Annotated in this window: 49 protein-coding genes (1 of these 49 cut by a window edge); 25 read left to right on the forward strand and 24 right to left on the reverse strand. The window is 72.4% G+C overall.

Annotated features, from left to right (window positions below):
- The 3 genes from ACFQVC_RS39385 to ACFQVC_RS39395 form a co-directional block, all read left to right on the forward strand.
- A partial coding sequence (locus tag ACFQVC_RS39385) for a thioesterase domain-containing protein (RefSeq protein ID WP_381840447.1) occupies positions 1–1,576 on the forward strand: 1,576 nt, incomplete at its 5' end.
- 5 nt (positions 1,577–1,581) lie between these two features.
- Entirely contained in the window at positions 1,582–2,478 is an 897-nt protein-coding gene (locus tag ACFQVC_RS39390; protein WP_381840450.1) for a proline iminopeptidase-family hydrolase, read from the forward strand.
- 49 nt (positions 2,479–2,527) lie between these two features.
- The gene (locus tag ACFQVC_RS39395) at positions 2,528–3,478 is read left to right on the forward strand and encodes an ACP S-malonyltransferase (protein WP_381840453.1); all 951 of its coding nucleotides are present in this window, start codon (positions 2,528–2,530) and stop codon (positions 3,476–3,478) included.
- Between the two features lie 52 nt (positions 3,479–3,530).
- Here ACFQVC_RS39395 and ACFQVC_RS39400 read toward each other — a convergent pair whose 3' ends face one another.
- Positions 3,531–3,785 (reverse strand): phosphopantetheine-binding protein, encoded by a 255-nt coding sequence (locus ACFQVC_RS39400; RefSeq protein WP_381840456.1) that lies wholly within the window; start codon positions 3,783–3,785, stop codon positions 3,531–3,533.
- A gap of 135 nt (positions 3,786–3,920) precedes the next feature.
- Between ACFQVC_RS39400 and ACFQVC_RS39405 the strand changes: the two genes are divergently transcribed.
- Together ACFQVC_RS39405 and ACFQVC_RS39410 are read left to right on the forward strand one after the other, a co-directional pair.
- A complete protein-coding gene (locus tag ACFQVC_RS39405) occupies positions 3,921–5,426 on the forward strand; it encodes an AMP-binding protein (RefSeq protein ID WP_381840459.1) in 1,506 nt (501 codons plus the stop codon).
- A 130-nt stretch (positions 5,427–5,556) separates the two neighbouring features.
- On the forward strand, positions 5,557–6,438 hold the full coding sequence (locus tag ACFQVC_RS39410) for a metallophosphoesterase family protein (protein ID WP_381840462.1): 882 nt from the start codon (positions 5,557–5,559) through the stop codon (positions 6,436–6,438).
- On the opposite strand, the gene ACFQVC_RS39415 is transcribed toward ACFQVC_RS39410, so the two are convergent.
- Positions 6,428–9,100: an AAA family ATPase gene (locus ACFQVC_RS39415; protein WP_381840465.1), complete on the reverse strand. Its 2,673-nt coding sequence runs from the start codon at positions 9,098–9,100 to the stop codon at positions 6,428–6,430. The genes ACFQVC_RS39410 and ACFQVC_RS39415 overlap by 11 nt on opposite strands.
- Positions 9,101–9,193: 93 nt before the next feature.
- A complete protein-coding gene (locus ACFQVC_RS39420; protein WP_381840468.1) occupies positions 9,194–9,466 on the reverse strand; it encodes a PqqD family protein in 273 nt (90 codons plus the stop codon).
- A 430-nt stretch (positions 9,467–9,896) separates the two neighbouring features.
- On the opposite strand from ACFQVC_RS39420, the gene ACFQVC_RS39425 reads away from it, so the two are divergent.
- Positions 9,897–10,895: an MBL fold metallo-hydrolase gene (locus ACFQVC_RS39425; protein WP_381840471.1), complete on the forward strand. Its 999-nt coding sequence runs from the start codon at positions 9,897–9,899 to the stop codon at positions 10,893–10,895.
- A 37-nt stretch (positions 10,896–10,932) separates the two neighbouring features.
- On the opposite strand, the gene ACFQVC_RS39430 is transcribed toward ACFQVC_RS39425, so the two are convergent.
- A complete protein-coding gene (locus tag ACFQVC_RS39430; protein WP_381840474.1) occupies positions 10,933–11,355 on the reverse strand; it encodes a nuclear transport factor 2 family protein in 423 nt (140 codons plus the stop codon).
- 139 nt (positions 11,356–11,494) lie between these two features.
- On the opposite strand from ACFQVC_RS39430, the gene ACFQVC_RS39435 reads away from it, so the two are divergent.
- The 10 genes from ACFQVC_RS39435 to ACFQVC_RS39480 all read left to right on the forward strand — a co-directional run bounded on the left by ACFQVC_RS39435 (position 11,495) and on the right by ACFQVC_RS39480 (position 23,552).
- Positions 11,495–13,168: a class I adenylate-forming enzyme family protein gene (locus ACFQVC_RS39435; RefSeq protein ID WP_381840477.1), complete on the forward strand. Its 1,674-nt coding sequence runs from the start codon at positions 11,495–11,497 to the stop codon at positions 13,166–13,168.
- A 61-nt stretch (positions 13,169–13,229) separates the two neighbouring features.
- Positions 13,230–13,526 carry an antibiotic biosynthesis monooxygenase family protein gene (locus tag ACFQVC_RS39440; protein WP_381840480.1) on the forward strand — a complete coding sequence of 99 codons (297 nt, stop codon included), beginning with the start codon at positions 13,230–13,232 and terminating at the stop codon, positions 13,524–13,526.
- Positions 13,516–15,243, forward strand: coding sequence for an FAD-dependent oxidoreductase (locus tag ACFQVC_RS39445; RefSeq protein WP_381840483.1), 1,728 nt, complete (start codon positions 13,516–13,518; stop codon positions 15,241–15,243). The genes ACFQVC_RS39440 and ACFQVC_RS39445 overlap by 11 nt, the downstream gene beginning before the upstream one ends.
- Entirely contained in the window at positions 15,240–16,043 is an 804-nt protein-coding gene (locus ACFQVC_RS39450; protein ID WP_381840486.1) for an SDR family NAD(P)-dependent oxidoreductase, read from the forward strand. The genes ACFQVC_RS39445 and ACFQVC_RS39450 overlap by 4 nt, the downstream gene beginning before the upstream one ends.
- A 79-nt stretch (positions 16,044–16,122) precedes the next feature.
- The gene (locus ACFQVC_RS39455) at positions 16,123–17,079 is read left to right on the forward strand and encodes an aromatase/cyclase (protein WP_381840489.1); all 957 of its coding nucleotides are present in this window, start codon (positions 16,123–16,125) and stop codon (positions 17,077–17,079) included.
- On the forward strand, positions 17,076–17,528 hold the full coding sequence (locus tag ACFQVC_RS39460) for an acyltransferase domain-containing protein (protein WP_381840492.1): 453 nt from the start codon (positions 17,076–17,078) through the stop codon (positions 17,526–17,528). Before ACFQVC_RS39455 ends, ACFQVC_RS39460 begins: the two co-directional genes overlap by 4 nt.
- Before the next feature lie 41 nt (positions 17,529–17,569).
- The gene (locus ACFQVC_RS39465) at positions 17,570–19,327 is read left to right on the forward strand and encodes an acyl-CoA dehydrogenase family protein (RefSeq protein ID WP_381840495.1); all 1,758 of its coding nucleotides are present in this window, start codon (positions 17,570–17,572) and stop codon (positions 19,325–19,327) included.
- A complete protein-coding gene (locus ACFQVC_RS39470; protein WP_381840498.1) occupies positions 19,324–20,184 on the forward strand; it encodes a 4'-phosphopantetheinyl transferase family protein in 861 nt (286 codons plus the stop codon). Before ACFQVC_RS39465 ends, ACFQVC_RS39470 begins: the two co-directional genes overlap by 4 nt.
- 178 nt (positions 20,185–20,362) lie before the next feature.
- Positions 20,363–21,115 (forward strand): response regulator transcription factor, encoded by a 753-nt coding sequence (locus ACFQVC_RS39475; RefSeq protein ID WP_381840501.1) that lies wholly within the window; start codon positions 20,363–20,365, stop codon positions 21,113–21,115.
- Between the two features lie 256 nt (positions 21,116–21,371).
- Entirely contained in the window at positions 21,372–23,552 is a 2,181-nt protein-coding gene (locus tag ACFQVC_RS39480) for a condensation domain-containing protein (RefSeq protein ID WP_381840504.1), read from the forward strand.
- A gap of 41 nt (positions 23,553–23,593) precedes the next feature.
- Here ACFQVC_RS39480 and ACFQVC_RS39485 read toward each other — a convergent pair whose 3' ends face one another.
- The gene (locus ACFQVC_RS39485; protein ID WP_381840507.1) at positions 23,594–23,731 is read right to left on the reverse strand and encodes a hypothetical protein; all 138 of its coding nucleotides are present in this window, start codon (positions 23,729–23,731) and stop codon (positions 23,594–23,596) included.
- 300 nt (positions 23,732–24,031) lie between these two features.
- On the opposite strand from ACFQVC_RS39485, the gene ACFQVC_RS39490 reads away from it, so the two are divergent.
- The 3 genes from ACFQVC_RS39490 to ACFQVC_RS39500 are packed head-to-tail and all read left to right on the forward strand — an operon-like array spanning position 24,032 to position 26,113.
- A complete protein-coding gene (locus ACFQVC_RS39490) occupies positions 24,032–25,297 on the forward strand; it encodes a helix-turn-helix domain-containing protein (RefSeq protein WP_381840510.1) in 1,266 nt (421 codons plus the stop codon).
- 52 nt (positions 25,298–25,349) lie between these two features.
- Positions 25,350–25,574 (forward strand): hypothetical protein, encoded by a 225-nt coding sequence (locus tag ACFQVC_RS39495; protein WP_381840513.1) that lies wholly within the window; start codon positions 25,350–25,352, stop codon positions 25,572–25,574.
- A 41-nt stretch (positions 25,575–25,615) separates the two neighbouring features.
- Positions 25,616–26,113 carry a hypothetical protein gene (locus tag ACFQVC_RS39500; protein ID WP_381840516.1) on the forward strand — a complete coding sequence of 166 codons (498 nt, stop codon included), beginning with the start codon at positions 25,616–25,618 and terminating at the stop codon, positions 26,111–26,113.
- 72 nt (positions 26,114–26,185) lie between these two features.
- Here ACFQVC_RS39500 and ACFQVC_RS39505 read toward each other — a convergent pair whose 3' ends face one another.
- Genes ACFQVC_RS39505 through ACFQVC_RS39525 form a run of 5 tightly spaced genes read right to left on the reverse strand, consistent with a single transcriptional unit; the run spans position 26,186 to position 37,058 of the window.
- A complete protein-coding gene (locus ACFQVC_RS39505) occupies positions 26,186–27,520 on the reverse strand; it encodes an MFS transporter (RefSeq protein WP_381840519.1) in 1,335 nt (444 codons plus the stop codon).
- The gene (locus ACFQVC_RS39510; protein ID WP_381840522.1) at positions 27,517–29,361 is read right to left on the reverse strand and encodes a hypothetical protein; all 1,845 of its coding nucleotides are present in this window, start codon (positions 29,359–29,361) and stop codon (positions 27,517–27,519) included. The genes ACFQVC_RS39505 and ACFQVC_RS39510 overlap by 4 nt, the downstream gene beginning before the upstream one ends.
- Entirely contained in the window at positions 29,358–30,590 is a 1,233-nt protein-coding gene (locus ACFQVC_RS39515; RefSeq protein ID WP_381840525.1) for an ATP-grasp domain-containing protein, read from the reverse strand. The genes ACFQVC_RS39510 and ACFQVC_RS39515 overlap by 4 nt, the downstream gene beginning before the upstream one ends.
- Before the next feature lie 39 nt (positions 30,591–30,629).
- Positions 30,630–31,643, reverse strand: coding sequence for a guanitoxin biosynthesis L-enduracididine beta-hydroxylase GntD (gene gntD, locus ACFQVC_RS39520; protein WP_381840528.1), 1,014 nt, complete (start codon positions 31,641–31,643; stop codon positions 30,630–30,632).
- 57 nt (positions 31,644–31,700) lie between these two features.
- Positions 31,701–37,058, reverse strand: a complete 5,358-nt coding sequence (locus tag ACFQVC_RS39525) for an amino acid adenylation domain-containing protein (RefSeq protein ID WP_381840531.1) — start codon at positions 37,056–37,058, stop codon at positions 31,701–31,703.
- Between the two features lie 247 nt (positions 37,059–37,305).
- On the opposite strand from ACFQVC_RS39525, the gene ACFQVC_RS39530 reads away from it, so the two are divergent.
- The 3 genes from ACFQVC_RS39530 (at position 37,306) to ACFQVC_RS39540 (ending at position 39,624) form a co-directional block, all read left to right on the forward strand.
- Positions 37,306–37,443, forward strand: coding sequence for a hypothetical protein (locus ACFQVC_RS39530; protein ID WP_381840534.1), 138 nt, complete (start codon positions 37,306–37,308; stop codon positions 37,441–37,443).
- A gap of 136 nt (positions 37,444–37,579) precedes the next feature.
- Positions 37,580–38,275 carry an HAD family hydrolase gene (locus ACFQVC_RS39535; RefSeq protein ID WP_381840537.1) on the forward strand — a complete coding sequence of 232 codons (696 nt, stop codon included), beginning with the start codon at positions 37,580–37,582 and terminating at the stop codon, positions 38,273–38,275.
- Between the two features lie 143 nt (positions 38,276–38,418).
- A complete protein-coding gene (locus ACFQVC_RS39540) occupies positions 38,419–39,624 on the forward strand; it encodes a cytochrome P450 (protein ID WP_381840540.1) in 1,206 nt (401 codons plus the stop codon).
- 69 nt (positions 39,625–39,693) lie between these two features.
- Here ACFQVC_RS39540 and ACFQVC_RS39545 read toward each other — a convergent pair whose 3' ends face one another.
- A complete protein-coding gene (locus ACFQVC_RS39545; protein ID WP_381840543.1) occupies positions 39,694–40,632 on the reverse strand; it encodes a ScbA/BarX family gamma-butyrolactone biosynthesis protein in 939 nt (312 codons plus the stop codon).
- Between the two features lie 451 nt (positions 40,633–41,083).
- Between ACFQVC_RS39545 and ACFQVC_RS39550 the strand changes: the two genes are divergently transcribed.
- From ACFQVC_RS39550 to ACFQVC_RS39560, 3 genes are all read left to right on the forward strand, one after another.
- Complete coding sequence (locus ACFQVC_RS39550) at positions 41,084–41,701, forward strand: ScbR family autoregulator-binding transcription factor (RefSeq protein ID WP_381840546.1); 618 nt, start codon at positions 41,084–41,086, stop codon at positions 41,699–41,701.
- Between the two features lie 159 nt (positions 41,702–41,860).
- On the forward strand, positions 41,861–42,643 hold the full coding sequence (locus ACFQVC_RS39555; protein ID WP_381840549.1) for an SDR family NAD(P)-dependent oxidoreductase: 783 nt from the start codon (positions 41,861–41,863) through the stop codon (positions 42,641–42,643).
- Between the two features lie 128 nt (positions 42,644–42,771).
- Positions 42,772–43,434 (forward strand): DsbA family oxidoreductase, encoded by a 663-nt coding sequence (locus ACFQVC_RS39560; protein ID WP_381840552.1) that lies wholly within the window; start codon positions 42,772–42,774, stop codon positions 43,432–43,434.
- Here the strand turns inward: ACFQVC_RS39560 and ACFQVC_RS39565 are convergent.
- The 13 genes from ACFQVC_RS39565 to ACFQVC_RS39625 form a co-directional block, all read right to left on the reverse strand.
- A complete protein-coding gene (locus ACFQVC_RS39565) occupies positions 43,425–44,324 on the reverse strand; it encodes a methyltransferase domain-containing protein (RefSeq protein ID WP_381840555.1) in 900 nt (299 codons plus the stop codon). The two genes, ACFQVC_RS39560 and ACFQVC_RS39565, sit on opposite strands and share 10 nt — an antisense overlap.
- Before the next feature lie 260 nt (positions 44,325–44,584).
- Complete coding sequence (locus tag ACFQVC_RS39570) at positions 44,585–45,370, reverse strand: alpha/beta fold hydrolase (RefSeq protein ID WP_381840558.1); 786 nt, start codon at positions 45,368–45,370, stop codon at positions 44,585–44,587.
- A 92-nt stretch (positions 45,371–45,462) separates the two neighbouring features.
- Positions 45,463–46,131: a LysR substrate-binding domain-containing protein gene (locus ACFQVC_RS39575; RefSeq protein ID WP_381840561.1), complete on the reverse strand. Its 669-nt coding sequence runs from the start codon at positions 46,129–46,131 to the stop codon at positions 45,463–45,465.
- Positions 46,124–46,996: a DUF6182 family protein gene (locus ACFQVC_RS39580; protein WP_381840563.1), complete on the reverse strand. Its 873-nt coding sequence runs from the start codon at positions 46,994–46,996 to the stop codon at positions 46,124–46,126. The genes ACFQVC_RS39575 and ACFQVC_RS39580 overlap by 8 nt, the downstream gene beginning before the upstream one ends.
- The gene (locus ACFQVC_RS39585) at positions 46,993–48,240 is read right to left on the reverse strand and encodes a hypothetical protein (protein ID WP_381840566.1); all 1,248 of its coding nucleotides are present in this window, start codon (positions 48,238–48,240) and stop codon (positions 46,993–46,995) included. Before ACFQVC_RS39585 ends, ACFQVC_RS39580 begins: the two co-directional genes overlap by 4 nt.
- Positions 48,237–49,802 carry an FAD-dependent oxidoreductase gene (locus ACFQVC_RS39590; RefSeq protein ID WP_381840568.1) on the reverse strand — a complete coding sequence of 522 codons (1,566 nt, stop codon included), beginning with the start codon at positions 49,800–49,802 and terminating at the stop codon, positions 48,237–48,239. The genes ACFQVC_RS39585 and ACFQVC_RS39590 overlap by 4 nt, the downstream gene beginning before the upstream one ends.
- 1 nt (position 49,803) lies before the next feature.
- On the reverse strand, positions 49,804–50,661 hold the full coding sequence (locus ACFQVC_RS39595) for a class I SAM-dependent methyltransferase (RefSeq protein WP_381840570.1): 858 nt from the start codon (positions 50,659–50,661) through the stop codon (positions 49,804–49,806).
- A gap of 1 nt (position 50,662) precedes the next feature.
- Positions 50,663–52,408: a GH3 auxin-responsive promoter family protein gene (locus ACFQVC_RS39600; RefSeq protein WP_381840573.1), complete on the reverse strand. Its 1,746-nt coding sequence runs from the start codon at positions 52,406–52,408 to the stop codon at positions 50,663–50,665.
- Positions 52,395–53,045, reverse strand: a complete 651-nt coding sequence (locus tag ACFQVC_RS39605; protein WP_381840576.1) for a hypothetical protein — start codon at positions 53,043–53,045, stop codon at positions 52,395–52,397. The genes ACFQVC_RS39600 and ACFQVC_RS39605 overlap by 14 nt, the downstream gene beginning before the upstream one ends.
- Before the next feature lie 200 nt (positions 53,046–53,245).
- Positions 53,246–53,620 carry a MarR family winged helix-turn-helix transcriptional regulator gene (locus ACFQVC_RS39610; protein ID WP_381840579.1) on the reverse strand — a complete coding sequence of 125 codons (375 nt, stop codon included), beginning with the start codon at positions 53,618–53,620 and terminating at the stop codon, positions 53,246–53,248.
- A complete protein-coding gene (locus ACFQVC_RS39615) occupies positions 53,614–54,258 on the reverse strand; it encodes a DsbA family oxidoreductase (protein ID WP_381840582.1) in 645 nt (214 codons plus the stop codon). The genes ACFQVC_RS39610 and ACFQVC_RS39615 overlap by 7 nt, the downstream gene beginning before the upstream one ends.
- 131 nt (positions 54,259–54,389) lie before the next feature.
- Entirely contained in the window at positions 54,390–55,928 is a 1,539-nt protein-coding gene (locus tag ACFQVC_RS39620) for an MFS transporter (protein WP_381840585.1), read from the reverse strand.
- A gap of 115 nt (positions 55,929–56,043) precedes the next feature.
- A protein-coding gene (locus tag ACFQVC_RS39625; RefSeq protein ID WP_381840588.1) for an NAD(P)/FAD-dependent oxidoreductase crosses the window boundary here: on the reverse strand, positions 56,044–57,223 show its 3' portion. It continues 89 nt past the right edge of the window; 1,180 of the gene's 1,269 nt are visible here — the last part of the coding sequence; the start codon falls outside the window, past its right edge; it ends in the stop codon at positions 56,044–56,046.

The following is a 57,223-nucleotide window of genomic DNA, read 5'->3' on the forward strand; positions in this document are numbered from 1 at the left end:
TGAAGCGGCGGGTATGGCGGGGGAGTTGAGCGAGGCGGACCTGGAGCGGATGAACCGTACCGGGGTGCGTCCGATCACGGAGGCGCAGGGCCTGGCCCTCTTCGACACCGCCGGTGCCCTTCGCGATCCCGCCCTCGTACCCATCGACCTCGACCTCAAGGCCCTACGCACCTCCCTCACCACATCCGGCGAGGAACTGCCGTCCCTGTTCCGCGGACTGATCCGCACCACCACTCGCCGGGCCACCTCTGCGGGTGCCAAGGCCGACTCCGGAGCGCTGCTGCGGCGTCTCGAAGGCCTCGACGAGTCCGCACAGGAAAAGCTGCTGCTCGGTCTCATCCTGGAGCACGCCGCGGCCGTACTGGGGCACAGCTCGGCGGACGCCGTCGACGCCGAGAAGGACTTCCTGGAGACGGGCTTCGACTCGCTGTCCGCCATGGAGCTGCGGGCCACCCTGAACACCGTCACCGGGCTCGGGCTTCCGCCCATGGTGGTCTTCGACAACAAGACGCCCACCGGACTTGCCCGCTTCCTGCGGGAGGCCTGCCGGTCGGCCGCCGAAGGCCGGGAGCAGACACCGCAGACAGGGCCTGACGGTGCCGGCGGGGCCGAACAGGACACCGTCAGCGGACTGTTCCGCAGTGGCGTGATCGCCGGCCAGACCACCAAGGCGTTCAACCTGCTGCGCGCGGTCGCCGATCTGCGGCCGACCTTCGACTCGTACGCCGACCTCGGCGCGCCCCTCGCGCCGGTGAAGCTGGCCGACGGCCCCGAGCGGCCACGGCTCATCTGTCTGAGTACGCCGATGGCGACCGGCGGAGTGCACCAACACGCCCGGCTCGCCGCGCACTTCAGGGACGTGAGGCAGCTGTCGACGCTGCCGACGCCCGGGTTCAGGAGCGGCGAGCGGCTGCCCGCCGATGTGGACGCGCTGACAGCGGTGCTCGCCGAGTCCGTGCTGCAGGCCGCCGAAGGCGAACCGTTCGTCCTGCTCGGCTACTCGTCCGGCGGGGTCCTCACCTACGGGACGGCCGCCCGCCTGGAGCGGGACTTCGGCACACAGGCCGCAGGCGTCGTCCTGGTGGACACCTACCGGGTCACCGAGGAGGCGGGCGGCGGTATGCAGGCCCGGGTCTTCGAGCAGATGTCGGGCGCCCTCGTCGACCGTGACTCCGAGTTCGGGCTCTTCGACTCCACCGGGCTGTCCGCGATGCGGGCCTACTTCGACCTGCTGCCCCGCTTCGACCTCACCGGAGTCGCCGCACCCGTCCTGTTCGTCGGCGCGGGACAGTCCTTCCTCACCGATGCCGGCACCGGCACGGACGCGGACACCGGCGCAGAGACAACCGCAGGCACCGACGCAGGCACCGGCGCCGACCCCGACGACGGCGCCTGGCGGGCCCAGCCCTGGGACCCGGAGCACCAGTACGTGACCGTGCCCGCGACGCACTTCTCCATCGTGGAGGAACACGCGGAGCACACCGCGAGGACCGTGCAGGAGTGGATCCGCGGACTCACGCCCGCCGCGCCCAGCACCCCCGACGTGCCCGACGCGTACCTATCGAACGAGAGGTGAGAGAGATGACGCCGGCCCCCAGCGCCAAGGGAACCGTGCCGTTCGGCGAGTACAGGACCTGGTACCGGGTCACCGGGGACCTCGGCTCGGGCCTGCCGCCCGTGGTCGTCGTGCACGGCGGCCCCGGCTCCACCCACGACTACCTGCTCAGCCTCACCCGGCTCACCGAGGCCGGACACGCCGTCGTCCACTACGACCAGCTCGGCAACGGCGGCTCCACCCATCTGCCGGGGCGCGGCCCCGAGTTCTGGACCGTGGACCTCTTCCTCGACCAACTCGACCAGCTGCTCAAGGCGTTGAACATCGCCGACAGCTACATCCTGTACGGCCAGTCGTGGGGCGGACTGCTCGTCGCCAAGCACGCCGCGGCCCGCCCGGCAGGCCTGCGCGGACTCGTCATCGCCAACGCCCCCGCCTCGTACCCCCTGTGGCTGGAGGAGATGGCCGTCCTGCGCGCGCAGCTGCCGCCCGGCGTCAACGAGACGCTGCTCCGTCACGAGGCCGCGGGCACGACGGACAGCGAGGAGTACTACCAGGCGATGACGCCCTTCTACGAGAAGCACGTCTGCCGCCTCAAGCCCTGGCCGCGCGACTACCAGGCCTCGTTCTACGAGGTCTACAACGACCCGACGGTGTACTACGCCATGAACGGGCCCACCGAGTTCCATGTCATCGGCAGCCTGAAGGACTGGGGCGTCGAGGACTGCATCGCCGATATCGACGTCCCCACCCTGATCATCTCGGGGCGGTACGACGAGGCCACCCCCAAGACCGTACAGCCGTACCAGGACCTCATTCCCGACGCCCGCTGGGAGATATTCGAGGAGTCGAGCCATCTCCCGCACCTGGAAGAGCCCGAGCTTTTCCAGGACGTCATGACGGCCTATCTCAAGCGCCTGTAAGGGTCCGCTAGGGGTTATTCGGTACGGCCCCCGGAGAAAGACTGGAGCCATGGACACTGACAAGCGGACGGGCAGCGCCCTGGTATTTCCGGGTATGGGACCCGCACCCTTTGCCGAAGTGGCAAAGTTCATGCTGGTCAACCCCTTTGCCAGGGAACTGTTCGCGGAAGCCGACGACACGCTGGGATACAGCCTGTTCGACCGTTTCCGGGAAACCCCCGGCGACTACTCGAGCTACGCGCAGATCACCTTCATGGTGAACTGCCTCGCCCTGGCCCGCTGGGCCGAGACCGAACTCGGCGCCGAGCCCGGTTACTGCACGGGTCCCAGCTTCGGCAACAAGGCCACCGCGGTCCGCTCCGGCGCCCTGTCCTTCGCCGACGGGGTGCGCCTGACCGAGCGCTTCGCCCGCTGCCTGGACGCCTACTTCGCCGACGACCACCCCGAGCAGGTCGCCACCCAGTCCTTCGCCCGCACCCCGCGCGAGACCGTCGACGCGCTCCTGGCCGAACTCGACGACGACGGTGAGTGGCACGACATCACCTGCGTCGTGGACGCCGACTTCTACATGGTGACGCTGCGCAAGTCCCGTATCGAATGGCTGCAGCAGCGGCTGCGCGCCGTCGGCGGACTGCCGCTGTACGTCATGGAGCCGCCCATGCACTCACCGGCCTTCGCGGGCCTGCGCCGCAGAGCCGAGGACGAGGTGATGGCGGGCCTGGAGTTCCACGACCCGCAGCTGCCCGTGATCTCCGACCACGACGGGGCGCTCCTGACGACCGGCGAGGCCGTGCGCGAGCTGTTCCTGGACGGCTGTGTACGCCGCGTCGACTGGCCGGGAGTGCTCGGCTCGCTGCGCGAGAAGGGCGTGGGCACGCTCTATGTGGCCGGACAGGACGCACTGTTCGGGCGGGTCGGCGCGGCCACGAAGCACTTCAAGGTGGTGCCCGCCAACCCCCGGCTCGCCACCCGTCCGCGGCGCCGCACAGCGGCCGCCTGAGGCCGGTGCCCCGGGCGGCCGCCGTGCGGAAACACGCAGTCGTCGTACGCGGTCAGGCACTCGCCGGCGAAGTCAGCTTCTCGATGGTCGCCCACAGCACGGCGGGCGTGGCGAAGGTGTCGAGGCTCAGCGCCTCGTCCACGAAACGAATGTCGTACAGGGCCTCAAGGGCCCCCAGCAATTCCACAGTGCCCATCGAGTCGAGGCCGCTGTCCCGCATATCGGTGTCGGCCGTGAGCGACTCGTCCTCGGGCAGGAACGGCAGATACTCCCGCAGTACGTCCTCGAATTGCTGGTCCCAGGCCATGGTGTGCACACCCTTCCGCAGTAACTGGTCGACGGTTCCCAGGAATTCGACGCTAAGAGCGTCCGCAGAGCCGGGGAACCCGTTCCGTACCCCTAACTCTTCGAGCGCCGCCCACCCGCATTTCCCGGAGGAACCATGACCGACGACCGGCAGCACGCCCTGTACCAGCGTTTCCTCCGCGGACTCGCACTCGGCCCCGACCGGCCCGCCCTGCGGATCGGCGCCGACACCGTCACCTACCGGGAACTGCACGAGCAGGCCCTGACCTGGGCCGGCTCCGTGGGCGACGCGAAGTCCGTCGGGGTCCTCTGCGCCAAGACCCCGACCGCGTACGCGGGACTGCTCGCCGGGCTCTACGCGGGCGCCACCGTCGTGCCCCTGCACCCGGACTTCCCCGCCGCCCGCACCCGGCACATGCTCGAACTCTCCGGCGCCGAAGCGCTGATCACCGACGAGAAGGGCCGGTCGGTGCTGCCCCAGGTGCTCGGTGACGGCGACCCCCTGCCGCGTTCCGTCACCGTCGTCGAACCCGACCCCGCCCGCGCCCTCGCCGCGCCCCGCGCCGTGGGGCCCCGCGACGTGGCGTACATGCTGTTCACCTCCGGCTCCACCGGCCGCCCCAAGGGCGTGCCCATCAGCCACAGCAGCACCCACCACTACTTCGAACTCCTCGACGCCCGCTACGACTTCACCCCCGACGACGTCTTCTCGCAGACCTTCGACCTCAACTTCGACTGCGCGATGTTCGACCTGTTCTGCGCCTGGGGCTCCGGGGCGTGCGCCGACGTCGTACCGCAGTCCGCCTATCTGGACCTGCCGGCGTATCTCGCCGGGCGCGGCACCACCGTGTGGTTCTCCACGCCCAGCGCCATCTCCCTCGTACGCCGCATGGGCGGCCTCGCCGACGGCGCCCTGCCAGGCCTGCGCTGGAGCTTCTTCGCCGGCGAGGCGCTGCGCGACCAGGACGCCGCCGACTGGCAGCGGGCCGCGCCCGCGGCCACCCTGGAGAACATCTACGGGCCGACCGAGCTCACCGTCACCATCACCGGTCACCGCTGGCATCCCGAGACATCACCCGCGCTCGCCGTCAACGGCCTCGTGCCGATCGGCACCGTCCACGAAGGACACGACCACGTCCTCGTCGACGCCGACGACGCCGCGACACCCGTCGAGGGTGAACTCCTCATCACCGGACCGCAGATGACCACCGGCTACCTCGACCCGCGGGACGACGAGGGCCGGTTCGTGAAGCGCGAAGGGCGCCGCTGGTACCGCACCGGCGACCGGGTACGGCGCCTCGACGGCGGCGAGCTCGTGTATCTGGGGCGGCTCGACTCCCAGGTGCAGGTCCAGGGGATACGGGTGGAGCTCGCCGAGATCGACCACGCGCTCCGGGCCACCGCAGGTGTGGAGGACGCGGTGACCGTGGCCCGTGCGGTCGAGGGCAGCGTCGAACTGGTCGTCTTCTACACCGGCACGCGCCGCAGGCCCGCCGAACTCAACCGGGGTCTGCGGGAGTTGCTGCCCGCGGCGATCCTTCCCCGGCACTTCGAGCACGTACCGCAGTTCCCGCTGAACTCCAACCGCAAGGTGGACCGGCCGGTCCTCGCCCGGCGGGCGGGGGAGCTGCTGAAGCGATGATTTGAAGCCCGTCCGGCGATTGAGGACGAGCCCGCAGGGCGACGTAGCGGCAACCAAGACGACGGTACGTACCCCTAGTAGCAGGAAATTAGGGGTACTCCGCGAGCGCCTCGCGCCCTAGATTCGGTGCATGCCGGACGGGAAGCTCTGGGCCATCAGTGATCTCCATGTCGCGTTCCCCGAGAACCGGATGATCGCCGAGGCTCTCAAGCCCGAGTCGGAAGACGACTGGCTGGTGATCGCCGGGGACGTGGCCGAGTCGGCCGCGGATGTCGAGTGGGCGCTCAACCTGCTCAGCGAGCGCTACGCCAAAGTGGTGTGGGCGCCGGGCAACCACGAGCTGTGGACCCCGCGCGACGACACCTGCCAGCTGCGTGGCGAAGCGCGCTACCAGCACCTCGTGGACATCTGCCGCAAAGCCGGTGTCTCCACGCCCGAGGACCCCTACCCGGTGTGGACCGGCGCGGGCGGCCCGGTCGCCGTGGCCCCGCTGTTCCTGCTCTACGACTACAGCTTCCGGGCCGACGGCATCACCTCCAAAGAGGAGTCCCTCAAGCGGGCCTTCGAGTCCGGTGTGGTGTGCAGCGACGAGTTCCTGCTCCACCCCGACCCCTACCCCGGCCGTGACGACTGGTGCCGGGCCCGCGTCGAGGCCACCGAGGCCCGGCTCCAGGGACGCTCCCTCGCGCAGCCGCCGCTGATCCTCGTCAACCACTATCCGCTGGTGCGCCAGCCGACCCGGATCCTGCACTACCAGGAGTTCGCGCAGTGGTGCGGCACCGACCTCACCGCCGACTGGCACATCCGCTTCCCGGTCCGCGTGATGATCTACGGCCATCTGCACATCCCCCGCACCACCTGGTACGACGGGGTGCGCTTCGAGGAAGTGTCGGTGGGCTACCCGCGCGAGTGGAAACGGCCGGGCCACCCGAAGATCGGGCCGCGCCAGATCCTGCCGGAACTCCCGAAGACCCCGGTCGCGCCCGACGGCCTGCCCGACATCACTGCTTGACGGACTGCAGTGTGCCGAGGGCCAGGTCCATCGGCAGATCACCGCGGCAGCTGATCTGCAGCTTGCGGTAGACCCGGGTCAGATGCTGCTCGACGGTGCTCACCGTCAGATAGAGCTTCGCGGAGATCTCCCGGTTGGTGAGGCCCTGGGCCGCGAGCGTCGCCACCCGCTGCTCCGAACTGCTCAGCCTGGTCTCGGACTTCTTCGGCTCCTCGTCGGGCGCCAGCGGCTCACGGCCCCGGCCGGGTCCTGACAGCGGCGCGTCCGGCAGGATCTCCCGGCACAGGGACGCGGCACCGCACTCCTGGGCCAGATTCCAGGCCGTACGCACCATGGAGTTGCCCTTGGAGAGCGAACCGCCGTCCGCCTGCAGGGCCTGACCCAGATCGGCCATCGCCCGAGCCGTCTCCAACCGGTCGCCCGAGCGGTGCAGTTCGTCGGTCGCCTGGGTGAGCAGCGCGATCCGCTGCTTGGCCGTGGTGGTGCACAAGGCGCGTCCGCGCAGCGAGATACCGCGTACCCAGGGGCGCCGCGCATCGGGCAGGGCGAGCTGCTGCAGCACCAGGCGCTCCGCCTCCTGCGTGCGGCCGAGACGCAGCAGCGCGTCGGCGGCGTCGGTGCGCCACGGCAGATAGGCGGGACGGTCCACGCCCCAGCTCTCCATCAGCCGGCCGACCTCCATGAAGTCGGCGAGGGCCGCCTGCGGATGGTTGCCGGCCAGCTGGTGCAGGCCGCGGGCGCGCAGATAGCCGAGCCCGTGCAGGGTCGTCAGCAGCCGCTGCGGCACCGGCTGGTCGGTGTGCCGCGACGCGTCCGTGTAGCGGCCCATGGCGCTGCTCGCGCGGACCAGGATCGCGGTGGGCGCGTACCGCAGGATGCTGCCGTTCTTCTCCGGCAGGATCTGCACGGCCCGGGTCGCGTAGCCGTGCGCGCCGCGCAGATCACCGAGGCGGAGCAGAGCCTCCGCGTGCAGGGTGGCGAGGACCGCGCTCCAGCCCGGAGCCTTGGCGCGGTCGGCCTCGTCGAGCAGCTTGCGGCTCCAGGGCACCGCCCGCTCCGGGTGATCGGAGTAGACAAGGGAACGCAGGGCCTGCGCGATCGGCGCCAGGGTGATATCGGAGAGCCGGGCGGACTGCAGCAGCCGCTCACCGGCCGCACCGCCGGCGTCGATCGCGGCGTCGACGGGTGTGGCGCCGGTGTCGGAGCCGTCCGTACCGGGGTCGAGTAGATCCGCCGCCTCGGGCCAGCGCCCCTGGAACTGCAGCAGATGCGCGAGCGGTTTCCGCTGCTCGGCCGCAAGGCGCCCCGCACGCAGCGCCTCCAGCGGCCCGCTCAACTGCCGTTCCGCGGCAGCAGGGTTGAACCGCCAGGTGATCCCGGCGAGCCGGATCTGCAGGGCGTGGCGCTGCTGTTCGTCGGCGCACGCCTCATGCGCGAGCTCGAAGAGCCGCACGGCGCCCTGCGCGTCGTCACCGGCCAGCAGATCCTCGGCCGCGTCGCACAGGATCTCCACCTCAAGGGCGCCGGGAGCATCGAGGCGCCCGTCGCGGGCGGAGGCGAGCAGATGCCCGGCCACGGCCGTCGCGGGCCGGCCCGCCCTGCGCAGCAGCAGAGCGGCCCGGCGGTGCAGTTCGCGGCGCGGCTCGGGCTCGATCGCGTCAAGGACCGCGGCGCGGGTCGCCTCGTGCCGGAAGCGGGCGCCGTCGACGATGCCCGCCGCGCCGAGTGCGGCAAGCGTCCGCGCCGCCGCCGGCACCCCGGTGCCGAGCAGCTCGGCCAGACCGGCCCGCGCCGCCTCCTCACCGAGCACCGCAGCGGCCCTGGCCAGTGCGGTGGCGCCAGGGCCGCTGCGGTCCAGGCAGGTCGCCACCGCCTGCGCGAACGGCCCGCCGGGCAGCGGTCCACCGGGCAGCGGCGCACCGCCGGACCCGTATCCGTGCCCGGACTCGTATCCGTGCGCGCTCTCGTATCCGGTCTCATAGCCCGACTCGTACTCGTACTCGGCGAGCAGCGCCCGCAGCAGCAGCGGGTTTCCGCCGCTCAACGCGTGCGCGGAGTCCAGGAGTTCGGGCCTGCCGTGCGCCCGCACCACCTCGGCCACCTCGTCCTGCGGCAGCAGACCGACGCGCAGCCGCCGGAAAGCGGCCGTGCGCATCAGCTCCGTGGCGAACGCGGGGTCGAGGACACCGTCGTACGGCGAGACCGAGAGGACCATCAGGACGCGGGCGGTACGCGCATGCCGCGCGACGTAGCGCAGATAGCGCAGGGACTCACGGTCGGCGTGCTGCACATCGTCCACGCAGACCAGCACCGGGGTGTCCTCGGCCAGTTCACGCAGCTGTGCGCAGAAGGCCTGCATTCCCTCGGTGCGGGAGGCCGCCCGGCCCCCGTCGGCCGTCGTCCTCGGCTGGGTCAGCTCCGGGCCGCTGTTGACCAGCTGGCGCAGCACCCCGAGGGGTACGTCCCGCTCGTCGGGCACGGCGTCGGCGCTCAGTACCAGGCCGCCGGCGGCGGCCGCGCGTTCGGCGATCACGTCCAGTAATGCGCTCTTGCCGCAGCCCGCGGCGCCTTCGACGAGCACGGTGCGGGATTCGCCCGCCACACAGTCCGCGAGCGCCGTCTCCAGAGTGTTGAGGATGGATGTCCTGCCAACCAACGTCATAGTCGCCCCGTCGCAGATGACCTACCCCTAACTGCGGCCAGCGTGCGCGCGGCGCCTACAGGGGTCCTTGAGCGAGGGCGGAGCAGAAATCGATCACGCGCAGGGGGCGTCGTACACGAGTCCGGCGTCCCGCATCTCGCCGACCCAGATGTCCAGGTCCGCGCGGGCGTTGGCGGGAGCCATGTCCCACAGGCCCGCGAGCGTGCTGGCGGCCGCGGAGACATTGCCGTCGTGCTGGCGCAGGGCGATCCACATGGCGGTGCCCACGGGACTGCACCGGTACCGCCCGGGGCTGTGGACGGATTCCGCTTCCCACAGCAGCTCCAGGTGGCCCTGCATATCGACGTTGACGCTTACGCCGGGCACCGGTCGAACGCGCACTGAAACCTCCAGCCCATGGCCGCTCAGGCCAGAAATGAAATGGCCTTACCGCGATTTCATGCTGGTCGACACACGGTAATGCCCGGCTCACGGCCAAGCCATGGGCCGTGGCGGACTCTGGGGTGGCAGCACTCGTCGGGCCCCCGCGCGCCCCCTACGCGAGCAGGGCGGCGACGCAGAAATAGGGGGGTCCCATCCGTTTATCGATTTCCGGCCAGAGCGGGCTCGGTATTGGCGCGCCCCATGGCTGAAATGCCTTACGGGGAAACGATATCCGGAACCCCGACCGGTTTTCCGGCCGCCTCCAACGCCTCTCAAGCAGGGGCCACCACGATGGGGCGCCGGGGGACCAGGGAGCGCGAGTTCTGGAGCGGGAGGGGCGAGCGGAATGCCGAGAGGCCCGGGAACCACGGTCGTGTCAGAGCCGGTCACCGGCCCGGTGGTGAGCGAGCCGGTCACCGGCCCGGTGGCGTGCGAGCAGCCGGTCAGCGGCCCGGTCGTGTCCGATGCGGTCACCGGTCGGCTCGTCGAGGTCGCGGACGGCGTCCACGCCTATCTGCAGGGCGACGGCGGCTGGTGCCTGAACAACGCGGGCCTGGTCGTGGGGGACGACGGCCAGAGCCTGCTGATCGACACGGCCGCGACCGTACGCCGGGCACAGGAGCTGCGCACAGCGGTGCTCGCCCTGGCCCCCGAACCGCCGCGCACCCTCGTGTGCACCCACTTCCACGGCGACCACACCTTCGGCAACCAGCTGTTCCCCGAGGCCCTGGTGATCGCGCACGAACGCACCCGCAGCGAGATGGCGGCCGCGGGCCTCGGCCTGACCACGCTGTGGCCCGAGGTGACCTGGGGCGAACTGGAGCTGAGACTCCCGGAGTGGACGTACCGCGACGGGCTCACCCTGCGCCTGGGGGACGTCCGTGTCGAGCTGATCCATCTCGGCCCCGCCGCGCACACCACCAACGACACCGCCGTATGGCTGCCAGGACCGCGGGTGCTCTTCGCCGGAGATGTGCTGATGTCGGGCGTCACGCCCTTCTGCCTGATGGGCTCGGTGGCCGGCTCCCTCGACGCCATGCGCCGCCTGCGCGCCCTGGAGCCCGCGGTGATCGTGCCGGGCCACGGCCCCGTCGGCGGACCGGAGTTGATCGACGCCAACGAGGCGTATTTCCGCTGGCTGGCCGACCGTGCCCTGCAGGGCACCGCCGCAGGTCTCACCCCGCTCCAACTGGCCCGCGCCGAGGGAGCGGGGCCGTACGCGCAGCTCCTCGACTCCGAGCGCCTGGTGCCCAATCTGCACCGTGCCTACGCCGAACTGCGGGGTGCGGCGCCGGGCGCCCCGCTGGACGTCGGCGCGCTGTTCCGGGAGATGACGGAGTACCACGGGGCGCTCCCGGTGTGCCGGGCCTGAGCCCACCCCGGCGGCCCGCACCCGCCCGGCAGCCGGGCTACGGCAGATCGTCCCGCGTCACCTTCCGGGCCGTCACCTGCAGCTCCCCCTCGACCCTGACCAGGATGTCCTCGCACACGCACACCCGGTGCACCCGCGACTCGCCGCCGATCTTCGAGGCGTACACGACGGTGTACGAGCGCACATCCAGGCTGCCGTCCTGACGCTCCGTCACATCGAGCATCCCCATGAAGTGCCGGTGCCGCTCACCGGCGTCGGCAAGGGCCGCCGCCGCCCGCTCGGCGGCCGCGACCAGACCGGGACGGCCTCGCACGGGCTCCGGCAGCGTCGGCACGTCGAACGTCGCGTCCTCGGTGAACGTGGCCGCCCAAGGCCCCGACTTGGCCAGATCCAGCTGCTGCATCTGGTGGGCGTAGAACTGCTGCACTTCGGCGTGCACAAGCGCGCTGGCCTTTGGCATGGGTCGCTCCGATTCCGCTGGGTCCAGTGGTTCAGGGCAGCTTGTGCGGTGGTCGTCGAGCGACCTTCGAAGACCCCTCAAGCCACTGCGGAGACGGTGTTGAGCGATCGACCGTCCGAACGGCGCCAGGAGGTCACCCGTGCCGAAACTCACGTACCCGGAGATCACCCTGGACGCACTGCTGCGCCGCGCCGCCGAACGCGACCCGCACCGTGCCGCCGTCACCACCGGACCCGCAGCCACCGCAGCCACGAACACGGCCGGTGCCACCACGCTGACCTTCGCCGAACTCGACCGCCAGGCCGACCGGATCGCCCACCGCATCAGGGCAACCGCCACCGCCGCCCCCACCGCCACGGCCACCGTCGGCAGCGGCAGCAGTGGCAGTGGCGCGGTCGGCGTCGCCCACACCCTCGACTCCGTCTTCCCCGCCGTCTACTACGGCACCGCCCGCAGCGGCCGCACCCTCGTCCTGGTCAACCCGCTGGTCGGTGAGGCCGCTCTGCGCCATGTGTTCACGAAGGCCGGGATCGAGATCGCGTTCGTGCCCACCCGGATCGCGGAACTCCTCACCAAGATCGGTGACCGGCTTCCGCTGCTGCGCACCGTCGTCGTCACCGATGCCGCCGACGGCGTGGTACCCGGCAGCACGGAGCCCCTGGAGCACTTCATCGGCCGGGCGCCCGAAGGCCCCGCCCCCGCGCCGGACGCCGGGCTCGACGACATCGCTTGTATCCAGTTCACCACCGGAACCACCGGGCGGCCCAAGGGAGTTCGGCTCACCCATCGCAACCTGGTGGCCAACGCCGTCCAGATCGCGCTCGCCCACCGCCTGCGCGATGACTCGGTGACCCTCAACCACCTGCCGCTCTACCACGTGATGCACCTCAACTCGGCGGTGTACGCGGGTGCTTCGCAGGTGCTGTGCCAGGACCCCGACCCCGTGGCGTCCCTCGCACTCGCCGCCCGCACCGGAGCCACCCACTACTACGGCCTGCCCGCCCGGCTGCACCGCCTCGCCGGCGACGACCGGCTCGACCGGCTCGACCAGGAGCAGGAGGGCATACCGGCGGGCCCGCGCCTGACCGCCGTCCTGTCCGGCGGCACCGCCCTCGCCCCCGCCGCCGCCCGCCGGATCAGCGCCGCCCTGCGCGTCCCGGTCGTGCAGGGCTACGGGCTCGCCGAACTCTCCCCGCTCGCCCACAACCAGCGTCTCGACGCCAGGCCCGAACCCGGCGCCGTCGGCCCGCCGGTGCCGGGCACCGAATGCCGGATCGTCTCCCTCGGCAGCCGGCGCCCCGTCGACATCTGGTCCACCGGCGAAGTACAGATCCGCGGACCGCAGTTGATGGCCGGATACCTCGACGACCACGGGCCCGCACCGATCGACGCGGACGGCTGGTTCACCACCGGCGACGTCGGCTATCTCGACGAGGACGGCGGCCTGCACCTGGTCGACCGGCTCGGCGACGTCTTCAAGTACGACAACGAACTCGTCTCGCCCAGCGCCGTCGAACGCATCCTCACCGAGGACCCGCGCATCGCCGAATGCCTCGTCGTCGACTGGCCCGACCCGGTGCACGGCGCCCTCGCCTGGGCCGGGATCGTGCTGCGTGAGCCGCCACCCGGCCCCCCGGCCCTGCTCGACGCCCTCGACTCCGTCGTCGAGCGCGCCAACAGCAGGCTCGGCCACGGCGAGCAGATCCGCCGCGTCGAAGCCCTCGACGCCATCCCCCGCACCCCCAACGGCAAACCCGCCCGCCGTGAGCTGCGCCAGCAGCTGCGCGCCCGCGCCGCACTCGAAGCGGCCTGAGCCGCGCCCGGCCGACGACAGAACACAGCAGTCCCACAGCCCCGACCCGAGGAGCCCCACCATGGTGACCTTCGTCAACAAGCTGACCGTGCACGGAGACTTCGACACCTTCCTGGCCGTCAAGGACCGCCTCACCGCCTACATGAGCGCCCAGCCGGGGCATGTCAGCAACCAGACCCTGCGCCACGTCGGCGACCCCAACGTGGTCCTCGAACTCGCCGTCTGGGAGGACGCCGCCGCCCACCAACGCGCCGTCCGCAGCGAGGAGTTCCAGGCCATCGTCAAGGGCCTCGGCCCGCTCGCCACCCCCGACCCCGGCCTGTACGAGACCTACGAGGCGGGCAGCGGTGCCCACTGACCCCCGGCCGCACGTCCTGGTCGCGGGCGCGGGCCCGGTCGGCCTGACCGCCGCACACGAACTGGCCCGCAGAGGACTGCGGGTCCGTCTCGTCGACGCCGCCCCAGGACCCGCCCGCACCAGCCGCGCCGTCGCCGTGCACCCGCGCACCCTGGAGACCTTCGACCAGATGGGCGTCGTCGGCGCCGTCCGTCGGGACGGCCGCGAGAACCGGGCCTTCACCATGTACGCCACCGGCCGGCGCCTGGTGCGTCTGGACGCCGACTACACGTCGATGCCGACGCGCTACCCGTACACCGTCATCATCGAGCAGACCCGCACCGAGGCCGCGCTGCGCGCCGCCGTCACCGCCCTCGGCGTCGAGATCGAGTGGGGCATACGGCTCGACGGCTTCAGCCAGGACGCACAGGGCGTGCACGTCCGCCTGGTGCGCGCCGACGGCGGCGCGGAGGACTGCCGGGCCGACTGGCTGGTGGGCTGCGACGGCGGCCACAGCACCGTACGCAAACAGCTCGGCCTGCCGCTGATCGGGGAGAGCCGCGACACCTGGATGCTCGCCGACGCCCCCGTACGCACCGACCTGCCCCAGGACACCATCTACTGGGTGCACACCGGCGGGCAGGCGCTGATGATGGTGCCCTACGCCCGGACCGGGCACTGGCGGCTCCTGGACACCGCACCCGGCGGCGCCGCGGCGGAGACGGCACCCGCACGGTTCAGCGCGAAACTCTCCAAGGGCCTCGGCCGTGACGTGCGGGTCGGCGAGCCCGAATGGACCTCGGTGTTCACCTTCCAGCAGCGCATGGTGCCGCGGATGCACGAAGGGCGCGTCTTCGTCGCGGGGGACGCCGCCCATGTGCACAGCCCCGCCTCAGGGCAGGGCATGAACACCGGCATCCAGGAGGCGTACAACCTCGCCTGGAAGATCGCCGACGTCCACCGCGGCCACGCCGGGCGCCAGCTCCTCGACAGCTACAGCGCCGAGCGCGTGCCCATCGGCAAAGCCCTGCTCGGCTCCACCCGCACCGCCACCTTCCTGGTCCAGTTCAAGAACCTCCTCGCGGCCGCGGCACTGCCGGTGGTCTTCACCGTCGTACGCAATGTCGCGCCGCTGCGCCGCGCCATCCAGCGCAAGGTGCTCGGCGGCATGTCGGGCCTTCGCCTCGGCTACCAGGACTCCCCGCTGACCACCCCCGCGCCCCGCCGCCGGGACACCACCACCCCCGCACCCGGGCAGCGCGCCGCACTCGCCGCCGCCCGGCAGCCACAGGCGGCGGGCCCTGCCGCGCTGCACGCCGAACTCCGCGACCCACGCTGGACGTTGCTCTGCGCACCCGGCGCCGAAACGGCCGAGGGCCCCACCGACACCGTCCCCGTGGACACCGCGGCCACGGCCGACCGTGACCACGCGGCCTGGCTGTCCGTACGGACCGTCGCCGACCGGCGCGGCGGGGTGCCGGGGCCGCTGCCCGACCCGGGCGGCGCGCTGCGCGAAGCCCTGGGGCTCGGCCCCGGCGGCTGGGTCCTGATCCGGCCCGACGGCTATGTCGCCGCCCGCGGCACCCGCCTCACCCCCGACGGTCTGCAGCAGGCACTCGCGCCGTTCCTGCGGGAGCCCGCACCCGCCGAACAGGCCCTCAAGGAAGCCTCATCCGCTCTTCGAGCCGCTCAAGGCACGCTCGAGACCACTGTCGCCCTACTGGAGGCTCCCCGATGAATGCGCAGCATCCGCACCCCGAAACGCCCCCGCGCGTGGCCCTCGTCACCGGCGCCACCAGCGGAATCGGGCTCTCGGTCGCCCATGAGCTCGGGCGGCTCGGCCACCGGGTGTTCGTCTGCGCCCGGGGTGGTCAGCGCGTCAAGGAGACCGTCGAGGAACTGCGCGACAAGGGCATCGAAGCGGACGGCGCCGCCGCCGACGTGCGCTCCACCGAAGACGTCGCGGGACTGGTGCGCGCCGCCCACGACACGTTCGGGCCGCTCGGCATCCTCGTCAACAACGCCGGGCGCAGCGGCGGCGGCCCCACCGCCGACATCAGCGACGAGCTGTGGGACGACATCATCGACACCAATGTGAACAGCGTCTTCCGGGTCACACGTGAGGCGCTCACCACCGGCGGGCTCGCCGTCGCCGCCCACGGCCGCATCATCAACATCGCCTCCACCGCCGGCAAACAGGGCGTCGTGCTCGCCGCCCCCTACTCCGCGTCCAAGCACGCCGTCGTCGGCTTCACCAAGGCACTCGGCAAGGAACTCGCGCCCACCGGAGTCACCGTCAACGCGGTCTGCCCCGGCTATGTCGAAACCCCCATGGCCCAGCGCGTCCGGCAGGGCTATGCCGCCGCCTGGGGCATCACCACCGAGGACGTCCAGGAGCAGTTCGAGGCGAAGATCCCCCTCGGCCGCTACTCGACGCCCGACGAAGTGGCCGGCCTGGTCGGCTATCTCACCAGCGTGCAGGCGGCGTCCATCACCGCCCAGGCGCTCAACGTGTGCGGCGGGCTCGGCAACTTCTGAGCCCGGCGACCTCTGAGCCCGCCCCACCACCGCACGCACCGGTTCCGTACGAGAGACCGCAGAGAGGGTGTCGAGACAGATGGCTGTCGAGCGAGTGCACAGTACGGCGCACGAAGTGAACGTCGCCGCCCCCGCGGGCGTCGTCTACGGACTGATCGCGGACGCCACCAGGTGGCCCTGGTACTTCCCGCCCAACGTCCACGTCGAGCAGCTGGAGTTCGACGGCAAACAGGAACGCCTGCGCATGTGGGCGACCGCCAACGGCCAGGTGCGGTCCTGGACCTCACGCCGGGTCCTGTCGCCCGCGCTGCGCCGGATCGAGTTCCGCCAGGAACTGCCCGCGGCGCCCGTGAAGACCATGGACGGCACCTGGATCGTCGAGGCCCTCGCCCCCGAGCAGTCCCGGCTCACGCTCCTGCACGACTTCACCGTGGAGGGCGACGACCCGGAGGGCGTCGGCTGGGTGGAGCGAGCCGTCGACTCCAACAGCCGCACCGAGCTCGGCCATCTGCGGCAGATCGCCGAACGCTGGGCGCGCCTCGACGAACTCGTGCTGTCCTTCGAGGACTCGGTACGCGTCCACGGCCCCGCCGAACTCGTCTACGACTTCCTCTACCGGGTGCGGGACTGGCCCGAACTCGTCCCGCACGTCTCCCGGCTCGACGCCGTCGAGGACCAGCCGGGCGTCCAGGTGATGTCCATGGACACCACCACCGCCGACGGCTCCTCGCACACCACCGAGTCGGTACGGGTCTGCTTCCCGCACGCCGGGCGCATCGTCTACAAGCAGACGGCCACCCCCGCCCTGATGGCCGCGCACACCGGCGAGTGGTCGGTCGAGCCCGACGAGTCGGGTGTCACCGTCACCTCCCAGCACAGCGTGGTGCTGCGCGAGGAGAACATCGAGTCGGTCCTCGGCGCGGGCGCCGACGTCTCCCAGGCCCGCCGCTATGTGCGCCAGGCACTCGGCCGCAACAGCACGGCCACCCTCAACCTCGCCAAAAGGCATGCCGAGTCGGCGATCAGGGTGCTGTGAAGGGGGCGTTGAAGGAAGGGGTCGCCGTGCACTTCCCGGCCTGGCGCGGCCGATCGCTCCCACGGGTCCGCTCCCTGTACGGGACGTCCCCGGTGTTCCGCGCCGAGTTCGACACCGTACGCCACGTACTCGACGGTCATCTCCAAGTGCCGCTCGTGGCAGCGGTGTTCGCACCCAGCGACGGCGTCGACGAGGCGCTGCTCGACGTACCGTCGTACGGCAACGCCGCGCTGTTCGCCTACCAGACGGCACTGTTCGGCCTGTGGCAGTCGTGGGGCCTGCGCCCCGCCCGCGTGGCCGGCGACGGCGTCGGGGCCGTGACGGCGGCCTACGTCCTGGGCCGCCTCGACCTGGACCGTGCTGCCAGGGCGGCCACCCAGGAGGGAGCCGGGGCCCCGCCTCCTCGTCGCCAGGTCGAGGCGGTGTCCGGCGTTTCTCAAGCCGTTTGAGATGGGCTGTCTGCACTACGGAGAAGGAGCTGATCCACGCCATGGCCATCACCGCCGAAGCCCTCCGGGAACAGGCCGCCGGGCGCGGATCCGAAGAAGCCGCCGCCCTGCACCGCGCGGCCCGGCTCGAAGCGCTCCTCGGAGACCCGCACGATCCGGCCAACCCCCACGGCCTCAAGGCCCTCTTCGCCGCCGACGAACGGCGTGAAGTACCCGCACAGACCGAGCAGTTGCTCGCCGAGACCGGACTCGGCGCCGAGTTCGTGCCCGCCGAGTTCGGCGGCCGGCTCACCCGCGCCGACCTGCTCGCCCGGGTCCTGCGCCCGGTCTTCAAACGGGATGTCGCCCTCGGCTTCGGCTTCGGGATCACCTCGCTCTTCGCCACCTCGGCGGTCTGGGCCGGCGGCACCGAGAAGCAGCGCAGAACCACCGCCGACCTGCTGATCGCCCAGGGCCGCGCCTCGATCGTCCACCACGAACTGGCGCACGCCAACGCCATCCTGCGCGATGAGTTCATCGCCGACCCGGCGCCCGGCGGCGGCCACCTCCTGAGCGGCCGCAAGGAAGTCATCATCAACGCCTCCCGCGCCGGCGCCTATATCGTCTACGCCCGCACCGACCCCGCCCGCACCTCGCGCAGCCACTCCGTGCTGTTCCTCGACCCCGCCGAAGTGGGCGACGGCATCAAGCAGCTGCCGCGCGTCCAGACATCCGGAATGCGCGGAAGCCTGTTCTCCGGCCTGGAGTTCAGCGGCTGCCCCCTACCCCAGGACGCCCTCGTCGGCAGGCCCGGCGAAGGGGTCGCGATGGCCCTGCGTACCTACCAGGTCAACCGCTGTCTCATCGCCGGCACCGTGGTCGCCGCCGCCGACACCGTGCTGCACTCCGCCGTGCGCGCCGTTACCACCGGCCGCAGCAAACCCGTCGCACGCCGCTGGCACAAGCCGCTCACCGGCGTCTTCGCCGACATCCTCGCCTGCGACAGCATGGCCACCGTCGCCCTGCGCGCCCTCAGCCTGCTCCCCGACCGCACCAACATCCTGGCCGCCGCCGTCAAATACGTGGTGCCCGACCTGCTGCGGGAGAACCTCGAAGAGCTCGCCACCGTGCTCGGCTCACGCGGCTACGAACGTGGCAGCGCCGAGTACGGCGCCCTCGACAAACTCATGCGCGACCTGCCGGTCGCCGGACTCGGCCACGCCGGCACCGCCGCCTGCCAGGCCGTGATCGTGCCGCAGCTGCGCACCCTCGCCGAGAAGGCCTGGTTCGCCGAGGACGAGCCGCCGCCCGAGCTGTTCCGCCGCGGCGCCCAACTGCCCGCGCTCGACTACCGCTTACTGTCCATCGCGGGCGGCGGCGACTTCATGGCCGGATCGCTCGTCGCCTCGGCCGAGCGGCTCGCCGAAGTACGCGGCGTCGGCGGCCAGATGGCCGCGCTCGCCGACCTCGCCGAAGCCTTCGTCACCGAACTGCGGGCCCTGCGCGAAGCCTGCCGCGAACTGCCGCGGTTCGGCGCGGGCGTCCTGATGGACCCCGCGGTGTGCGTCCTGAGCGACCGGTACGCCCTGGTACTCGCCGCCGCCGCGGTGCTCGGCATCTGGGAGGGCCAGGACGGCTCCGACCCCTTCCTCGCGGCGCCCGCCTGGGCGGTACTGGCCCTGTCCCGGATCGGCGGCCGGCTCGGCATCCCGGTGCCCGAACTGCCCGAGGGCTGCCTGGAGTCGGTACTCGAAGAACTCGTACGCCGCTATCGCGCAGGCCGCAGCTGCGACCTGGACGGAACGGGGCCCACACAATGACCGAGAGCCCCGAAGGCGACTGGGAGGGCACACCGATGCCGGACACCGACGCGGAACGCATCACGGCGCCGGTCCACATCACCGGGCCCGAAGGCCCCTGGAAAGAGGTCCGCGAGGGCATGGACCTGCGCGGCAACGCCTCCGTCTACACCACCTGGGGCGAATGGCTCACCGTCGCGGTCGGCGACCCCGCCCTGCGGCCCATGCTCGGCCGTGACTGGCAGCGCTACCGGCGCACCACCGACCCCACCATCCGCTACCGCTTCGCCGCCTCGCGCCTCGCCGTCAAATACACCGCGGCCGCCGCCCTGGGCGCCACACCGGCCGAACTCGACCTCGCCTACCGGCTCGGCGGCCGCCCGTACCTGCGCGGTTTCGACCAGATCGACGTCAGCCTCACCCACACCGACGACCTGATCGCCGTCGGGATCTCCCGCCTCGGCCGGATCGGCATCGACACCGAACCCGCCGACCGCGTGATGTCCTTCGAACTGCTCCAGGACCACGTGTGCACCTTCGCCGAGAAGAAGGAGCTCGCCCGCCTCCCCGAGGGCGAACAGGCCGCGGCCATGCTGCGCCTGTGGACCCTCAAAGAGGCGTACACCAAAGCGCTCGGCCAGGGACTGCGGCTCAGCTTCACCGAATTCGGCTTCGGCACCGGCAGCGCGGGTCTGCTCGCCCCCGACGGCACCCCCGCCGAGAGCGGCGAATGGGCCTTCGGCACCTACCCCGCGCTCGGCCGCTATCTGGTCAGCGTGGCCTGCCACGACGCGGGACTCGACCCCGCACGCGACACCGCCGTCGCCACCATGCTCGACGAGGGGTTCATGGGCGCCGTGGCCGAACTCATCGACTGAACCGAGAGCTGAGAAACCGGTGACCGACGAGCTCAGAACCGGGAACCGAGCACGGAGAGCCGGGTGCTGAGAACCAGGGCTGAGAACTGATGGGGGATCGCTCCGGTTCCGGTGGAGAAATCGGGCAAACCCGCTGCGCGCCACTAGCGTGCCCTGTGTCGAGCGTGAGGAGGCAGGCATGGAGGACCGGCACGCCACCCTGCACGTACTCCCCACGGCGGGACACGCGGCGGGCGCCACAGCGGGCGGTACCGTCCGGCCGCCGGACCCCGGACCGGCGCCGCAGCCGCTCTCCGGCGCCGCCGAACACGGCGCCCCCGTGCGGGTGCACATCATGGCCGCCGACCCGCTCGCCAGAGTCGGCATCAAAGCCCTGCTCGAAGGACACCCCGGCATCAGGGTCACCGGCGACACCGAACCAGGACCGGCCGCCATCGCCGCCCTGCGCGCCCTGCGCCCGCACGTCCTGGTCGCCCACGGCCCGCTGCCCGCGGCACAGCGCGAACTGATCGCACAGGAGGCCGGCGAGGAGATCAGGCTGCTCACCATGGGAGGCACGGCCCCCGGACCCGGCGCCCCCGACGCCGTACACGGCCATCTGCCGGGCGCCGCGAGCGCCCGCCAGCTCGCCTCCGCCGTCGTACTCGCCGCCGCCGGCTACACCCTGGTGCGCGCGCCCGCCGACGGCATCAGGACCGCGCCCGTGTCACAGCTGTCGAAGGTCAGCCCCGAAGAACTCACCGAGCGCGAGTGCGAAGTGCTCGCGCTGCTCGCCCGCGGCCTGTCCAACGGCGAGATCGCCGAAACGCTCACGGTCTCCGAGCACACGGTGAAGACTCATGTGCAGAACCTGCTGCACAAACTGCGGCTGCGCAATCGCGTCCACGCGGCCATCTACGCCTTCGAGACGGGGCTGCGCCGGCCTTGCTGACCACCGACGCCGACCGCCGCCCACGCGCCGGCCGCGCGGCGGGCCCCGTCAGGGCCGCCCGCGCCGACGGCCCCGGCAACCCCGGTTCCGACGGCCCCGGCAACCCCGGTTCCGATGGCCCCGGCAACCCCGGCTCCGACGGCCCCGGTTCCGACAGCCCGGGCGCCGCCGGGCCAGGCCGTGTCAGTAGCGTGTCAGCGATACGTGGCACGGCCACCCATGCTCGTATGTCCATGCTTGACGAGGGGGAGAGCCGATGACGAGCGACCGCTCCTTCGCCGGGTCGGTGACCGTGCTGCTCGACCCCGGCCACCGCACCCGGCACAGCCCGGCGGCACTGGAGCTTTCGGGCCCGCTCGAACCCTCCGTCTTCGAGGCGGCACTCGACCACATCGCCGCCGACCACCCAGGACCCGGCACCGCGCGCCCCCAGCTGCTGCGGCACGGCCCGGCCCGGCACATCGTCGAACTCCCCGCCCCCGACGCCGAGTCGGCGCCCTACCCCGCAGGGCGCCTCGCCGATCTGCTCACCAGCGCCACCGCCGTCGGCGTCTGCCAGGGCTCGCGCGGCCACTCCTGGTTCGGCCGCTCCGCGGTGCGCGCCAGGCGCCACGAGCGCGGCCCCTTCCCCGTCACCCTGCCCGCGACGCCACTCCAGCGCGAGCTGCTCGCCGAGGCCGGAACCGCCCCCGACCGCCAGATAGGCCAGCTCGCCTGGCGCTGGCACGGCCCCCTCGACACCGACCGCTTCACCGCCGCCTGGCAGTCCGTCTTCGACCGCGAATCCGTGCTGCGCGCCGCCTTCAGCTGGGACCCGCAGCCGCGCGTCGTGCTCTTCGACCACTGCACCCCCGAAGTCGTACGCCACCCGCACGGCAGCGTCGACGACCGCGACACCTTCATGGCCGGCGAACGCCACCGCGGCTTCGACCTGCGCCGCCCGGGACTGCTGCGCGCCGCACTCCTCGACAGCGCCCCGCAGAGCGGCCACACCCAGGACCCCGCCACCGACGTCCTGCTCACCTACCACCAGGCGCTGCTCGACAGCTGGAGCGTGCGCCTGCTGCTCAACGAGTTCTACCGCGCCTACCTCGCGGGCGGCGCACTCCCCGGCGGCGAACGCCGCCCCGACCTGCGCGACTACACGCGCTGGCTCGACCACCAGGACACCGGGCCCGCCCGGGACTTCTGGTCCCGCTACGGCGGCCACGCCCCCGGCGAACTGCGGCGCGCGAGGACCGGGGCGGCCACAGGACACGACGGCACCGGGCGCAGCCGGGTCCGCCTCACCGGCGGAGAGGCCGCGCACCTCGCCGAGTGGGCGGCCCGCTGGGGCGCGACCGCGAGCAGCGCCCTGCAGGCCGTCTGGGCGATGCTCCTGTACCAGGCGACGGGAGCGGGCGACGGCGGCCCGGCCCCGGTCGGCTTCGCCCTCACCTTCTCCGGACGCGGCATCCTCCTCGACGGCATCGAGCGCATCCCCGGTCCCTTCGACAACCCGCTGCCGGTGTCCGTCGAGGTCGACCCGGCCGGCACCCTGCCCCGGCTCCTGCGCGAACTGCGCGACCGGGCCCTGGACATCTCCGCCTACGAATGGGTCTCCGCCGGGCAGGCCCACGCATGGCTCGGCGACCCCGCCGACACCGAACACGGCGGGCACACCGGGCACACCGGGCACACCGGGCACACCGGGCACACCGGGCACACCGAGACGCTCCTCGTGTTCGAGCACACGCTGCGCCCCGTCGAGGGCCTCAGCGCGCAGATCGCCGCACAGGGCATCCGGGTCGAGCCCCCCGACCCGGTCGGCGCGATCTCCGCCTTCCCGATCGGTGTCGTCGCCCACCACGACCAGCGCGGCGGCCTCGTCCTCACCTCGGTGCACGACCGGGCACGCCTCGAGGACGACAAGGCCGAGGCGATGCTGGCCGTCAGCGCCCGCCTGCTGCGCGAACTGCCCTACACCGCGGGCGAGTCCACGAAGGTCGCCGACGTCCTGGAGTCGCTCTCCGGCATCGAGGTGCCCCGGATGCACGAACACCCCGCGGGTGACCGGAGCCGTTCACCGCTGGTGCCGCTGCGGCCGGCGCGCGCCCGTGACGCGGGCACGATCTGCCTGGTCGACCCGCCGGGCGCCCCTGACACCTGTCACCGGCTGCTCGTTCGCTGCTTCCGCGGGCCGCAGGCGCTGACGTCGGTACTCGCCACCGGCGACACGGTGGCGCGCGCCGCCACGGCCCTGCGTGAACTCGTCGGCCCCGGCGGCCACTTGGTCCTCGGCGGCTATTCCGGCGCCGGGGCCCTGGCCTGCGAGATCGCCCGGCACATCGAGGCGGCCGGCGACGACCCGCCCCTGGTGGTGCTCGCCAGCGGCGGCGGCACCGACACCGACGCCCGCCACCTGGCCCACGCGCTGACGGCGGCGGCCCGGCGGTAGCGGGGCGAGCCCTGTGGTGGCCGGGGGAGCTGTTGCGGCCGCTACGGCCAGCCGATGTCGTCGTCGCCGGGCGCGAGCGCCGCCGCGGCGAGCAGGCCCGACGGGGCACCCGTACCGCACAGCGCGAGAGCCGAACCCGCCGATGCGGCGGTGCACAGGACGCGGAACCACAGCTTCATCGACGACTCCCTACGGCCTACGGCGTTCTCACCGGCCCCGGAACCGGTCCCGGAACGGGCCCCGGAACCGGCACCGGACAGTGGTGGTCGAGGAGCCCGGCGGCACTGACGGGCTCCTCTGCTCGAAAGACTCCATGGATCCGGTACAGGAATCCTCGGATCCCGCCGGAGGCGCGCCACAGGACCGCTCAACAACCGGCAGGGGCCCGCGGGCGGGCGTTTGTCGGCCCCCCGCCACCGCCTTACGCTCGGCCGTGCCCGAGTGCGACCCGTCCGTGCGCTCACCCAGGGATGGATCCCATGCCGCAGCAGCCCGAGTTCGGACGCCGCCTGAAGAGGCTGCGCACCGCCCGCGGTCTGTCGCAGGCCGCGCTCGTCGGTGACGGCATGTCCACCGGGTACCTCTCGCGCCTGGAGTCCGGGGAGCGCCGGCCCACCGAGCGCGCCGTCGCCTACCTCGCGGCCCGGCTCGGCGTGGAAGCCGCCGACTTCGACCGGCCCGATGGCTCCCTCGCCAGGGCACTGACCCTCGCCACGTCCACCGGGTCCGACGACGCCATGGAGGCACTGCGCACAGCGCTGCGCGAGGACACCGAAAGCTCCGCCCTGCAGCGCTGGCAGGCGCTGTGGCTGCTCGCCCGTGCCCGCCGGCTGCAGGGCGACCACGCGGGGGAGCGGGCCCACCTCGACGCACTGACCGCGGTCGGCGACGAGGTGGGCCTGCCCGAACTGCGCGCCCGCGGCCTGACTGCGCTGGCCCGCTGTCTGCGCTCACTCGGCGAGATCGGCCCCGCCGGCACCGCCGCGGTCGAGGCCCACCGCCTCGCCCGCGCCCACGACTTGGCGGTGGCGGACCGGGCCACCGCGCTGCTCGCCCTGGTCTCCGTGACGGCCGAGGCGGGCCGCCTGCCCGACGCCGGCGGGTACGCCGACGAGCTGACCGCCCTCGTCGCCGGACGGCACGACGCCCTGTGGGCCGAGGCGATGTGGACCGCGGCGGCCGTCCGCGTACGCCAAGGGGACCACGCGGCCGCCCAGGCCCATCTGGACGACGCCCTCGCGCACTTCACGAGCGGCGACGACCTGGTCCTGTGGCTGCGCCTGCGCCTCGCCGCGGCCCGCCTCCAGCTGTGCAAGCGGCCTCCGCGTCCGGACGCCGCCGAGCCCCTCGTCGACGCCGCACAAGCCGCCCTCGCCTTCGTCGGCACCCCTGCCCTGCACCAGGAACTCGCCGCCATCAAGGCCGACTTGGCGTTCTGCGCCGGACGGTACGAGGAGGCCCGCGTGCTCCTTCGCGAGCTGGCGGACGACGAGCCGAGGATGACGTACCGCGACCGCGCGCGCCTCGACATCCTCCGCAACCAGCTGCGCGTCATGGACGGCGACCCGGCAGGCGCCGAGGGCCTGCGCGCCCTGGCCGAGCAGGCCCAGGCGGTCGCGAACATCGACCTGGCGGCGGAGATCTGGCGCATCCTCGCGGAGACCGGCACCGCTGCACCCGCCCCATCTGGTGCACCCGCCCCACCCGGCGCCGTCCGTTCAAGGAGCCCTCAACTGCCTCTGTAGCACCCGTGGATACGTTCACGTCGCAGGTATCCCCACGCGAAGGAGACAGCCGATGAACCACTCTCGCAAGGTCGCGGGCGCCGCCGCCGCCCTGGTCGCAGCCGGATTTCTCGCCTCCGCGGGCACGGCGAGCGCCGACACGGGAGCGGGGCCCGAGCGCATCACCTCGGCCGCGCAGCTCAGCGCGAGCATCCAGAAGGCGGTCGCCCTGGAGCAGGAGTACGGCGACGCAGAGGTGGCCCAGTGCAGCAGGGGGGTCCGCACGGGCGAGGCCTGAGCCGGACCTGTCCCGCAGAGCACTGAAGGGAGAAAGCCGTCATGACCCCACACACAGCACCGAAGACGGCTCCGGAGAGCGGTACGGACGAGCCGGTCACGTGGTGCCCGAGCGGCGCGGCCGACGCACCAGAATCCGTGGTGCTCGGCGTGCGGTCGGGGGACGGGGGCGAGGTCATCTATCTGGCGGACCCCGTACCCGCCGCCGACGTGCTCGGCGCTATCCCCGAGGGCATCGAACCCCGGCGCGTCCTGCGCTTCGCCTCGCACTGCGTCGCGAACTGCGCCAACCGCAGGGGCACCCAGTGCTCCCTGGTGGACCGGGTGGTGGCGGCCGACCCCGGCCGCGACACCGCGGCGGCTCCCCGCTGTCATCTGCGGGCCCGCTGCCAGTGGTGGACCCAGGCGGGCCTCGCCGCCTGCCGCCGCTGCCCCGCGGTGTCGAGCCTGCACCACACGGACGAGGAACTGGCCACCCTGGTGGCGGAGCCCACCACCACCCTCGACCAGCTCAACGAGTGGATCGCGGAGCGCAATTGAGCCGGGAGACACCCAGCAGGGGCGGGCGCCGACCGGCACCCGCCCCTCCCGCGTACCTCCCGGCTCCCGCTACTACTCCACGGACGCCTTCGCCGGCTCCGGCGTTCCGCGTGGCGCGGACACGAGGCCTCGTACCTGGCCGCTGCACAGCGCGAGTGCTGTGGCTCCCACGATGAGGATCGCGCCGCCGATGAGTGTGGCGCGGATGCCGAAGTGTCCGGAGACCGGGCCCGCGGCCATCTCCCCGACGGGCAGGGCGATGAAGGAGCCGAGGGCGTCGTAGGAGTAGACGCGGGCGAGGCGGTCGGGCGGGATGTTCTCCTGCAGGGATACGTCCCAGGCGACGCCGAACTGCTCAAGGGCCACGCCGTTGGCGAACATGGCGAGGCCGAGCAGCAGCGCGCCCGGGGCCTCGGCGAGCACGACGAGCGGCAGCGACTCCACCGCCGTCAGGGCCACGCCGAAGAGCAGCGCGTGCCGGGCCCGGGAGCGGGCCGCGAGGAAACCGCCCGCCACCGCGCCGGCCATCTGCGCCGCTAGGACCGCGCCCCACACCCCGCGCCCGAAGGTGTCGTCGGCGACGACCGGGCCGAGCACCTGGATGCCGCCCGCCACTACCGCGTTGACCACCATGAACTGCAGGACCACGATCCACACCCAGCGGCGCGAGGTGAACTCCCGCCAGCCGTCGCGCAGTTCACGCAGCGGGTGGGCGCGCTCGGCGTCGGGGACCGGGCCGTCGGACGCGGGCACCGAGACACCGAAGAAGCAGCAGGCCGCCCCCAGGAACGCCAGCGCGTTGCACGCCAGGCCCCAGCCGGGGCCGAGCACCGCGGCGACCACACCGCCGAGGGAGGCCCCCACGATCATGCCGAGGTTGGTGCCCATCCGCATGAGCGCGTTGGCGGGACGGATGATGTCCGCGGGCACCGTCTGCGGGGTGAGCGCGGCCGACGCGGGCAGGGACAGCGCGGCAAGCGCGCCGTTCAGCACGCTCAGCAGCACGAGCAGCGGGATCGAGGTGAAGCCGAGCAGCACGCTCGCCGCGATGGCCGCCTGCACCGCCGCCGCGGCGAGCGCCGAGCCCTGCAGGATCAGCGTGCGCCGCACCCGGTCCGCGATCACCCCGCCGACCAGGAGCAGCGCCACATTGGCCAGGGAGCGGGCACCGACCACGATGCCCAGGTCGGTGGTGGATCCGGTGGCGTCCAGGACGGCGAAGGCGAGCACCACGGGCGCCATGGCGTTGGCGAAGTACACCAGGAGGCGGCCCGCCGCGAGCCGGCGGAACGGCCGGTGCCGCAGCGGCGCGAGCGAGCCCCCGCCGGGTCCCGCTCCGGGTCCGCCGGCGGCCCCGTGCCCCGGCTCCGTCGCGTCCATGCCCGCCCCCGTTTCCGTGCCGGTCAAGTCGTCACCTGTGCGTCCCCCGTGGCGGGGGACAGTGTGAAGTGCACCCGGGCCATCGAGATGCCCAGGTCGTGCACCGCGTACGGGCTGAAGTAGTACGCCTGCGGGGTCGCGCGGGGGTCGAGCGCCACGGAGAACTCCGCGTGCGCCGTCTCACCCGCCCGCGCCTCGACGCGGCGCAGCACAGGGCCCACCTTGGCGTCGAGATACAGCGGCAGCACGATCCCCAGATTCACGGTGCCCGAGCGCCGCGCCACCGCCTCGACCACCACGTGCAAGGTGCTGCCCGCGGCCGCGTGGTCCGCCGACTTTACCCGCAACTCCACGGCGTCGACATGCGAGTTCGCGACATCGCCGCAGCGCGCGCAGACCAGCTGAACGGTGTCGGCGAGCTGCGGAAGGCGGCCCCGGCGCACGGTGCCGCGCAGCGGACGTCCGCAGGCGCAGGGCGCTTCGTGGTCGAACTGCGGCCCGGCGACGGAGCGTTCACCGAAGTACGTGGGGAACTGCAGCGCCGGATCGTCGTGATGCTTGGCGAAACGGTGCGCGAGGGCCAGGTCGAGGGACTTCACCTCGCCCGCGAGGGCCGCGAGCGCCGCCGCGCCGTCCGGCGGCGAGAGCGCCACCGTGCGGACCGCGTCGCGCAGCGCCGCGTCCGCGAGCTTCCGCAGCCGGGGCCGCAGCGGGTAGGCGTCCCCGAGCAGCCCGCTGTCCAGATAGCCGGCCAGGCGGGCGCCGATGGTGTGCAGCGGCAGACCGGCCGAGCCGTCGTCCACGGGCGCACCCTCGGTCTCCTGCGCACCCCCGGCGTCCGGCGCGGCCGCCGGCTGCTCCAGGCCGACCTGGATGAACGCCGGGTACGGGTTGATGTCACGCAGCCGCTCATTCACCGCGAGCACCGAACCGCCGTGCCGCGCCGACCCGCCGAGCCAGGCGAGGTTCTCGGGGCGCTGGGCGTCGCAGGCCGTGAGGGTGGCGGCCACGGACTGCGCGGGACCGTCGAGGGCGTTGAGCAGGATCAGATACTTCGGGTCGTACATCGCGTGGTCCGCCAGGGCGCCGCTGAAGCAGTTGGCGAGGACCAGCTCGGCGGTGCGGATCGCCCGTGCGGGAATGAGCTTGTCCTCCGGCTTGGTGCAGCCGAGGCCGTAGGCGCACTTGGGCCCTGGCGCGCCCGGGAGCAGCGCGGCCACGGGGCTCGCCCCGCACAGCGTGAACTGGCCCAGGTTCAGCTGGTCGTCCTTGCCGTTGCCGTGGAAGAGCACCCGCCGCCACACCCGCCCCAGGGCGAGGGAGCGCACATCGAGCCGGTGCACGTCCCGGGCGCCGCACCACACGTCGGCGCCCGGCACCGGCTCCGCCGCGTCCAGCTCCGAGACGACACCGACAGGACCTTCGGGCGCGGCGGCCGCGTACTGCTTGGCGGCCACCCAGCTGAGACTGTGCACGTCACGCCCGGTGAGCAGGGCGAGGGGCCGGCCGTCGGCGTGCGCCCGCTCGATGGTGTGCTGCAGCGCTTCGGCGCGCAGCTCCGCGTACGTACCGGCCAGCAACACCGAACCGGAGTCCGGCAGTTCGGCCACGTCCGCGACCCAGACGCGGGCCAGCGGCCGGATCTGCGCGAGGAGCGGCTCCGGCAGCGGGCCGACGAGGACACCGGTGTCGAGCGGTTCGGGGGTCCGGCGGCCCGTGTACACCTGCTCGGCCAGGGCGATCCCGTCGAGCAGATCGGTGCGGCCGCCCGTCCAGACCGGGAGCGTGCCGCCGGTCCCTTCCGCGCAGGCGCGCGCATAGGCGTCGAGGGACTCGTACGCGGTGAACAGCGGGCCGCCGGCGGTCACTTGTCGTCCACCTTCAGCTCGAAACGGTCCAGGATGTGGTGCATCCGCCGTTCCACCTCGTCGGCGGTGGCGCCCTCCACATGGACGTATCCGGTGGAGGCGTGCGAGGCGCGCGGCGGGTCGAGGAGATCTCCGGGCGCGGCCGTCAGATGGACGCCGATGACACCGGGCAGCCGGCTGATCTCCTCCTCGGAGCTGATGTGCACCAGGCGCCCGGGCCGGGTGGGAAGGAGCAGATCGCCGACCGCGCGGTCCTTCGTGTACGCCGGGACCGGCACCCGGTCGATATAGGTGTCGAGGATGGTGTGCAGGAAGTCGAAGCCGTAGGCGAGGCCGTGGTTCATGGGCACCTCGCAGCCGGAGAGCCGGGCCGCGACCTCGCTCATGTAGAAGTCACCGCGGTCGGTGAGGAAGAACTCGCCGTGCAGATAGCCGTGCGGCAGCGCGAGGCCGTCGGTGAGCCGCTGAGCGAGGGCCTTGGCGTCGACGGGCAGCGATTCGCTCGGTGCGTAGGTGATGTTGGCGTTGATGGCGCCGTCCAGGACCTCCAGGATCGGCCGCGGATTCTTCGACAGATACGCGTCCACGACCCGCCCGCGCGCCACCACCGCGCACAGCTGGAACTCCCGGCCGCCGATGAACTGCTCGGCCATCCAGTCGAGTTGGGGATCGAGCGGCGGCACGGCGGCCAGGCCTTCCGGCGTGGAGATCTTGTACGTACCGATGCAGGAGTCCGAGTCGACGGGCTTGAGGATCACCGGCCAGCCGTGCGTGTCCCCGAACTTTGCGACGTCCTCCAGGGAGCCGACCCGGGTGTACGCGGGATGGGGAATGCCGAGCTCGGCGTACCGGTCCTTCATCGTGGTCTTGTCGCGCACCCAGGCGACCTGCTCCTGCGACAGATGCGGCAACCCCACGAGTCCGGCGAAGCGCTGCGCCGTCGCCTGCAGCGCCTCGTTGGGGTTGCAGAAGTACGCGGGCCGCGGCACGTCCGGCGAGGTCGTGAGCCAGTGCAGATAGCGGGCCGCCTCCTGGGCCAAATCCGCCGCGGTGTGCAGCGTGAACGTCGGGATGTGCGCGGTGCGGCGGATGTAGTCCTCGGTCAGCGGCACCGAGTCGAAGCGCAGCAGGACGACATCGACGTCGTCGCGGCCGAGCACGCTGTCGGTGAAGGTGGTGCGGCGGCTCTCCACGAGCAGCACGGTGGGGCGGGACGGCGCAGAGCTCATGGGGCGTTCCTCCTGGAATACCTGGAATACACGGACGGGTCAGCCGATGACACGGGTCGCGCCGTCGATCCGGCCGGGGCGGGTACGGCGCAGATCGCGGACGAGGTTGACGCGCTTGAGCCAGCGGTCCGAGCCGTCGAAGCCGGGCCGGAACGGGCGGCGTCCGTGCACCACGTTGCGGTTGTCGACGAAGCACACCGAGCCGGTGGTGATCAGGACGTCGCTGAGGTTGGCGTCCAGGTGGTCCACGATCTGCGCGAGCGCGTCGGCGGCCTCCTCGTCGCCGTCCTGGGCACGGAAGAAGTCCCGGTCGATCCTGAGCACCGGCAGATCCGGGTGGCCGTCGAGGATCGCCACCGGATCGCGTCCGGGGCGGCCGCCGTCGAACTCGTGCGAGGAGTCCGGCAGACCGATGAACCGCGGCTGCGCCAGGACGGCGGCGGTCCGCGGCGGTATGCGCCGCACATCGACGTGCGACACCGTCGTCGGCACGTCGCCGTTGCGCAGCGCGAACAGGCCCACCCAGTCCGCCCGGTGCGGTGAGAACGCGTCCTCGGTGTGCCAGGACAGCTCCAGCTCGCTGGAGGCCGAGATCAGGCTGTGCTCGTAGCCCTTGCTCGGCAGTACGTCGGTGACCAGGCGGCCGTCCTGCTGGGTCGCCCAGCCGGTGACATCGCCGAGCAGCGCCGCGTACAGGACGAGGAGGCAGCCGTAGACCTGGCTCTCCTCGGTGTCGGCGACGCTCCAGTGCGCGGGCGTCGGGCCGAGCGCCGCCTGGTCGATGACATTGCCGCGGATCAGCGTGGCGTGGGTGGCCTCGTCGCGGCGTGCGGAGTTGAGATGGCGGCGGACCGCGAGCGGCAGATCGTGCGCGATCACCGGTGCCTCGTCGAGGAACCTCGGGTCGTCGGCCGCCTTGAAGACCCCGGCGCAGGAGGCGGCGAGCGCGTGTGCGGCACGGGCGTCGCGCGCGGACAGATCGAGGACGTGATGGCGGGCGCCCGGCGACGCGGCCACTTCGGCCGGTGCGGGGGCATGGTCGATGACGGTCATGGCATTCCCTACGGGTCTCGGGGTGGTTCTCGCGGCTTCGGTCGTACGGGCGGGTGCTCAGGGAGTGGTGGCCGCGGCGGGCTCGTCGAGGTGGTCGAGGCAGAGGTCGTAGAGGTCCTCTTCGTGGGTGATCCGCCAGCCGTCCGGCACGGGCACGGCGGCCGGCCACAGGGAGCGGCGCCCGGCGTCGTCCGAGACGACGACGAACGTGCCGTACTCGTCCGTGAACGGGTCCTGCTCCCACGGTTCGTCGAGCACCTCGAGCACCCCGTCGCGGTCCAGGCGCGCGGCCCGCCCGGTGCGCCACATACGGGCGGTGCCCGCCGCCGCGAACGGGTCCGGCACAAAGCGCTCACCCGTCGCGCCCGGCAGCCCCGCATACCCGATGGCCACCCCCGCACCCGCGAGGTACAGGGCCCCCGCGGCACCGGGAGCGGCGGGCCGCAGCGCCGCGTCCAGGACATAGGCGCGGTGGCCGGGAGCGGGCCTGGTGGGTGCGCCCGGCGGATGGTCCACGAGCAGCCGGCCCTCGGCCGAGCCCCCGGACAGCAACAGCGAGATGCCCTCCGCACGAGCGGCGGCGAGGACTTCGGGACTCACCCCGCCCAGGACGGTGCGGGCGCCGTGCTGGCGCAGCCAGCCCGCGAGCGCCTGCGGCCCTTCGTCGTACGTCGTCCCATCGGGCACCACGACCGTGGCGCCGCAGGCCAGGGCGGTGAGCAGGCCGAGCGCGGCGTCGGCGTCCGGGTAGCCGCGCACCAGCCAGGCGGCCGGCCCCGTGGTCCCTTCGCCGTCCGCGACCGCGCTCGCCACGGCGGCCGAAGCGGCGCCGACGAGCACGGGCCCGGCCGAACCGGGCGCGAGCAGCACCGGATGGTCCGCGGTCAGCGGGCGCACCCGCTCCTCGTCCTTGACCGGCCAACTCCCCGCGGACGGTGCGATGGTGGTGTCCGGGTCGCGCACCAGGCGGGCCGCGCCCGGCACCGGGGGCAGCGCGAGGTCCGCCGTGGCGTCCAGGAGCAGCGCGACCGGGGACAGCGTCTCGGGGGCGCCCGTCTCCGGGTCGAGCGGCAGGCACGCGGCACCCGCCTTGGCGACCGCGAGCGCCGCCACCGCGAACCCGGCGGGCGACTCGATGGCCGTGGCCACCGACGTACCGGGGCCCGCGCCGTGCTCGATCAGCGCGTGCGCCAACAGGTCGGAGCGCACATCGAGTTCGGCGTAGTCCAGGCCCGCGAGGGCGAGCGCGCCGGGTGCCGCCGCGACCCGCGCCGCGAACAGCTCGGGCAGTGTCGCCGCGGCGGTCTCGACCTCGCGGCCCGACCAGACGCCCTCGGCCTGCTCGCCGCCGGCGCCGAGCGGCAGCCTGCTCAGCGGGCAGGTGTCGTCGTCGAGCACGGCTTCGAGTACGGCCACGAGCTGCCCGGTGAGGGACGCCGCGGCGGTCTCGCCGACCGCCTCGCGCCGGTAGGCCGCGCTCACCGCGATCCCGGCGGGCGCGCCCGCCGCGTTCTGCCGCTCGATGAGAGTGAGCCCGAACTCCCCGCTTGGCGTGGGTGGTTGGGGGAGCTCGGGACGAAGGGAGAGCCCGGCCGCCTGATACTCGACGTCCTGCTCCTGCAGCACCGTGAGCGAAACGCCGCCGGGCCCGGCCCAGGGTGCGTCGGCCGTCCGGTACGCGGTGAGGGCGGCGGCGCGCACCCGGCCGAGCAGCTCGGAGAACGCCGGGTCGCCCGCGGTGTCCACGGTCAGGGCGAGCCTGCGCCCGTACGGACCGACCGCGCGGCGCAGCTCGTCGCTGCCACGCGCCGGCACCGTGGCGGCCACGGTCACGGCCGGTCCGGCGCCGAGCCGGGCGAGCAGCGCGGCGAGCGCGGTGTGCACGACCACGGCCACCGTGGCCCCGCGCTCGGTGGCGAACTGCCCCAGCTTGTCGTGCAGTTCGGAGCCGAGCTGCGACTGCAGGGACCCGAAGCCGTCGTCCGCGCCGGTGGGCCCGCTGCCCGGCAGCGGCGTCGGCGGCATATCACCGGCGCTGTCCCGCGCCTCGGGCAGCGCCACGGCCGGTCCAGGACGCGGCACGTCACCGGTGGCGCGGGCGCCGTAGGCCGTGGCGAGGTCGGCGGCGAGCGGCCGCTGCGACCACAGGTCCACGGTGGCGGGCGGCAGGGAGAAGGTGAGCAGCTGGTCGTCGGCGGCATACGAGGTCAACTGGGCTGTGGGGGATGCCAGTTGGTCCGTGGAGTTCTGTCGCCCATCGTCCCGCGCCGCCACGAGCCGTAGCCCCGCGAGAACCTCATGGCGTGCCTCCAGGTCGCCGAGCGCCGCCTCCAGGGCCCGCCGGTCGAGAGCGCCCCGCAGCCGTATGGGCAGGACCAGACGGCCCGCCGTGCCGGAACCGGCGCCGGACGGGGCCGAGGCGCAGTCGCCGCCGAGCGCGGCGAACTCCACCGGCGTCGGGGCGTCGTACAGGGCGCGGCTGCCCGGGTCGGTGCCGAGGGTCTCGCGGGCCCGGGAAAGGAGCCGGGCCGCGCCGAGAGAGTGACCGCCCAGCTTGAAGAAGTCACGGTCGGCGTCCACCCGGCGCCGTGGCACTCCGACGACCTCGGCGAACAGATCGCGGACGATCTCCTGCAGCGGTGTGCCGGGCTGCGCGCCGGGCGCGGCCGCCGTCAACTCCGGGGCGGGCAGCGCCTTGCGGTCCACCTTGCCGCTGGCGTTCAGGGGCAGGGCGTCCAGGGTCACGAGCGCCGACGGGATCATGTAGTCGGGCAGCTGCTGCTGCAGATGGCCGCGGAGCAGCACCTCCAGGTCGACGGTGCGGTCGAAGGCCGTGGGCGTGTTGGCGCAGGCGTCGACGCCGGTGGCCGGTGCGGCGTACACCCCGCCGGCCGTGGCGCCGCGCGCCGCCGCGCCGGGGGAGAGGAACAGCAGGTCGAGGGCGCCCGCGTCGGCGCCCGACCAGGTCGGCAGGGCACGGTAGCCGAGCCGCTCGGCGAGCTCGCACAGGTCCTCGGGGTCGGGTGCGCCCGGCGCCTCGACGATCCGGGCGGCGGCGTCGGCGACGGTACGGGCCGGGTCGTCCAGGTCCCGCATGGCCGAGAACTCGCCGTGCAGACGGCTGTTGGGCACCCCCGCGAGCCGTAGCAAGGAGGGGTTCTCGCGCTGCAGATACGTCTCCAGGGAGGCGGCGTCCGTCACCTCGGCGCCCCACTCGGCGCGCGGCGCGGCGGTCAGGTCGACGTCGGGCGCCGCGGTGTGCAGGACGGCTTCGTAGCGGTAGCGGCTCAGTTCGTTGTGGTACACGCCGCGCTTGACGCGGACGTCCACGCCGCGGATCGCGGGCAGTTCCCGGGCCAGGGCGGTGAACAGGGCGGGCGAGAGCAGGAGTTCGGTCTCGAACGCGACCCGCTGCCCGACCGCGCGCCGCACCTCCGCCGGGTCCCACTTCTGTGCGCCGCCCCACGCCAGCTCGACACCGGTCTGCATACAGCGCGACAGGTCGAGGTTGCGCAGATCGCCCAGGAGCAGCGAGCCGCCCGGGGCGAGCAGCGGCAGCGCCCGCTCGATCACCGTCCGCAGATAGGCGAGGGAAGGGAAGTACTGGATCACCGAGTTGATGACGATGGTGTCGAAGTGCCCGGCGGGAAGCCCGTCGGTGTCGTCCGCGCCCCGGCAGTCGAGCCGTACCTTGTCGCGAAGGCGCGGGTCCGCCTCGGTCTGGGCGCGCAGGGCCTCGATCACCGACTCGGAGAAGTCCGTGGCCCAGTACTCCTCGCACTCATCGGCCACGGCCAGCTTCGCGAGCAGCAGTCCGGTGCCGACGCCGATCTCCAGGACGCGGCGCGGGCCGAGCTCACGGATGCGCTGAACGGTGGCGGCGCGCCACTCCCGCATCTCCTCGATGGGCAGCGGCTCACCGTCGTAACTGCTGTTCCAGCCCGCGAAGTTCTCGCCGAACTCGGCCGCCGCGGCATCGTCGTACAGCGTCTCGTAGATCTCTTTCCACTCGGTGACCTGCTCGTCGGCCTCGGCGGCCACGGCCTCCGGCGCGGCGGGCACCACATGGGCGACCAGACGGCGGTCGCCGTCACCCGCCTCGTACACCGACACCGCGGCCTCGGACACGGCGGGGTGCTCGGTCAGCACGCTCTCGATCTCGCCGAGTTCGATACGGAAGCCGCGCAGCTTGATCTGGTTGTCGACACGGCCGACGAACTCGACCGAGCCGTCGTCGAGCAGCAGCACCCGGTCGCCGGTGCGATACAGGACACCCGCATCCGTCCCGGTGAAGGTGTCGGGCACGAACCGCTGCGCCGTCAGCTCGGGCCGCTCCAGATAGCCGGTCGCGAGCCCCGGGCCGCCGAGCAGCAGCTCCCCGGTGCCGCCGGCGCCCAGGCGCCGCCCGTCCTCGTCGACGACCACGGCGACGGTCGCGCCGATCGGCCGCCCGATGGGGATGGTCCTGGCGTCGTCGGCGACCTCGGTGATCTCGTGCCAGGTCGCGAACGTGGTGGTCTCGGTGGGCCCGTAGACATGCAGCAACTGCCGTGGCGGGTCGGCCGCGAGGACCTGGCGCACCCGGCGCGGATCGCAGGCCTCGCCGCCGAACATCACCACACGCAGCGGCGCGTACGCGGACGGCCGGTCACGGGCGATCTGGTTGAACAGCGCGGTCGTCAGGAAGATGACCGAAAGGCCGTGCTCGACGACGGCCCGCTCGAAGCGCCCCGGATCGACCACGGTGTCCTTCGGAAGCCCGACGAGGCGTGCCCCCGCCGTGAGCGTCGACCACACCTCGAACGTCACCGCGTCGAACGCGGGGTTGGCGGCCTGCGCCACCACGTCGTCCGGGGTGAGCCGCACATAGTCCGTCGACCGCACGAGATCGAGCACGGCCCGATGGGGTACGACAACTCCCTTGGGAGTACCGGTCGTTCCGGACGTGTAGCAGACGTATGCGGCGCTCTCGGGGCTGACGTCGACCCCGGGCAGGGCGTCCGGGCGCGCCGCGATCTCCTCGGCGTCCGCGTCCACGGCGACCACGAAGGCCCCGAGTCCGGCACATCCTTCGGCGAACTCCGCCTCGGTCACCACGGCCCGCGCCGAGCAGTCCCGCACGATGAGGCGGCGCCGCTCCAGCGGGTGCGCCGGGTCGACCGGCACGTACGCCGCGCCGGCCCGCACGATCGCGAGGAACGCCGTCACCATCGCGGGCCCGGCCCGCAGACACGTCACGACCCGGTCGCCGGGGCCCACCCCGTGGGCCGCCAGATGGGCCGCGAGCCGGTTGGCGGCACGGCTCAACCCGTCGTAGGAGAGCGCCGGTTCGCCCCCGGGGTGGCCGGGGTAGACGACGGCGGTCGCCTCGGGCCGGGCGAGCACATGCTGCTCGATGAGGTCGGAGAGGGACATGGGGGGCCAGCTCCTTCGACAGCGGATCGCGCTTGGCAAGAACTTGCCAAATGCTGGCAAGAGCCGCCTGTGACGCTCTCGTGGATCACTGGAGCTGCACTTGAAGTGGGCCCCGCGCCGTCGAGCGCGGCTCAAGCGGCCGGGTGCACCCTGACCGGATCGGCGCGCCCGCCCCCCTTGGCCGCCGCGCCCCGCCCTCCGCCCCCCCGAGGAGCCCGACGGAAACCACCGACCGCTGGAGGCCGATGTGCACGACATCGACGAGGCATATGTGACCTACGCCCGCCAGTTCCGCGACGTCCCGCCCACCGCCCCCGTCCTGCGCCTGGCGGGCGCCGACGAGGACGAGAACGCGGAGCCGCAGGTGGTGCGGGGGATCGACTGATCCGGCCGGCTTGCGCACCCAGGGAGAGCCCGGCTCCACGTGAGTCTCAACTGACCACGGGAGCACAGGGATTGTTCGGCGTAACGATCGTTCTGTTTCGCCTGCTTTCCTTAGTTGTCGACAGTATGATCGATTCATGATCTGGTTCGACTTCGGTGGTGTGCTCTCCCCGCCTCTGGCGGAGCTGTACGACGCCTACGAGCGCAAGACCGGGATCACCCGGTCCCAGCTCCAGTGGGCGATGCGGACGGTGGCCGACGGAATGGGCGTGCCGACGCTCGCCCCCGTCGAGCTGGCTCTGGTCACCGAGGCCGAATGGGGCCGCTCGCTCGCCCGGGCCCTCAGGGACCGGCACCCGGCGGTCGACCTGTCCCGGGCCCGCCTGGAGACCTTCGGGGAGCAGTGGTTCGCCGGCGTGCGCGCGAACCCCGCGATGATGAGCGCGCTCAGCTGCGCCCGCGACCACGGTCTCAGGGTGGGCATCCTGACGAACAACGTCCCTGAGTGGGAGCCGTACTGGAAGGACATCGTGGCTCCCGCCGGGGAAATCGAGTGCGTCATCGACTCCTGCAAGGTCGGCCTGCGCAAACCCGACCCCGCGATCTTCGAGCTGGCGGCGAGGACGGCGGGGGCCGATCCCGCGAGCTGCGTGCTCGTGGACGACCTCGCGGTCAACTGCGACGCCGCCCGCGCTCAGGGCTGGAGCGCCGTGCACTTCACCGACGACGAACAGACCCTGAACGACCTGGCCCGGCTCACGGGCCTGGCCGCACTTCGCGGCGTGCCCGCGACCACCATGCCGATGGCGCCCTCATCCGCCCGGTGTGCCTGAACCCGCCGCCCGCATCCGCCCGTTCGCATCCGCACGCCCGCCCGCATCCGCACGCCTTCATCCGCACGACGGCCCTCACCGCACCCGGGTCGCTACGCCGCATCACCGTCCGCACCGCCGGCGCACGACGAACTAGGGAGCCCATGGATACCACCACCGTGCCGATCTCCATCAGCGTGAAGGACATCGACCGGCTCGACCCGCCGCCCGCCTACACTCCTCTGACCGGCCCTTCCGACGGCGGGCTGGCACGCATCACCCTGCCCAGCGGTCATGCCGCCGTACATCTGACGCGCTACGCCGACGTCCACCAGGTGCTCACGGACCCGACGTTCGGCCGCACCGAGATCAACGTCGAGGGCGGACCCGGCTTTCTGCCGGCGCCACTGGCGCCCGAGCTTCTCATCGCCCTCGACCCTCCGCACCACGCACGGATGCGCGGCTTCGTGTCCGGCGACTACAGCTCGACCAGTGTGGAGCGGCTGCGCCCGATCCTGGACCAGGTGATCGACGAACGGTTCGCCGCGCTGCGCGCACAGGAGAGCCCGGATCTGTTCCGTACCGTCCTCGACCTGGTCCCCGCCACGGTCAACTGCCGTTTCCTGGGCGTCCCGACGTCGGACCTCGACCGCTTCCGGCCCTTCGGCCGCACGGTCCAGAAGGGGAACGCCGATGAGCTCCCCACGATCATCGAGCATTTCTACAAGCTGTACGACTACGTCATGGACCTGGTGACCGGAGCGCGGCCCACCGAAGCGGACGGTCTCGTGGCACGTTTCGTCAGCGGCCGGGACCGGGCCGAACCGCCCCTGACAGACGCGGAGTTGGCAGGACTGCTGCTCCCCTCCCTGGTCGCGGGGGACCAGAACACCCTGTCCGTCCTGACCAAGGCGGTGTACACGCTCCTGTGCGCACCGGCGCTGTGGCAGCGCCTCGTGGACGACCCGGCCATCGCGCCCCGTCTGGTGGAGGAACTCATCCGGCTGATCCCGCTGGGAACGACCTCCACCTTCCCCCGGGTCGCCACCCGCGATCTGAAGACGTCCGGCGGGGTACTGCACGAGGGCGACATCGTGTACGCGGACACCTTCGCGGCCAACCGCGACCCCGAGGTGTACACGGATCCGGAGATCATCGACCCCGACCGCAGCGGAAAGCGGCATCTGCAGTTCGGCTACGGCATCCACCACTGCATGGGATCCGCCCTCGCCCGCATGGAGATCACCACGCTGCTGACCAGGCTGGCAAGGGAGTTCCCGACACTCACCCTGGACGCGGACCCGGGGACGCTGCCCTGGGACGAGGGGATACTGCTGCGCCGCCCGACCTCGCTGCCGGTGCGTTGGTAGCGGCGGGGACAGGGCGTCGTTACGTCTCGGATCTGGGGAGAGATCCGAGACGCAGCCCAGTCGGGTTCCTCAGTCCGCTTCGGGAGCTATCGGAAGCACGGTGACCACGCCGGTGAAGGTGGTGTCGCTCCCTTGAGAGGCAAGGATCTGAATCCGCTGCCGGTTGTCCAGCTCGCCGACCGGATCAGGGGCGGCGCTGATCCGGCACGGTGTGTCGAGCTCCGTGAACTGCAGGAAAGTCGACTCGAGTCGAACGGGATAGACCGGGCCGCACGTGGCGTGTGTGGCCTGGCGGGCGGCTTCGAGCACCAGCATGCCCGGGGAATGGTCGAGCGGGTGGTCGAAGAGCACCGGGTGGGACGTGTCGTTGCGCAGGGTCCAGAGGCGGTGATGCTCAGTCGGCGCGAGCACCACATTGTCCTCCCGGTCGCGCGCCACACGGCTCGGCACGACCGGCGGAGGAGGAGCACCGGCCGCCGCGATGGACCGGTCCAGATCGGCGTACGAGCCGCGCAGACGCTGGTATATCGACGGCGAGTGGCACGAAAAGCGTGCCTGCGCCGTGCCCAGGTGCTCACCGCCGCGCAGCGCGACGACGTGCAGCGTCAGCGCGGCCAGTTGGCCTCCGCTGCGGTACCGGATGTCGGAGCAGGTGATGTACAGGTCGAGTTCGGTGGGATCGGAGCCGGCCCGCATCGCCGAGGGAACGACCTCGTAGGTCAGGTACTGCCAGATCAGGTGGTACCCGAAGGGCAGTCCGTAGCCGGCGTGGGACAGCAGCGGAAAGCACTGGCGCACGCTTTCGGCGAAGAGCATCGGGTCGTGCAGGCCGTTCTGCGTGAGATAGAAGCGGTGCTGTGTCGGCCAGCGAGCGGAGACGACAAATGTGTCAGGACGGAATGAGTCCCAGCTTGTGAGGAGAACCTCTGATTGATCCTTCTTGTGTGTGTAGTGCGGTGGGATTGTCGAGCCCACTGGGGCTGAAGTGAGTTGATTGATGACAGGCATGGATGCCCCCCGTTGCCTGGATGTGGATGGACGCTGTCGCCGTGCCGAGTTGGCGCTGTCACGCCGCATTGGCAACATAACGAGTGTTCTTTTTGTTGTCGAGAGCTGGCGCGAAGTCGACGGCCGCTTGAGGGTGCGTCCAGAGAGGCTCAAAGTGAGATGTCGCAGCGCCTGGGGCTCACAACCAGGCTCTGCCGAGGGCCGGAACGGCATCCGAGCGTTCTGCTGTCCGCCGCACTTGGCTGGAACGGATCGGTTACGGTGTGTGACGGTGACGTCGGGTCGGGGATCCCGGTGGCTGACTCTCGTCGTAGATAGAGGACCTCGTGAGCCCTTGCGGGGATGGGCGAGATTTTGCCAATACTTGCAGGGTGCAGCTGGCCGGGCCCGGGTGTGGTCGAGTAAAATAACGGCCGTTCGTTTTGATTGGTTCTGGGAGGTAGGGCGCTCAATGGCGGAACCGAAACAGGAGCGCGCCCTTAAGACTCGCGGCGATATTCTTTACGCCGCGGCCAGCGCCTTTGATGAGCTCGGTTACAAGGGCGCGAGCATGCGGGAGATTATGCGGCGGGCCGGTGTGACGCTGGGTGCGGTGTATTTCCACTTCGAGAACAAGGAGGCGCTGGCGCGCGCCGTCATTCTCGCTCAGCCCCAGGAATTGGTGCCGCGGCTGCACTCCGAAGGGATACAGCGGCTGGTGGACTTCTCGCTGGTCTGGGCGCATCAGCTGAACGTCAACCCCTTGATGCGGGCCGCCGTACGGCTCGCCGTGGAGCAGCAGGCCTACGGCATCGGTAACGATGTCTCCTACGGGGACTTCGAGACCCTCTTCGAGGGATGGCTCAAAGAGGCTGAGGACAAAGGCGAGTTGGCGCCCGGGGTGGACCCCGCGATTGTGGCCGAGTTCCTCGTGGGGGCATTCACTGGAATTCAGCACTATGCGCATTTGGCCGGGAGTACCGACACTCTGCCCGAGCGCGTCATTCGAATGTGGCGGTTGCTGCTGCCCGGTGTCGCCAAGCCGAAGGTGGCGGAGCGGATCGAACTGGACCCGGTGAGGGGCGAGTAGAGGCCGTCTCCCCGCTGCCGCCTCCGCGCTGCCGGCAGCCCGGGTTTCGGCCGGACTGTGTGTGCTGACGATCAGGGCGGGCGCCGCAGAGAAAGATCTTGGCGTTGCCCGTTCGGCATGTCACAGTTTCAACTGGCCGAAGGGGAGGGGCTGCTGTACATGAATGGTCAGGATGGAGAAAGAGGCCTGCTGAGCGGGTCGACGATCATGATCACCGGGGCGTCGAGCGGAATCGGCGCCGCCGCCGCCCGTCTGTTCGCCGCCGAAGGAGCCTCGGTCGTCCTGATGGCCCGGCGCGAGAACCGGTTGCGGGCGCTGGCGCAGGAGATCACGGCTGCGGGCGGCAGAGCGCACGCAGCGCCGGGAGACGTCACCGACGTGGACGACGTGGCAAGGGTCGTCAAGGAAACGGTCGATGTCTTCGGGAGCATCAACGGGGCGTTCAACAACGCCGGTTGGGCGACCGCCGGGACGCCGCTGCACCAGACCGACGACGCGGTGTTCACCCAGGCGATCGACGTCAATCTGCGCGGCGTCTGGAACTGCCTCAAGGCGCAGATCGCGGCGATGCTCGACTCCGGCAGTGGCGGCTCCATCGTCAACACCGCCAGCATCGCGGGCGTCCTGGCCACCGGTGCGACCGCACCGTATATCGCCGCCAAGCATGCGGTGATCGGCCTGACGAAGGCCGCCGCGGACGAGTACGGGCAACAGGGCATCCGGGTCAACGCGTTGGTGGTGGGCAGCACGCGCACGGAGCTGATCGAGGGTGTCCTCGAAGCGGCACCGGAACTGGAGGACGCCTTCACCAACCGTTCCCTGCAGAAGCGCATGGCCCACCCCGACGAAGTGGCCCAGGCCGCGGCCTGGCTCTGCAGCGACCGGGCCTCCTTCGTCACCGGGGCGGCGATGCCCGTCGACGGAGGCTGGACAGCGGCCTGACCCCGCGGGCGGCGGATCCCAACTGCCCCGGAAAAAGGGAAGGATGACGCTCGGCTCCCGAGTTGCACAGGGGCGGCGAGGCTCGATGCCTTCGCCGCCCCGTCGCCGTACGACTCGAGAGGAATTCCATGCGCGTCGAGATCTGGTCGGACCTCACCTGCCCCTGGTGCTACGTCGGGCACGCCCGCTTCGAGCAGGCGCTCGCCGCCTTCCCGCACCGGGAGCACGTCGAGGTCGTCCACCGGTCCTACGAGCTCGAACCGGACCGGGCCAAGGACGACGTCGAACCGCTGGTGCCGATGCTCGTCGAGACGCAGGGAATGAGCGAGGCCCAGGCGCAGGAGCACGAGGACACCCTGCTGCGGCTCTCCACGGCCGAGGGGCTGCCGTACGTCATGGGGCGTGACCACGGCGCCACGTTCGATCTGCACCGGCTGCTGCACTTCGGCAAGGAGCAGGGCCGCCAGGGCGAGTTGATGCGGCGGCTGATGCGCGCCAACTTCGGTGAGGAGCGGTCCGTCTTCGACGACGACGAGCGGCTCGTGGCGCTCGCCGTCGAGGCCGGGCTCGACGGCGACGCGGCCCGTGCCATGCTCGCCGATCCGCAGGCATACGCCGACGATGTACGGGCCGACGAGCGCGAGGCCGCCCGGCTCGGCGCCACCGGCGTGCCGTTCTTCGTCCTCGACCGGCGGCTCGGCGTCGCCGGCGCCCAGCCCACGGAGGCCTTCACGGAGGTCCTGGAGAAGGCGTGGGCGGACGCCGCCGGCGGCGCGGCCGGTCAGGCCTGAGGCGTGGCCGCTCCGGGAGTGCGGGTCCCGGGGCGGGGGACGGTGCCGAGCGCCAGCACATTGCCCTCGCTGATGTAGCCGTCCGGGTCGTCGAGGGGATGCCCCGGGCCGTCCGGCTCGCGCAGCCGCCGCCAGCGATCGGCAAGACCCAACCGCTCGGCCTGTGCGGCCAGTTGGGCGCTGGACGCGCCGTAGAAGGCACGGGCGGCCGGAGTCAGCGGGGCGTGGTGCTCGATCAGGACGGTGCGCTGACGAACCGCGGTGAGGCCCGCGCGGCGCAGATGGCGGTAGAGCTCGCGCGAGCGGAGCAGCTGACGGGCATAGCCTGAGTCGGCGCTCGCCGCGCGGAAGAAGTCCGCGAACAGATACGGGTCGCCGGGGCGTGCCGTGATCAGGTGGGCGTCCAGATCCTTGACGGCGACGATCCCGCCGGGGCGTACGACACGCTTCAACTCAGCGAGCACTGTGGCAAGTTGGGTGTCGTCGAAGTACTGCACGGTGTTGGCGCACCACGCCGCGTCGAAGGCGCCGTCCGGGTACGGCAGGGCGAAGAGGCTGCCCCGCACCACGCGCACCGGCGACACCGATTCGCGCGCCCGCCGGGCGGCGAGGGCGGCGTTCTCCTGGGCCAGGTCGATGGCGCAGACCCGGCCCTCCGGACCCACGCGGTGCGCCAGGTGCGGCAGAAAGTCCCCCGGCCCGCAGCCGGCGTCGAGAACCCGCCACCCCGGGCGGATCCCCACCTCGTCGAGCAGTCCCAGATACGCCTCTTCGCAGGCGCGGAAGTGCTGGTCGACGATGGTGTGATGGGTGAACCCAAGCCCGTTGGACGAGGCGTGCCCCCACGCCTGATGATCCGCACCCTGCCGGCCCCCACCCTGCGGGCCCACTGCTTGCCGACCCGAAGCCTGGTGGGATGCGTCGTGCCGCCCGACGACCTGGTGCCCCAAATCCTGTCCGCCCGGGTTCTGCTGGCCCCCCGCCGGATGGTTCCTACCCCGCTGGTCCGGGTTCTGTTGGTCCTCCGCCGAGTGGTCCGTGCCCCGTAGGTCCGGCGCGTCGTGGTCTCCCGGCTGGTGGTTCGGGGCCCGTTGGCCCCGGGCTTCTTGGTCCGCCTTGGTGCGGTCGCTCTCTTCGTGGCCCGGAGTCCTCAGCATGCGGGGGTCCCGGTGCGGGCGAGGAGGGTGGTCAGTTCTGCGGTGACCGTCTCCGGCGACTCGAGTGGTGGCAGATGCCCCGCGCCCGGCACGGTCACGAGCCGTCCGTGCGGCAGCAGTTCCGCGGTGGTGCGGGACTCCTCCGCCGTGACCAGATCGTCCTCGGCGCCGGCGAGCACCACCGCGGGCACCCGCAGCGCGCGCAGCGTTTCCGAGGCGTCCTGCCGCTGCGCTATGGCCCGCTGGGCCCAGGCGAGCGCCGTCGGGTCGGCCGCCGCGGCATCGGCGCGCACGCGGGCCGCGAGACCGGGGCGGTCCTCGCGGGTCGTCGCGCCCACCAGCTGCTCGCCCGCGAGCTTCAGGACGGGCGCGCGCCGCGTCTCGTCCCGCATGAGGTCCGCGAACAGCAGCCGCTGTTCCCGGACTTCGGGGCTGTCGGCGGTGGCGCGGGCCGACAGCAGGGCGAGCGCCGCGCACCGCCCGGGATGGCGGCGCAGAAACGTCATGGCCACGTACGCGCCCATGGAGCAGCCGACGAGTACGGCCCGGCCGGTACCGCGGTCGTCGAGGGCCCGCGCCAGATCGTCGGCGACCACATCGAGCGACGGCGGTACGTCGCCGAGCGGGGCGGTGCCGAAGCCGCGCTGGTCGAACGCGAGCACCTCGTGTCCGCTCGCGCGCAGCGCGGATGTCTGTGCCGCCCACATCCCCGAGTCCAGGGACAGGGCGTGCAGCAGGACGACGGCGGCCGGGGGAGCCGGGGGAGTGGGGGCGGTCATCGGGCGGCTCCTGCCTCGGCGGTCGTGGTGGTCCGCGACGCGGGGCCGGGGACCGGGGGCCGGGTTGGCCCCGGTGGTGTCGCGGGGGGTGGTCATTGGGACGCTCGCGCTTCCGCCGCCGTGATGAACTCCAGCACGTGCGCGGGCACGTCACCGCGCCGCCAGGCCAGCGTGACGGGGGCGGGCGGCAGATCATGGACCGGCACCACGCGGACCGCCGGCGGGGCGACATCGGCCACCGACAGGACCGACAGGTGTACCGCCGTGCCCTCGGTGACCAGGCGCATCATCTCCGGCACCGCCGAGAACCGGTGCGCGCGGCGCAGCGGCAGACCGGACGGGGTGTGCCGGGGCACCACCTCGTCCCAGATGTCCGGCGGAAACATGCCCGGCGGCCCGAAGACCGCGAAGTCGGCGATGTCCTCGACCGACACCGAAGCACAGTGGGCGAGCGGATGGCCCACGCCGACGACCGCGGCCCGGGGGTCGAGGGCGAGCACCCTGCTGGTCACCAGATCCGGCTCGCGGACCCCGAACTTCGCCACCATCACATCGAGTTCACCCGCGCGCAGCAGCCAGAACGGATCGGCGATGTCGTACTCCGTCATCCGTACCGCCGAGGTGTCACGGCCGGCGAGCCGCAGGATGCGCATGGCCACGTCGACGGAGCCATGGTGGCCGAAGCGGATCAGGTCCGCCTCGGGCAGCGAGGCCGACAGGGCCGGGTGCGTCAGCAGCGGGCCGGGGGTGTGATCAGACAAGGCGCGTCTCCTCGGTCAGGCCGGCGGCGGCCTTCAGCCGGCCGGGCAGGTGGTGTTCGGCGGCGACCCGCACGGCGGCGAGGCGGCCGGGAACCCCGACGAGGCGCGGTACCTGATGGAGTGTCAGCCGGTCGCCGCCGGCGATGAGACCGTCGAGGACGGCCTCGGCCAGGACGTGGTTGAGATGCACGAGCGCCTCGGCGAGCGTGCAGCCGGAGGTGGCCAGATACAGGCCCCGGTGGACGGGCGGGCGAGCACCGGGCGCCGGAGTGCCCGGTACCTCGATGACGGTGTCCGGACGGTCGGGCAGGGCGGCCCGCCCGACGAACAGCTTGAGCAGCCTGCGCAGCGCGGCCGTCTCCGCGGCGGGCCCGGGCGAGGTCCAGGCCGCCGACAGGTCGTCCGCGACCTGGGCGAACGGAAAGCGCCTCGTCAGCTGTTCCGGATTGCCCGCGAGAAACACCGTACGAGTGAAGGAGCGCCGCCACAGCGCGGATTGAGCGGGTGTCAGGGAGAGGGCGTAGCCGCAGGTGGCCCGCGACCACGCGGCCAGGTCGACACTGCGCAGCACCACGGCCGCGAGCGTGCCGCCGTCCCCGTCCCCGTCCCTGCCCGCCCCCGTACCGGCGCCCGTGCTTTCGCCGTCGCCGCCGTTCTCGCCGCCGCCCTCGATGTCCCGCTGCGCCGCGAGAAGCCCGTCGAACGACATCAGATCGTGCCGGCCGGCGAGCTCGGGCCGGGCCGCGGTGATGCGGCGCGCGGCCGCTTCGAGCAGAAGGGCCTGGCTGATGCACGTGCCGGGCACCCCGTCCGGCAGCTCCGCGGCCACCAGGGCGCCCGGGACCGTGGGCGCGCCCGCGTTCACAGGTACACCGCGTTCAGCAGGTCCGCGCCCGGCGCGGCGGAGCGCCTGCCGAGGAGGCCGGCGGTCAACCGGTAGGGGTCGACGAAGAGATGGTCCTTTCGGTGCCTGGTGAGCCGGTCCGTGAGATCGGGCGGGTCGGCGGCAGGGCCGGCGGCGGCCGCCGCGTCGAGGAGGCGCCCGGAGCGGCCGATCCACTGGTGCAGCAGACGGGCCCGGAAGGACTCCCGGCGGCCGGGGCCGAGCGCCCCGATGAAGTACAGCCGCATGCCGAGACGCACCGCGGCCGCGTCGTGCTGTGCGAGGGCGGTGTCGAGGAGCACGCCGGCGTGGTGGTCCTGCCAGCCGCCGTGGCGGGCGGAGAGGATCCGCCCGTCGACGGGCACCCGGCCGACCGACACCCGGCGCACGGCGGGCCCGAGCGCGCCGATGACCCGCTGCAGCAGCTGGTAGTCGGAGTCGAGGTCGCTGTCGTAGAGCAGCACCACCTCGTCGAAGTCCGCGGCCATCGGCAGGAGTTCACGCAGCGCGCAGGCCAGGTAGTTGGGCCGCCCGGACGCGCTGACCAGCGGGCGCAGGGGCAGCCCGTGGCGGGTCAGGTCCAGATAGACGGGCCCGCCCGCCGCGCGCTGGTCCAGGCACAGACCCAGTTCCCCGAGCCGCTCCAGGGCCGCGTCCAGGCTCAGCCCAGGCGGCTGATGCGTCTGCAGGCCCGGGTCGTGCAGGCCGAGCGCGGCGTAGTGCCGCGACCACAGGCGCAGGACACGGGCCGACGCGGGGTGCACCCAGCCGCGTTCCGCCGCGTCCGTATACGGGCGCAGGGCCGCGGCCGGGGCGCGCTCGGCGCCGCGGAACGCGACGTAGAGCCGTCCGACGGCCTCCTCGTCAAGCTGCTCGTAGTCGAGGTCGCCATAGCTGCGGTCGAGGAACTCCCAGAATCCCGCGGTCTGTTCGGTCGCGTGGAAGGTGGTGTGGCTGCACTGGTAGGTGACATCGGCGAGGGCGCTCGTGGCCCGGTACATGACGTCCGTCCACAGCAGGCCCTTGAGATGACTGGGCGTCAGCGGCTTGGACGGGGTCACGGTGACGGGCGCGATCAGGACCCGGGGGCGGCCGGGCCGGGCACCGGGCGGCCGGTGCTGTTCCTGCGCACGGGTCCCCGCGGCGGCAGCGGTCGCCGGACCGGCGGGCTCCTGCCGAACGGCGCCTCGGGCGAAGGGCGTGTCCTCCAGCGGCGGTGCCGTCATCCCGCCAGGCCTTTCGCCGCCAGGGAGCGGGACGCACCCGCGAGAGCGGCCGCGGCAGCGCTGCCGGAACGCCTGGGCCCGGGCACGGAGACCGCCGCGCCCGCGGCAGGTGCGGCCTCGGCCGCGATGACCTGGCGCACGAGCTCGGCACGGGCCGGCGGCCGTGGCCGCCCGTCCCCGGCCGACGGCGGGGTCCGCCGTACGCGGGCCAGGAACTCCGCGTCGGAGAACAGCTCCGCCGGGGTGGACAGGGTCATCAGCATCCGCGTGAGACCCCGCCAGACCGTGCCGTCCCGCTGCGCCGCCGCCGCGATCTCCTCGATCGTGGGCAGACAGCCCTCGGAGGCCGAACCGGCCCACGCGGGAGTGCCGTTGACCGCCGACCGCCAGCGGGCGATCCGGGCACGGTCGCTCGCCACGGACTGCGTGTACCAGGGCAGGAACAGCTCCTCCGTCATCCGTGCGACGGCCCGGCGCTGGGCCGCGTCGATCCGGGGGCGCTCGGTGAGCACATCGGCGAGGCGGAAGGCATGGGCGAGGGCGAGCGAGAGCCCGCGGCCGAACAGGGGGTTGGTGACACAGGCGGCGTCGCCCACCGGGAACAGGCCCGCCACCGGGTACTGGCGTGAACTGGCCGGACCCCAGAGGGAGTTGGGCGGACTGGTCATGGTGTGCACCGTCGAGAGCGGCTCGCTCACCTGCGGGTCGAGCCAGGGGCCGATGCCCGGGGTGGCCGTGGCCGCCGCCGTGAACCCGGCTTCGGTGCGCAGCCCGGACAGGGCGCGGTCGCCCGGCAGGGTGCCCAGGGCAATGGAGAAGGTGCCGTTGTCGCCGGGGTGCAGCACACCGGCGTAGTGGTCCCAGATGTCGCCGACACCGTGCCCGCGGTTGAGCGCCGAGGGGAACTCGCCGCTCGCCGACGGGCGCTTCAGGCGGTAGCAGCGGGAGTAGCCGCTCAGCCCCGAAGGTCCGCTCAGGTCCTCGGCGAGCGGAATGCCGCAGCCGCGCAGCCAGGACCGTGACAGGGCCCGGCGGCCGGTGGCGTCCACCACGACGTCGGCGGGGATACGGCCGCCGGTGCGGGTGACGACGGCGCGTACCCGGCGCCCGTCCTGATCGAGCTCCAGGGCGTCGACCGTCGTACCGTGCCGGAAGGTGACCCCTGGCAGTGCGGACACATGCCGGTGCAGGACCAGTTCCAGGACCGGACGCCGGCAGCCGAGCGCCACCAGGTCGTCATCGCCCGGCTCACGTTCGCGGCCCGTGGCAGCGGCCGGCAGTGCCCGGGTCAGATCGAGCTCGCGCGCACCGGCCGCCAGGGCCTGCGCCAGGACGCGGGGCGCGCGCTCGCGCAGGACGCGCACGCCGAGCGAGGTGAGCGTGTGCGACTGCAGTGTCTGCGGCACCGTGGGCCGCTCCCACAGCGGTGCGGTCTGCGCTGCGGGGCCCGTCGGAGGTTCGGGCGCACGCTCCAGGACCAGGACGCGGTAACCGGCCCCGGACAGCGCGAGAGCGGAGGCGAGTCCGGCGACGCTGCCGCCGACGATCACAGCGGTGGCCATGTCAGCGCCTCCGTCCGTGGACGAAGAACACCCGGCGCACATCGCGCTCGGACCGGGGCGGTACGGGATCGGGCCAGCGCCCGAAGTCGGCGCCCTCTTCGCCCGGTTGCGGCGCCGCCACCGTGAAGCCGTACGTGTCGAAGAGCGCCTCGGGCTCGTCGGTGCCGAACAGCCAGGGGCAGCCCCAGCCGGCGAACACATCGAGCAGTCCGCGCATGTGCGGCAGGGTCAGGGCGGCGGAGTTCACGATGTCCGCGGCGATCCGGCTGCCGGGCGCCGAGATGGCGGCGACCCGCTGCAGGATGCGGTGGGCGTCGGCCTCGGGGATGTAGTAGAGCAGCCCTTCGAGGAGCCAGGTGGAGGGCACGGCCGGGTCGTAACCGGCGGCCTCGAGGTCGGACTCCCAGTCGGGTGCGGTGAGGTCCACGGCGACCTTGCGGTGGTCCACGCGCGGCTCCGCGGCGCCGAGCCGCTCCTCCTTGTACGCGAGGACGGCGGGCCGGTCGACCTCGAACCAGCGCACCCGCGAGGGCCAGTCGAGGCGGTGGGCGCGGGAGTCCATACCGGAGGGGGCGAGGACGATCTGCGTGGTCGCCGGGTCCTCGGCGGCCGTCTGCAGGTAGTCGTCGAAGAACCGGGTGCGGATCGCGTTGTAGTCGGGAGTGCTCGGCAGGGTGCGGGCCCGGCCCGGCGGGAAGGTGGCGGTGCGCACCTCGGCGAGCAGTCCGGGGCCGATGTCCCCGGCGAGCGCGGCGGCGTAGGGGTCTTCGTAGAGGCGGTCGGGGCGCCGGGTCTCGGCTGCCCGCAGGGCCGCCGTGAGCAGGGCGGTGCGCTCCACGGCGTCCAGTGCGACGGTCATGTCAGTCGGTCCCTTCGTCGGTGCCAAGGACGCGGTCGGTGCCGGCCCCGCCGGTCAGCCGGGCCCACTGGTCCGGGTCCTGGCGGAAGAGGCGGTCCTTGACCTGGGTGGGGCGTACGCCGTCACCGACCCGGTCCTGCCAGTCGCGTACGAACGCGTCGGCGTCGAGCAGCGTGAGCGAGGGCTCCGCGAGCCGTCCCGCGGTGCGGGCCCGGTCGTAGTCGGCCGACTCGCGGCGCAGGGCCCGGTCGAGGCGCTCGGGGAAGCGCCCGGCCTCGTCCTGGCTCCACGGGGTGTGCGGAGCGAGGGCGAACTCATAGGCGGGGGCGCCCTGTTGGGCGGCCGGGCGGGCGGAGAGGTACGGCGGGGGCGGTGCCACCCGGCAGGCCGCGTTGCGCACCTCGAGGCCGCCCGCGCCCAGGGCCGCGGTGAGGGCCCGGATCACCTGGGCGTCGCGCAGCCGCTCCCCGGCGTGGTCGGAGCGGGTGGAGCGGCCGGTGTACTCCAGGCGCGGCACCCCGTCGGCGTGGTCGACGACCCGGACCACATCCCCGACCGCGTACCGGTACAGGCCGCCGACGTGGCTGAACACCACGTGATAGTCGCGGTCCGGCTCCAGCTCGTGCGGTGCGAGCGTCTCGGAGCCCGCGCACAGGTCGGCGTCCGCGTCGGCGAACTCGTACACCGAGGCCGTCACCACCAGGCTGCCCGCGCTCGGATGCCGGTCGAGAGCCACACCCACCGGCCCTTCGGAGGCGGCCACCGGCGCGGGCAGCACCGTCACGGAGGCGCCGAACTCCTCGCGCAGGCGCGGCAGATAGAGCGAGGCCAGACCGGTCGTCCAGCAGAACACGGCCCGCATACGCGGCCAGATGTGGGCCGGGCGCACGGTGCCGTACCGCTCGGCCAGCTCTTCGAGGCGGCGGGCCCGCTCGGGGTCGGGCGCGGTGTGCGGAAGCCCGCCGAGGGTGCCGTCACGGATCTCCTTGACGATCCGCGGCCACCACAGGTTCAGCTGGTACGGCAGCGCCGCCACCATCGCCGGGTTGATGCCGATGACACAGCGCACATCGCTCTGCACGGCGAGGCGCAGACGCAGATACATCTTCTCCAGGTGCGCGTCCGGCGCGACCGGCACGGGCAGCGAGCCCCAGGGCGCCCCGGTGCCCGGTTCGGCGGACAGCGGCTCACCGAACTTCGCGCCGAAGTCGACCTGGCTCGCGCCCACATGAGGGTGGCCCGACGCGGTGGTGGGCGGGGCGGTCAGCGGATCGTGCTTGAGGTTGAGCACCGCGTCCGGGCGCCCGAGTACATCCGGGAAGTGCTCGATGAGCGGGGCCCACGCCGCGTAGTAGAAGGGGAAGAAGGTGGTGTGCATGAACCGCGGCGTCACCGGGATCTTCTTGTGCGCACCGGTGCTGCCGCTGCTGGTGAAGAAGACCTCCGGGTGGTCGGCGGTGAGCACCCCGCGCTCACCGGCCGCGGTCCGCTCGATCCACGGCTCCAGATCCGCGTACGTCTGCACGGGTACGGCCTTGCGGAAGTCGGCCAGGGTGCGCACGCGCCGGAATCCGTGCTTCTTGCCGTACTCCGTACCGGAGTTGAACTGCAGCAGATCCGCCAGGACACGGCCCTGGTGGCGCTCGGGATCGGCGAAGGCGTCGCGCAGCCGCTGCCGTTCGCACTGGACCCGGTCGCGGTAGCGGCACAGCCGGTCGGGGTCGGACCAGGACTCAGCGGAACTCATGGGCGAGGGCCTCCTGTAGGGCCGCGGCGGTGTCCGCGGGGTTGTCCTGCGCCGGGACGACGGTCACGGGCAAGCCGTCCGTCTCCTCCCGCATGATCTTGTCGAGGTCGCTCTGATAGCGCCTGAAGCCCTCCCAGTCGGGCTTTTCGCCGTAGTGCTCAAGGGAGTTGAGGGCGGCACCGGCGCCGCAGCGGCGCCAAGTGGTCCGGGGCGGCACCTCCAGGCGGAGCACCCGGACCGGCTGCGGGAAGGAGCGCCACCACGCGAACATCGGGTTCTCCCGTACGCCCGCGAGCCGGCACTTGGCCAGGATCTTGTAGTAGTACGAGTCCACGACGACCGGGCCGTGCGCGGTGTGCCGGGCGACCTCGTCGCGCAGATGGACGACCGCGGTTCCCAGCAGGGTGGCGAGGAACTCCGGTGACCAGGCGTCCAGTTGGGCGGTGGCGTCGGCGCCGGCCACGGCGGGAACCTCGCGCCTCAGCCGGCCGATCAGCGCGTGCTCGGGAGCGAGATACGCGTCGTCGACGGAGACCGTCCGCCACTGCGGAGCCGTCTGCCGCAGCCGGAAGAGCGCCGACGACTTGCCCGCGTAGTCGGGGCCGAGAAGTACACAGAAGCCGTGGGCGGCGGCCATGGAGCTGCACCCCCTCATCTGGGCCATGTCCCGCCGCGGCGAAGCCGTCTGCGAGGACTGGATCTCCACTGAGGTTACGCAGGTTATGTACGGGAAAGTCGGCTATGTGATAGCGCAGTGCTAACTGTGGCAACTTGCCGAGAAGGGGAGACAGTTGGGGTGAATGAGGGGAGGGACCGGTGACCTGCCCTGCCCCGCGGTCAGCTCCTCACGGCCAGCGCCGCGTCCACTTCCCGTGCGAAGGTCTCCGTGGCGGCAGCCAGCTTCTCGGCGCCCGTCCCGGTGAGCGCCGCGTACGACGAGCGGCGGTCGTCCGTGCCGATCCGCCGGGCCACCAGCGCATCGGTCTCCAGGCGCGACAGCATCCGGCTCATCGTGGAGGGCGAGACGCCCACCGCGTCCGCCAGCTCCATGACGCGCAGCGGACCGCCGCCCGCGTCCTGCAGGGCGCTGAGCGTGAGGTAGTCGGACAGGCCGATGCCGTGGCGGCGCAGAAGCGCCCGGTCGACCGCGGTCCCCACCCGCCAGGTCAGGATGATCTGCCGCCGCCAGTGGGCGGGTTCGGGCGTCACCATGGGCTGCTGCCGCGCGCGGCGCCGGCCCGGACCGGGGCGGTGTCCTTCGCCCGGGCGGCGTCGATGGCCGCCCGCAGCCCGGCCACCGACGGCACGCCCTCGATCCGGTGGGTGCCGTCGACGATGACGGTCGGCACGCTCGTGATGCGGTGCTGGTCCGCGGCCGCGAGCGCGTACCGGTGCGCGGTGCTGTAGGTGCCCTGCTCCAGTGCCGCGCGGAACTCACCTGCGGGCAGGCCGAGTTCGGCCGCGATCCGGGTCAGTACGTCCACATCGCCGATGTCCCGGTTCTCGTGGAAGAACGCCCGCAGCATCCGCGGCACATAGCTCTGGCCGAGGCCGTGCCCGCGCGCGAACTGATAGCCCTCGAAGGCGAGCCGGGTGTACGGCTGCGGGGACACATCCGGCAGCCGGATGGCCACGCCCATCCGCTCGGCCAGTGGATACACCGAGCTCTGCCAGGCGCCCCGCAGGTAGTCGCCCTCGGGGCGCAGTGTGGGCGCCGGGTGCGGACGCAGCTCGAACGGCATCCATTCGATCTCCGCGTCCGCGCCCAGGGCCGCCTGCCGCAGGGGTTCCTCCGCGAGCAGGCAGAAGGGGCAGACGTAGTCGGACCAGACCTTGATGCTTACGGTCACTGTCGCCTCCTGGTTCGCGGACTGCGTTTCGCCCCGTCGTCCTTCTGCCGCCACACCGCTGTGCGGGCTCGTCCTCGAACTCCGCCGGCCACTCCCTCAGGGGAGCCCCCGGTCGGGCTGAGCTATACGAGCTACACCGTCACCGGCTCTTCTTCACGATCGGCCGTGCCGCAGGCCGGGGCCGACGACGCGCTCTGCTTCTGCAGGGCCGCGCAGCTGTCCGCCGAGCCGCAGGCGGGGGCCGGGAGCAGGTTGACCGGCTCCTCCTCCTTCGCCGGGGCGTCCTTCTTCAGGGCGAGGGCGAGGAAGCCGCCGAGGACGAGCAGGCCCGCGCCGATCAGGCCGGCCAGGCGCAGGCCGCTGACGATGTCGGAGGCGGCGGCGGTGGCGTAGGTGCCGGTGAAGGTGGAGTTGGCGACCGCGACCAGGACCGCGAGGCCGACGGCGCCGCCGACCTGCTGAGCGGTGGAGGCCATCGCGCTGGCCACACCCTGCTCCTCGTCGCCGACGCCGGAGCCCGCGGAGGCGAAGACCGACACGAAGACGAGCCCGCCGCCGATGCCCCAGATGACCGATCCCGGGAGCAGGGCGTAGAAGGAGCCGCCGGTGGTCATGACGACCGCGGTCAGGGCGATACCGATGCCGTTGACGATCATGCCCGTGGACAGCGTGACGCGCATGCCGTAGCGGTGCATGAACTTCGGTGCGAGCTTCCCGGATCCGATCATGGAGGCCAGGGTCAGCGGCAGGAAGGCGAGTCCGGCCTCGATGGCGCTGTAGCCGAGCACGGGCTGCACATATGTCGTGAAGACGTAGTAGCCGCCCGCGAGTGCGGTCTGGAAGACGAGCAGCACCGCGACGGAGACGACGAGGGGCCGGTTCTTGAGCAGCCGCAGCGGCATCAGGGGCTCGCGGGTCCTGGCCTCGGTGACGAAGAACGCGGCGAGGAGCACCACACCCAGGATCAGCGCGCCGAGCGGGAGCGTGTGCGTCCAGCCCTCCTCGGGCCCGGTCACCAGACCGGTCACGATCGAGGAGACACCGACGGTCGCGAGGATCGCGGCGGGCAGGTCGAAGCCGCCCACGGAGAGATTGGCGCGCCCGTCGGGCCGTACCGCCTTCGGGGCGGGGATCAGCACGATCAGGGCGAGCGGGACGTTGATGAAGAACACCCAGCGCCAGGAGGCCAGATCGGTCAGGACACCGCCGAGCAGCGCGCCGGCCGCGAGACCCAGGGAGCCGGCCGCGCCCCAGACCGCGAACGCCTTGGTGCGCAGGCTGCCCTCGAACGACGTGGCGATCAGGGCGAGTACGGCCGGGAAGAGCAGCGCACCGCCGACGCCCTGCACAAGGCGGGCGCCGATCAGGACGCCCTGGCTGGTGGCGAAGCCGCCCACGAGCGAGGACACCGCGTAGAAGACAAGGCCGGCCATGAAGAGCCGGCGCGCACCGATCCGGTCCACCGCCCGGCCGCCGAACAGGAGCAGACCACCGAAGGAGACGGCGTACGCGGAGACGACCCACTGCAGTGACTGCGCGGAGAAGTCCATGGACTCACCGATGTCGGGCAGGGCGACGTACACGATGTTGTAGTCGACGCTGATGATGAACTGTGAGAAGGCCAGCAGGAACAGGACGAGTCCTGTCCGCTTTGCTGGAGCCGTGGTCATGAGACCTCCTGGGACTGACGGTCAGTCAACTTGCTGGCGGTGTGCGAAGAGACCCAACTCACGGCGGCGGAGCTTCGGTCCGCTCGCGAGCGTGATGTGGGTCACATGGCCCGGCTCAGCCGAGCGCCTCCTTGAAGCCGATGAGGGCCTCGTCCCAGGGGGCGGGGGTCGCGATCACGGCCCGCAGGGCGCGCACGGTGCGCGGCGGCAGGCCGGCCGCGGCCACCCCGGTCGCCAGACCGTCCTCGCCGTACAGGGCTGCGGCGCTCGGCCGGTCGCCGTCGACGATCTGCGTATGCGTCTGCCCGCCGGGAGTGAGCAGCCCGTACGCCTGGAGCTTGACGTCGTACTGGTCCGACCAGAAATACGGCACCGGCGCGAACGGCGTGGCTGTCAGACCGAGGCCGGGACGCAGGACGGCGAGCAGATTGCGGGCCGCGGCCATGCCCTGCTCGGTGGCGTTCATCCGGTGCTCGACACGCAGCGCACGGCCGTAGACCGGGTGGTGCCAGCGGGCGACGTCGCCCGCCGCGTACAGCCCCGGCGCGGCCGCGCAGTACGCGTCGCAGCCCAGGCCGTCGGAGAGGTCGAGGCCCTCGGTGCCCGCGAGCCATGCCGTGGCGGGCGTCGACCCGGTGGCCGTCAGGACGAGATCCGCGGCCAGCTCCGTGCCGTCGTCGAGGAGTACGGAACGCACGGCGCCGGCCACCGTACCCAGGGACTCCACCAGGCGGCCGCCGTACAGCGCCACGCCCCTGGCGTCATGGGCCCTGGCGAGCAGCCCGCCGAGAAACGGCCCGACGGTGTGTTCCATCGGGGTCGCCGAGGGCCCGATCAGGGCCACCTCGTGCCCCGACTCCCGCACGACAGCGGCGATTTCACTGCCCAGGACGCCATTGCCCACGACGGCGACACGCCGGCCCGGCGTGCTCAGCTGCTCCCGCAGCGCCATCGCGTCGTCCATACAGCGCAGGCCCCGCACCCCCGCGATGCCCTCGGCGCCCGGGAAGGCGCGGGCGAGGAGGCCGGTCGCGGCGATCACGCCGGCACAGTCGAGGCCGCTGCCGTCGGACAGCGTCAGATGCCGTACACCGGTCTCCCGGTCGGCCACGGACCGTGCACCCGAGTCCATCTCGGCGACGGACACCCCGAGCCGTACATCCATGCCGAGCGAGTCCAGCTGCTCACGGGTGCGCAGCCAGGTGCGCTCGGGAGCCCAGGCGCCGGAGAGCACCTGCTTGGACAACGGCGGCCGGTCGTACGGGAGATGGGGCTCGGCGCCGATCAGGCTGAGC

The sequence above is a fragment of the Streptomyces monticola genome, from assembly GCF_042665355.1.
Lineage (GTDB): Bacteria > Actinomycetota > Actinomycetes > Streptomycetales > Streptomycetaceae > Streptomyces > Streptomyces monticola.

Excerpts from the sequence above, each read along its gene's own strand:
- ACFQVC_RS39540 (WP_381840540.1), top strand. The coding sequence starts at position 38,419 with ATGGATACCACCACCGTGCCGATCTCCATCAGCGTGAAGGACATCGAC.
- ACFQVC_RS39555 (WP_381840549.1), top strand. The coding sequence starts at position 41,861 with ATGAATGGTCAGGATGGAGAAAGAGGCCTGCTGAGCGGGTCGACGATC.
- ACFQVC_RS39410 (WP_381840462.1), top strand. The coding sequence starts at position 5,557 with ATGCCGGACGGGAAGCTCTGGGCCATCAGTGATCTCCATGTCGCGTTC.
- gntD (WP_381840528.1), bottom strand. The coding sequence starts at position 31,643 with ATGACCGTCATCGACCATGCCCCCGCACCGGCCGAAGTGGCCGCGTCG.
- ACFQVC_RS39390 (WP_381840450.1), top strand. The coding sequence starts at position 1,582 with ATGACGCCGGCCCCCAGCGCCAAGGGAACCGTGCCGTTCGGCGAGTAC.
- ACFQVC_RS39600 (WP_381840573.1), bottom strand. The coding sequence starts at position 52,408 with ATGAGTTCCGCTGAGTCCTGGTCCGACCCCGACCGGCTGTGCCGCTAC.
- ACFQVC_RS39490 (WP_381840510.1), top strand. The coding sequence starts at position 24,032 with ATGCCGCAGCAGCCCGAGTTCGGACGCCGCCTGAAGAGGCTGCGCACC.
- ACFQVC_RS39610 (WP_381840579.1), bottom strand. The coding sequence starts at position 53,620 with ATGGTGACGCCCGAACCCGCCCACTGGCGGCGGCAGATCATCCTGACC.
- ACFQVC_RS39550 (WP_381840546.1), top strand. The coding sequence starts at position 41,084 with ATGGCGGAACCGAAACAGGAGCGCGCCCTTAAGACTCGCGGCGATATT.
- ACFQVC_RS39475 (WP_381840501.1), top strand. The coding sequence starts at position 20,363 with ATGGAGGACCGGCACGCCACCCTGCACGTACTCCCCACGGCGGGACAC.
- ACFQVC_RS39430 (WP_381840474.1), bottom strand. The coding sequence starts at position 11,355 with ATGCCAAAGGCCAGCGCGCTTGTGCACGCCGAAGTGCAGCAGTTCTAC.
- ACFQVC_RS39515 (WP_381840525.1), bottom strand. The coding sequence starts at position 30,590 with ATGAGCTCTGCGCCGTCCCGCCCCACCGTGCTGCTCGTGGAGAGCCGC.
- ACFQVC_RS39595 (WP_381840570.1), bottom strand. The coding sequence starts at position 50,661 with ATGACCGTCGCACTGGACGCCGTGGAGCGCACCGCCCTGCTCACGGCG.
- ACFQVC_RS39545 (WP_381840543.1), bottom strand. The coding sequence starts at position 40,632 with ATGCCTGTCATCAATCAACTCACTTCAGCCCCAGTGGGCTCGACAATC.
- ACFQVC_RS39455 (WP_381840489.1), top strand. The coding sequence starts at position 16,123 with ATGGCTGTCGAGCGAGTGCACAGTACGGCGCACGAAGTGAACGTCGCC.
- ACFQVC_RS39395 (WP_381840453.1), top strand. The coding sequence starts at position 2,528 with ATGGACACTGACAAGCGGACGGGCAGCGCCCTGGTATTTCCGGGTATG.
- ACFQVC_RS39485 (WP_381840507.1), bottom strand. The coding sequence starts at position 23,731 with ATGAAGCTGTGGTTCCGCGTCCTGTGCACCGCCGCATCGGCGGGTTCG.
- ACFQVC_RS39605 (WP_381840576.1), bottom strand. The coding sequence starts at position 53,045 with ATGGCCGCCGCCCACGGCTTCTGTGTACTTCTCGGCCCCGACTACGCG.
- ACFQVC_RS39525 (WP_381840531.1), bottom strand. The coding sequence starts at position 37,058 with ATGTCCCTCTCCGACCTCATCGAGCAGCATGTGCTCGCCCGGCCCGAG.
- ACFQVC_RS39570 (WP_381840558.1), bottom strand. The coding sequence starts at position 45,370 with ATGACCGCCCCCACTCCCCCGGCTCCCCCGGCCGCCGTCGTCCTGCTG.
- ACFQVC_RS39480 (WP_381840504.1), top strand. The coding sequence starts at position 21,372 with ATGACGAGCGACCGCTCCTTCGCCGGGTCGGTGACCGTGCTGCTCGAC.
- ACFQVC_RS39620 (WP_381840585.1), bottom strand. The coding sequence starts at position 55,928 with ATGACCACGGCTCCAGCAAAGCGGACAGGACTCGTCCTGTTCCTGCTG.
- ACFQVC_RS39440 (WP_381840480.1), top strand. The coding sequence starts at position 13,230 with ATGGTGACCTTCGTCAACAAGCTGACCGTGCACGGAGACTTCGACACC.
- ACFQVC_RS39465 (WP_381840495.1), top strand. The coding sequence starts at position 17,570 with ATGGCCATCACCGCCGAAGCCCTCCGGGAACAGGCCGCCGGGCGCGGA.
- ACFQVC_RS39560 (WP_381840552.1), top strand. The coding sequence starts at position 42,772 with ATGCGCGTCGAGATCTGGTCGGACCTCACCTGCCCCTGGTGCTACGTC.
- ACFQVC_RS39415 (WP_381840465.1), bottom strand. The coding sequence starts at position 9,100 with ATGACGTTGGTTGGCAGGACATCCATCCTCAACACTCTGGAGACGGCG.
- ACFQVC_RS39470 (WP_381840498.1), top strand. The coding sequence starts at position 19,324 with ATGACCGAGAGCCCCGAAGGCGACTGGGAGGGCACACCGATGCCGGAC.
- ACFQVC_RS39585 (WP_381840566.1), bottom strand. The coding sequence starts at position 48,240 with ATGACGGCACCGCCGCTGGAGGACACGCCCTTCGCCCGAGGCGCCGTT.
- ACFQVC_RS39400 (WP_381840456.1), bottom strand. The coding sequence starts at position 3,785 with ATGGCCTGGGACCAGCAATTCGAGGACGTACTGCGGGAGTATCTGCCG.
- ACFQVC_RS39535 (WP_381840537.1), top strand. The coding sequence starts at position 37,580 with ATGATCTGGTTCGACTTCGGTGGTGTGCTCTCCCCGCCTCTGGCGGAG.
- ACFQVC_RS39495 (WP_381840513.1), top strand. The coding sequence starts at position 25,350 with ATGAACCACTCTCGCAAGGTCGCGGGCGCCGCCGCCGCCCTGGTCGCA.
- ACFQVC_RS39450 (WP_381840486.1), top strand. The coding sequence starts at position 15,240 with ATGAATGCGCAGCATCCGCACCCCGAAACGCCCCCGCGCGTGGCCCTC.
- ACFQVC_RS39590 (WP_381840568.1), bottom strand. The coding sequence starts at position 49,802 with ATGGCCACCGCTGTGATCGTCGGCGGCAGCGTCGCCGGACTCGCCTCC.
- ACFQVC_RS39405 (WP_381840459.1), top strand. The coding sequence starts at position 3,921 with ATGACCGACGACCGGCAGCACGCCCTGTACCAGCGTTTCCTCCGCGGA.
- ACFQVC_RS39500 (WP_381840516.1), top strand. The coding sequence starts at position 25,616 with ATGACCCCACACACAGCACCGAAGACGGCTCCGGAGAGCGGTACGGAC.